This is a genomic window from Nonomuraea sp. AD125B (assembly GCF_041402765.1).
In the GTDB taxonomy this organism is placed as follows: Bacteria; Actinomycetota; Actinomycetes; order Streptosporangiales; family Streptosporangiaceae; genus Nonomuraea; species Nonomuraea bangladeshensis.
The window spans coordinates 140,492-185,682 of record NZ_JBGLOU010000019.1 but is presented as its reverse complement, the minus strand read 5'-3'; the positions used below and the strand labels follow the sequence as shown (position 1 = coordinate 185,682).

Here is a 45,191-nt window from a genome sequence, read left to right as displayed (position 1 = left end):
GGTGCCGCTGGCCGCGCCCATCCGCGTCCGCCTGCTGCCCGCCAGCCGGCCCGGCCGGGCCACCGCCCTGGTGGGCTGGGCGGTGGCCGAGGTGTCGGTGATGGGCCTGGCGTACGGGGTGGCGGTCGCGCTCACCCGCGCCTCCATCGCCTGACCGTCCAGGGGCCAGGATCGGGGCTCAGGCGGTGACGACCGCCGGGGCCTCGATCGGCGCGGGGGCGGGGACGCGCCTGCGGGCGATCCACTCGGCGGCCAGCCAGGCGGCCAGCAGCCCGAGCCCGGCCCAGACGGCCGAGGGCGTGGCGAGGGGCGGCGCGCCGGCCAGCCCCTCCTGGCCCTTCACGGCGCCGTACACCGCGCCCATGATCGTGCTCTGGACGACGAGCGCCCCGTACGCGACCGCGGTCGCCCCCACGGCCCCCACGACGGCCCGTACCGCGGGCATCCGCAGGAGGAACGCCACGTCCACCGCGAGCCCGGCCACGACCAGGAAGAACGGCACCGCCGACGGCGGGAAGCCGGTGAAGGTCAGCAGCGGCCAGATCAGCGTGCGGAAGGCGACGTACGCCCCGGCGACGAGGGTGGCGGCCCCGAAGCGACCGATCAGCAGCCGCGCCACCACCAGCACCGACAGCCCGGCGACCACGGCGTAGACCGGGTAGAGGAAGTCGGGCACGGGCAGCGCGAAGCTGAGCATCATCGTACGGTCCACCGGCCGCCCCATCTGGTCGGCGGCGAACTGCAGCAGGATCGGCTCGGCGTAGACGGCGTTGTTGTCCCAGGCGCCGACCGACAGGATGCCGTACTCCTGGTGCTGCTCGGGGAAGTGCACGTTCTCCAGGAAGAAGGCGAGGAACGCGGCCAGCACGAGCGTGCGCTCCCTGCCGGGCGGCGCGCCCATGAACCAGCCGCGGATCACGCCCGCGATCATGAAGAACGTTCCAACGTAGAGCATGATGTGCGACGGGCTCCACGAGGTGATGTCGAGCCCGTTGACGCGGTGGTTGATCAGGTCGAGCGGGACCGCGACGAGGAAGATCCCGGTGCCCCACTGGATCAGCCTGAGCGCGAGCTTGTCGACGCCGTAGCCGGTGTAGCCGTGGATGATCGTCAGCGCCACCACGATCGCGGTGCCCGCCGAGTTGAGCAGGTGGGGCGGGGCGAGGTCGTCGCGCAGCCACTTGAAGTGCCACGAGACGTCCCAGGCCGAGCCGAGCAGCTTGAGCGTGAGCGCCACCAGCCATCCGAAGTAGAGCACCCTGAACAGGTCGTTCGGCGTCTCGCGCCCCGCCTGGCCTCTGGTCCAGTACGGCAAGGCCCACTCAGCGGCCTTTTTGATCGATGCTGGAGACTTCACGGGAGTGAATCTTACGGTCCTCGGCGACCTCGGGTCTCGGTCCCGTGGACGTCAGGGACATCCACCCCTCCTACTGCGACAATCCGCCATATGTCATACGAAATTCGGGCGGCTCGGCCGGAGGACGCCGGTGTCATCGAGGAGGTCCGCCTGGCGACCTGGCGCGTCGCCTACCGGGACGTCATGCCCGCGGACTTCCTCGCCGGGCTGGAGGTGCGGCCCGAGATCGTCCGCAACCGCGCCGACGCCCTGGCGAGCGGGCGCGTGACGGGCCGGGTGGCGGTGCGTGACGACGTACGCGGGTTCGCCCTGTACGGCCCCTCGCGGGATGAGGACGTGCCCGGTATGGAGGTGTACGCCATCTATGTGCTGCCCGAGGAGTTCTCGACGGGCATGGGGCGGGCCCTGATGGCCGCCGCCGTCGAGGACCTGGCGTCGTCCGGGCATCGGGAGGCCGGGCTGTGGGTGCTGGCGGCGAACGCGCGGGCGCGCCGGTTCTACGAGCGGTTCGGGTTCAGCCCGTCCGGCCGGTCGAAGATGCTGCCCGATCCGCCGCTGGAGGAGGTCCACTACCGGATGGGCCTGGCAGGGGGCGCGGGGTCAGGCGTACCGGCAGGCTCTTGAGCCCGTTCTGGAAGTTGGAGGTGAGGCGCCGGGGCTCGCCGGCGAGCTCGACGTCCCAGCGCAGCAGCTCCCTGAGCGTCGCGCGGAACTGCGCGCGGGCCAGGTGCGCGCCCAGGCAGACGTGCGGGCCGAAGCCGAAGCTGACGTGGTCGTTGGGGGCGCGGGCGAGGTCGAGGCGGTCGGGGTCGGGGAAGACGGACGGGTCGCGGTTGGCCGAGGCGTGGTAGACGACCACCTTCTCGCCCGTGCGTACGTGCTGCCCGCCGAGGGTCAGGTCACGGGTCGCCGTACGGCGGAAGTGGATCACCGGCGGCCAGAACCGCAGCAGTTCCTCGACCGCGGGCTCCAGGAGGGACGGGTCCGCGCGCAGGCGGGCCAGCTCGGCCGGGTGCTCCAGGAGCGTGAGCAGGCCGCCGGGGATGCCGTTGCGCAGGGTCTCGTTGCCCGCGACGGCGAACAGGAAGAACATGTTCTCGAACTCGCTCTCCGTCAGCCCGCCGCGCCGCATCGCGGACATGACGGACCCGTCGTCCTCGGACGCCCCGGCGAGCGCGTGCGCGTATCCGAACATGTCCGCCAGCGCCGCCCGCGACCTCGGGTTCACGCCCGGCCGCGGCTCCGGCCTGGACGCGACCGCCCGGCGGCCCATCGGCGTGAGCGAGGCGACGTCGGCCGTGGACAGGCCCGCGTGGTCGGCGTCCTGGTAGCCGATGACCCGCGAGGCCCAGTCGTACAGCAGCCGCCGGTCCCGCGCGGGGACCCCCATCACGTGGGCCAACGTCCAGACGGGCAGGTCGGCGGCCACCTCCACGAAGTCGCACGTGCCCTGCGCGAACAGCGCCGCCGCGCGTCCGGCGATCGCCCGCTCCAGCGCGCGGACCGCACGCGGGGTGAAGGCCGCCGCCACGATCCGGCGCAGCCTGGAGTGGTCCGGCGGGTCCATGTTCAGCATCATGTCCTGGACGAACGCCAGGTCGGACGGGGTGTCGGGGTCGCGGAGCTGGGTGGCGCCGAGGTGTGAGGAGAAGTCCTCCGGGGTGCGGAGCACGTGCTTGACGTCGGCGTGCCGGAAGACGGCCCAGAAGCCGGGGCCCTCGCGCCAGGGGCCGACGGCGGGCTCGGGGATCCAGCGGACCGGGGTTTCTTCGCGTAGGCGGGCGAAGAGGTCGTACGGGACGGAGTTCTCGTACGTGGACGGCAAGAAGATCCGAACCGCCTCCGCGTCCGTCGCCGCCGCCGCCATGTCCGATCGATGCGCCGTCATCCCTACCCCTTCCTGCCGGCCCTCTCGCTCCGCATACGAGCCTTCCCCCGCCCCCGTACGCAGTTATCCACAGGCAGGCACTTCTCGCCTTCGCGATGCCGGGCGAGCGTGCATGATGACCGCGTGACCTCAGCAGACCTGACACCGCAGACTCCGGCCCCGGCCGGCGGCGCCAGTCCGGAAGCCCTGGACGCCATCCTCCGTGACAACTTCGCCCCGTGGATCCAGCGGCTCGGCCTGCGGGTCGAGGAGGCGGGCGAGCGCCGCACCGTCGTCCGCCTGCCCTGGTCCGACGAGCTGGCGCGCGAGGGCGGCGGCCTGTCCGGGCAGGCGATGATGGCCGCCGCCGACACCGCCACGGCCCTGGCCGTCTGCGCCGCGCGCGGCGGGTTCGTGCCGATGACGACCGTGCAGCAGTCCACGACGTTCCAGCGTCCGGTGTCGGGCCGTGACGTCCTGGTCGACGTACGCATCACCAAGCTGGGCCGCACCCTCGCCTTCGCCGAGATCACCCTCACCGCCGAGGGGGCCGCCGAGCCGGCCGCCCACGCCACCACCGTCTACGCCCTTCTGGGCTGACCTTTCAGTGATCTACCTGTTCCCGCAGGTCAACGGCACCGAGCACGACCGTGACGGGCCGCCGGGACGTCCGTCTCAGAAATCTCTCAGGTGCGGAAAGTAGGCTCTCGGCATGAAACGTGTGGCCGCGCTGGTGGCAGCACTCGCCCTGATCGGGGTGACGACCTGGCTGGTGTGGCCGTCGGCTCCGCAGGCGCGGGGCCAGGACCAGGCGATAAGTGTCGTCGACGGACCCGACGATGACCAACGGGTGCAGCTGGACGCCACCTTCTTCCCTCCCTCCGGCGGCGGCAAGGCGCCGGTCGTGCTGCTCGCGCACGGGTTCGGCGGCAGCAAGCAGAGCATGAGGCAGCAGGCGGCGCAGCTCGCCCAGGACGGCTACGCGGTTCTGACCTGGTCGGCGCGGGGCTTCGGACGTTCGACGGGCGAGATCGCGCTCAACTCCCCCGACTACGAGGTCAAGGACGTCAAGCAGCTCATCGACTGGGTGGCCAAGCGGCCCGAGGTCCAGCTCGACGCGGCGGGCGACCCGCGGGTGGGCATCGTGGGCGGCTCGTACGGCGGCGCCATCGCGCTGATGACGGCGGCCTTCGACCAGCGCGTCGACGCGATCGTCCCGCAGATCACCTGGGCCGACCTGGCCGACGCCCTGTTCCCGAACAACGCCGCCCGGGCGACATCGGGCGGGCTCGGCGACCCTGAGACCGGCGTCTTCAAGCGCATGTGGTCGGGCATCTTCTTCGGCCGCGGGCTGTCCCTCGAAAGCTTCGCCCAGCAGAGCCAGAGCCAGACGCAGGGCCAGGGCCAGGGGCAGGGCTCCGCGCAGAACGGGCAGGGTCAGAACGCTCAAGGTCAGAACGGGCAGGGCCAGAGCAGCCAAGGACAAAACGGCCAGACGCGCGGTCAGGGCCTCGGCCAGACGGCCGCGCCGATGACGCCCGAGGAGGCGCGGTGCGGCCGGTTCCTGCCGGCCATCTGCGACATCTACCAGACCGTCGCCAAGGACGGCCGGGCCACCGACGAGGCGATCACGCTGCTGCGCGCCTCCAGCCCGATCACCGTGGCCCACCGCATCAAGGCCCCCACGCTGCTGCTGCAGGGCCAGCGCGACTCGCTGTTCCCGCTGAGCCACGCCGACGCCAACGCCAACGCGATCGCCTCCGCGGGCACCCCGGTCAGCATCGCCTGGTTCGACGGCGGGCACGACGGCGGCAACGGCGAGGCCGACTGGCTCTACGAGCAGACCTCGGCCTGGCTCGCCCGCTATCTCAAGGGCGAGGGATCGGCGCAGGCGACGCCGCCGGTCAGCGGCTTCACGGTCACCCGTGACGGCGGCCGCGACCCCGGCACCCGCCAGCGCATCCGCCTGCACCCGGAGACGGCGTCGTACCCGGGTCTCGGCGGCACCGACACCACCACCGTCCGGCTCACCGGCCCCGAGCAGAACGTCGTCAACCCGCCCGGCGGCGCCCCCGCGGCGATCTCGACCGTGCCCGGCGTCGGCTCGCTCCTGGGCGGCCAGAGCGGCGGCGTGTCGATCGACATGCCCGGTCAGAGCGCGGTGTTCGAGTCCGCGCCGCTGACCGCGCCGTTGCAGCTCACCGGCAGCTCCACCGCCGTGGTCAAGGTGACCGGCGAGGGCGAGGCGACGCTGTTCGCCAAGGTCTACGACGTGTCCGACGGCTCGCAGCTTCCGGTCCTGCCCGCCGGGCAGGTGGCGCCGTTCCGGGTGACGTTCCCGGACGGCGGCGGCAGTGTGGAGGTCACGGTCGCGTTGCCCGCCGCCGACCACAACTTCGCCGCCGGGCACCGGCTGCGTCTGGTGGTGGCCACGACCGACATGGGGTTCGCCACGCCGGCCGAGCCCGCCACGTACCAGGTGGCGCTCTCCTCCCCTGGGCTCGCCGTCCCGACGGTGCGCACCCTGTCGGCCCCGCCGGCCGGGATCGCCTGGTGGGTGTGGGCGATGCCGCTGACCGCGATCGTGATCGCCGCCATCATCCTCGCGACGGGCCGCACCTCCTCGGGCCGCGCCACCGCCACAACCGACCCGAGCGCCCCCGACCCGGCCACCGCCACGCTCGACCCCACGACCACCACCACGTCCGACCCCGCCGTCGCCACGCCCGAGCCGGGCGCGGACGGCGACCCGGCGGTTCCGCTGGACATCAGGGGGCTCACGAAGGCGTACCGCAACGGGGAGCTGGCCGTCGACGGGCTGTCGTTCCGCGTCGAGCGGGGCCAGGTCCTCGGTCTGCTCGGCCCCAACGGCGCCGGCAAGACGACCACGATGCGGATGATGATGGGCCTCATCCGCCCCGACGACGGCGAGGTCCGGATCTTCGGCGAGCGGGTGACGCCGGGCGCGCCCGTGCTGTCCAGGCTCGGGTCGTTCGTCGAGGGTCCGGGTTTCCTGCCGCACCTGTCCGGCCGCGACAACATCCAGCTCTACTGGGCGGCGACCGGGCGTCCCCCCGCCGACGCGCACTTCGAGGAGGCGCTGGAGATCGCGGGCCTGGGCAAGGCGCTGGATCGGGCCGTACGCACCTACTCCCAGGGCATGCGGCAGCGGCTCGCCATCGCGCAGGCCATGCTCGGCCTGCCGGATCTGCTGGTCCTCGACGAGCCCACGAACGGTCTCGACCCGCCCCAGATCCGCGAGATGCGCGAGGTGCTCAAGCGCTACGCGCGCGACGGCCGTACCGTGATCGTCTCCAGTCACCTGCTCGCCGAGGTGGAGCAGACCTGCAGCCACGTCGTGGTCATGCAGCGGGGGCGGCTCGTGTCGGCGGGGCCGGTGTCGCGGCTGCTCACCTCGGCCACGCCCACCAATGGGCACGGGCCGCGCCTGGAAGACGTGTTCCTCGACCTCATCGGAGACAAGCCATGACCGCCGCGCCGGGCTACGCGCCCCGCCGCACGCTGCCGCTGCGCGTGGAGATCGTCCGGCAGTTCAAGCGGCGGCGGACGCTCGTCATGTTCGGGCTGCTGCTGGCCCTGCCGTGGATCCTGGTGATCGCCTTCCAGTTCGGGCCCCAGTCCAGCAACGGGGGGCAGTCGCTGCGCATCTCCGACCTGGCGACGCAGAGCGGGCTCAACTTCGCCGCCTTCGCCCTGTCGGTGTCGGCCAACTTCCTGCTGGTGGTGGCGGTCGCGATGTTCTGCGGCGACACCGTGTCCAGCGAGGCCAACTGGTCGTCGCTGCGCTATCTGCTGGCCGCGCCGATCCCCCGGGACCGGCTGCTGCGGCAGAAGCTGATCGTGGCGCTCGGCTACTCGGCGGCGGCGGTGATCTGCCTGCCGGTGATGGCGCTGGTGGCGGGCACGCTGGCGTTCGGCTGGAACGACATCCAGGTGCCGGTCACCGGCGAGATCATCCCGGCGGTGGACGTGCTGCCGCGCTTCGGCATCGTGATCGGCTACGCGCTGGTCAGCCAGCTCGTGGTGGCGGCGCTGGCGTTCCTCGTCTCGACCATGACCGACTCCCCGCTCGGGGCGGTCGGCGGGGCGGTGGGGCTGTGGATCGTCTCGACGATCCTGCAGGCGGTCGAGGCGCTGGGGTCGCTGCGCGAGTTCCTGCCCACCTACTGGAACAGCGCCTGGACGGACGCGCTCACGCCCGAGGTGGACTGGGGCGGCATGGTCAAGGGCGCGTCGGTGTCGATCACGTACGCGGCCATCCTGATCGCGATCGCCTTCCGCCGCTTCCGCCGCAAGGACGTGGTGAGCTGAACCACCGGGACTCGGCCGGCCGGGCGAGGACGCGTGCCTCCTGGGCCGCGTACGTGAGGGCGGGCCCCAGGAGGATCGTCTCCCCTGAGGGCCGCCCGTCCCGCGATGGACGCGCAGGTGTGCCCCGGCGGTGCCGGCCGAGCCCCCACTGATGAAGGTCAGGGGAGGATGCGTTCGAAGGTGATCAGGGTGGTGCCGGGGCCGTTGTAGGCGGGGTGCGGGCCGCGGACCGTGAAACCCATGCGTCGGTGGAACGCGATGGACGCCTCGTTCACCGGCGAGGTGATCGCCCTCACCACCTGCCGTCCGTGGTCCCGCGCGATGCCGAAGAACGCCTCGTACAGCCTCCGGCCCAGACCGGTGCCCCGGGCTGCCGGGGAGACGCCGACGAAGTGGATGTACGCCTCGTCCTCAGCCGACGGCGAGGGGAAACCGACGAGGAAACCGGCGAGCTCGCCCGCGTCGTCCGAGGCGATCAGGCTCGTACGGTGAAAGTGGTCGAGGAAGAGCCGCGGCAGGGAGGGGAGGACGGGCCGGCCCCACCACGTGTCGGCGACGGCGGCGATGGCGTCGTAGTCGCCCGGTGTGGCGGGGCGCAGCCCAGGTGCGGTCACAGCAGTCCCCTGGCGGTCATGGCAGCGCGGGCCTCAGTTCCAGCGCGGGCCTCAGTCCCAGTGCGGGGCCTCAGTCCCAGTGCGGGGGCCTGTTATCCAGGTAGAAGCTGTCCGCGTCCTCGTCGGGGAGGTCGTCGCCCCAGCCGAGGTCCAGGTCGTCCGAGGTCTGCTCGGGGTAGAAATCTTCCACGACCGACATGCTACCCAGACATACAAAGCAACACCGCGCGTGTCCCCAGGTCCAGGGACACGCGGCATTCGCGGGGGTACGATGCCAGGGTTGGTGTCGCCTATCCCCCGTGAGGCTGCGCATGGCCACCCCGACAGGCTGGCGACGAGAGGGCAATCTTCCGGCGGAGCTCACCAGTTTCGTCGGCCGCACGCGCCTGCTCGCCAACCTCAAACGACACCTCGGTGAGTCCCGGCTGGTGACGGTCACGGGCATCGGAGGCGTCGGGAAGTCGCGGACGGTGCTGCGCCTGGCGCACCAGGTCCGCGCGCAGTACGCGGACGGCGTCTGGTTCGCCGATCTGGCCCGCCTGCAGGACGCGGGCATGGTCAAGCACACGATCTCCTCGGCGCTGCGCATCGCCGACCAGTCCTCGCGGGCGGAGTCGGAGTCGCTGTCGGAGTGGGTGGGCGAGCGCGACATGCTGCTCATCATCGACACCTGCGAGCACGTCGTGCAGGGCTGCGCGGAGCTGGTGCACGAGCTGCTGGAGGCCGCGCCCAACCTGAAGGTGCTGGCCACGAGCCGCCAGTCGCTGCACCTGCCGTACGAGCACGTGGTCCCGGTCCCGCCGCTGCAGGTGCCCGGCGACGACCCGGCGGAGAACCTGTTCACCAACGAGTCGGTGCAGTTGTTCGCCGCCCGCGCGGGGGCCAGCGTGCCCGACTTCCAGCTCGACGAGAGCAACATCGGCACGGTGGCCGAGCTGTGCCGGCGGCTCGACGGCATCCCGCTGGCGATCGAGCTGGCCGCGGTGCGGCTGCGGGCGCTGTCGGTCGATCAGATCCTGGGGCTGCTGGCCGACCGGTTCAGCCTGCTGGCCGGGGCGAGCCGTACGGCCCTGCCGCGTCACCAGACACTGCGCGCGGCGATCGGCTGGAGCCACGAGCTGTGCGAGCCGGCCGAGCGGCTGCTGTGGGCGCGGCTGTCGGTGTTCGCGGGCGACTTCGAGCTGGACGCGGCCCGTTTCGTCTGCTCCGACGGCCGCCTGCCGTCCGAGGACATCACGGACCTCGTGACCGGCCTGGTGGAGAAGTCCGTCCTGCTGATCAGGAGCAACCACGCCGGCGTCCGCTACAAGCTGATCGACACCCTGGCCGAGTACGGCGACGAGTGGCTGGACAAGCTCGGCCAGCGCGAGCAGATGCGCCAGCGGCACCTGGAGTACTACCTGAGCCTGGCCCAGCGCAGCGAGGACGCCTGGTCGGGCCCGCGGCAGATCTACTGGTTCGTACGGATGCGCCAGGAGCACGACAACGTGCGGGTGGCGCTGGAGCACGCGCTGAAGACGCCGGGCAGGGAGATCCAGGCGCTCACGCTGCTGTCGTCGCTGTGGTTCATGTGGGTGTGCTGCGGTTTCGCCCGCGAGGGGCGGCTCTATCTGGAGCGGGCGCTGGAGGCCAACCCCGAGTTCAGCAAGGAGCGCTGCAAGGCGCTGTGGGTGCTGTCGTACGTCAAGAGCGCCCAGGGCGACAGCGTCGGAGCCCAGTCATCGGCCGAGCAGTGCAGCACCGAGGCGGTGCGGGTGGGCGACTCGCGCGCGGTGATCCTCGCCTCGAAGATGCAGGGCACGGCCGCGCTGCTCCAGGGCGACCTGTAGAAGGCCAGCGCGCTGCTGGGCGTGGCGATCGAGTTCAACACCGACAACAAGGAGCTCAACCCGGGCCTGCTGCCCGCCATCGTCGAGCTGTCGCTGGTGCTGTCCTCGCAGAGCGAGCTGTACGAGGCCGAATCGCTGCTGCTGGACTGCCTGCAGGTGTGCCGCGAGCGCGGTGAGCTGTGGGTCAGCTCGCACGCGCAGTGGGCGCTGGCCGGCACCAGGCTGACGACGGGCCGGCCGGACGAGGCGCTGCAGAACGTCCGGGAGGCGCTGCGCATCAAGCGGCACTTCCACGACACGCTCGGCACGCTGCTGGCGCTGGAGACCGCGGCGCGCATCTTCGCCGCGCTGAACGACGCCGCGACGGCCACGCAGTTGCTGGGGGCGCTGCAGCAGAACTGGAAGACGGCCGGCCTGCCGCAGCTGGGCGCGCCCTGGATGACCGGCGACCACGACGCGTGCATACGGGCGTGCAAACAGGAGCTGGGCGAGCTGACGTACAAGAACACCTTCGAGGAGGGCGCGCGGCGCGACCTGGACGAGGCGTCCGCGCTCGCCCTGGGCGAGCTGGACGCCACTGACGACAACCGGCCCTGACACGGCCGGCCGGCTAGACGGCTCGGGGCCAGCGGGTGTCGTCGGGCCACGCGCCGATGTAGCGGGCGCTGCCGAGCGAGAACTCGATGTGCCCGCGGACCCAGTGTTCGAGGCCGCGGACGTACTTGCGGACCGGCAGGGTGGCCCAGCGGTCGAGGGCCGCGCGCCGGTCGAGGAAGGCGGCGACGGCGTCGTTGTGCATCTGCGCGACTTCGACGAGGGCGTTCTGGAGCGTGAGCGACTTGTGCGTGGCCAGCACCGTGACGAGGTTGTGCCGGGCCTTGTCCTTGCCGCGCTCCTTGGCGTAGGACAGCAGGTCGTTGTCCCAGCCGATGAGGTCGCAGGCGAGGTCGGAGAGCGTGCGCACGTCGGGGTGGTGCCACTCCTCGGCTTCGAGCCGGTAGCCGCCGCCGACGTCGATGAGGGCGAAGCAGGTGTACGTGGCCCCGGTGATGCGGCGCATCATGACGTAGTCCTCGGGGGTGGGGATCAGGTCGACCTCGCGGTTGGCCGCCTCCCATATCTGGGCGAACAGATACTCCTTCACCGTCGTGCGCCAGCGGTCCACCTGGGCGGGGGTGGCAAGCTCGGAGATGCGGTGGAGGAGCTCCTTGAGCGCCAGGCCGAACGCGTCGCCCTCGTCGGGCTCGCGCCGGTCGTCCAGGATCTCGAGGAGCGGGGGCAGGGCGCGGGCCAGCGCCGAGGCGCGGTGTCCCATCAGCTCGCCCTCGCAGAAGGCGTCGTCGAACGCGAACAGCCAGTTGTACCAGTCGTTGATCAGCCTGAGGCTGTCACGCGGCACCGTGGGATTGGTGCGTGCCGCGAGCATACCGATCTTGGAGCGCCGGAAGTGCTCGATGGTCTCGGCGCCTTTGAGCATGTGCGAGGCGGCCAGCCAGGTGTGGCTCTCCGCATCGACCGCGACGCCGTGCTCGTTGGTCTCCGAGGGGAACGGGCACGGCAGCGGAGGGATGTGGAGCGGCCGCCCAGAGAAGGAATGCGCAGAAGTAGCCACGCCCTAAGCATGACTACGGACTGCTCGAATGGCCACAGTCAGCATGTTCACCGGCTTTAATTCTTATTTCACACTGTGAATCCCATCGCGCACGCCTCGATAGGGTGCCGTGCGCGGAATCGTTCCGACCCGCCATAGGTTCTGGAAAGAGTACCTAGGGAAAGGCTGTCCAACCGTGTTCGACCCGAAGGATCTCTACGAGCTCGCAGATGAGCTGCCCGAGCTGCGTGAGCCGGTGTTGCTGTACCACTTCGACGGCTTCGTCGACGCGGGGGGCTCCGGGCGTCTGGCGCTGGGCCACCTGCTGGCAGAGCTGGAGCACCGGGTCGTGGCGACGTTCGACGTGGACCGGCTGCTCGACTACCGGTCCCGCCGGCCCATCATGACCTTCGACACCGACCGCTGGGTGGAGTGCGAGAGCCCGGAGCTGGCCGTTCACCTGTTGGAGGACGCGACGGGCACGCCCTTCCTGCTGATGCAGGGTCCCGAGCCCGACCGGGAATGGGAGCTGTTCACCGCCGCGGTGAAAACGCTGGCGGAACGGCTGCGGGTGGGCAAGCTGGTGACCGTGCACGGCATCCCGATGGCCGTGCCGCACACCCGCCCGCTCGGCGTCACCATGCACGCCAGCCGGCCGGAGCTGGTCAACACGCAGAACAGCGCGTTCGGGCGGGTCCAGGTGCCGGGCAGCGCGGCCGCGCTGATCGAGCTGCGGCTCGGCGCGCAGGGCTTCGACGCGATGGGGTACGCCGTCCACGTGCCGCACTACCTGTCGCAGGCGGAATACCCGACGGCCGCCGTGACCGCGCTGGAGGCGGTGACGCGGGGCACCGGCCTGGTGTTCCCGATGGACGCGCTGCGCGACGCCGCCGAACGCACCACGGCGGAGATCGAGGAGCAGATCCGGGCCTCCACCGAGCTCTCCACCGCGATCACCGGCCTGGAGCAGCAGTACGACGCCTTCGCCGCGGGCGCCGAACGCGAGAACCTCATCGCCGAGTCGACCCCGATGCCGACCGGCGACGAGCTCGCCGCCCAGTTCGAGCGTTTCCTCGCCGAACGGGAGGACCCGCCCGCCTCCTGAGCTTGGGTAGCCTGGCCGGATGAGCGAGATCAGGGTCGGGCTGGTCGGGTACGGAGTCGCCGGGGCGTTCTTCCACGCGCCGCTGATCGCCGCCACCCCGGGGCTGCGGCTGGCCACGGTCGTCACCCGCGATCCGGGGCGGCAGTCCGAGGTGGCCGGCCGCTACGGCGCGCAGGGCGTCGCCGACGTACGTGAGCTGTGGGAGCGGAGCGACCTCGTCGTGGTCGCCTCGCCCAACAGGACCCACGTGGCCACCGCCGCCGCGGCCATCGAGCAGGGGCTGCCGGTCGTGGTGGACAAACCGCTGGCCGGCACCGCCGAGGAGGGCCGCGAGCTGGTCCGCCTGGCCAAGGAACGCGGCGTGCTCCTGACCGTCTTCCAGAACCGGCGGTGGGACGGCGACTTCCTGACCGTGCGCCGGCTCGCGGAGGAGGGGGCGCTCGGCGAGATCCGGCGCTTCGAGTCGCGCTTCGAACGCTGGCGGCCCGTGCCCAAGGGCGGCTGGCGGGAGAGCGGCGGGCCCGAGGAGATCGGCGGGCTGCTCTACGACCTCGGCAGCCACCTGGTGGACCAGGCGATACGGCTGCTCGGGCCGGTCCGCGAGGTCTACTGCGAGAGCGACGTACGCCGGCAGGGGGTCTCCGCCGACGACGACACGTTCGTGGCGCTGACCCACGACGGCGGGGCGCGTTCGCACCTGTGGGCCAGCTCGGTGGCGGCGCGGCTCGGCCCGCGTTTCCGGGTGCTGGGATCGGCCGCCGCGTACGTCAAGCACGGCATGGACGTGCAGGAGGAGCGCCTGCGCGCCGGGATCGCGCCCGACGCGCCGGGCTTCGGCGAGGACGAGGAGGACCGCTGGGGCGAGCTCGGCACCGCCGAGGAGCACCGGCGGGTGCGCACCGAGCCGGGGTCCTACCTCGACTTCTACCGGGGCGTGGCGGCGGCGCTGCGCGACGGCGGGCCGCCGCCGGTCGACCCGGAGAGCGCGGTGGACGTGCTCACCGTGCTGGAGGCGGCCCGCCTGTCGGCCACCCAGCGCATCCTCGTCCACCTGCCCTGAGCGCCGCCGACCTCAGGCGTCAGTCCCGCAGCCGGGCGCGCATGGCGGCCGTGTCGTCCGCGGTCCAGCCGTTGGCCTCCAGCCAGCCCATCGGCCCGCCGAACCGCTCGTCCAGCACCCGGAAGAACTGCTCCAGGTAACGGGCGCGGGGCGCGTGGTCGTCGGCGGGACGGGAGTCGAGGTCGCCGCGGTAGGTCTCGCTGGCGCGCAGGCGCTCCAGGATCAGCTCCAGCCGCTCGCCGGTCGCCACGTAGTCGGCCACGACGGCCTCCCGCGTCGCGCCCGCGACCTCCAGCGCCAGCGCGCACAGCACACCGGTGCGGTCCTTCCCGGCCGCGCAGTGCACCAGCGCCGCCCCGTCGTCCAGCGCCATCGTGCGCAGCGCCTCGATCACCGCGGACGGCCGGTCGCGCAGGTAACCGAAGTAGAAGCCGGTGACCCGAAGCTCCTCGTCCAGCGCCCGCTCGGCCCACGGCAGCACCCGCTCACCGTCGATCCCGGTGGGCGCGGTATCTGCCTCGACGTCGGTGTAGCGCCCGCCCTCGGCGAACAACGTCAGATGGTGATGCCGCACCTCCGGCACCCGCGTGAGCGGGCCGGGGCCCTCCAGCGCGACCTCCGCCGTGGAGCGGAGGTCCACCACGTGCCGCAGCTTCAGCTCGCCGACCAGCAGATCGACGTCGCGGGGCGTGAGCCCCTGCAGGTTGTCGGACCGGAAGATCCGGCCACTCTTCGTGACTCCACCGTCGCCAAGGGCGACGCCACCCAGGTCGCGCGCGTTGACCGCGCCCTCAAGCTCGATCCACCTCGTCATTTCGCTCATCATCTTCGACCCTATATGTCCACCAAATATGAGCGGATTCGAGCTTCATAACGCAGCATTAACATGTGACTCCTCCGCGCCCTGACGGGAGCGGCTTCTCGCTAAGCCGCTTGCGCAGCCTGACGAAGGGCAAGCCCTGCCCCGCGGATGTTGAGCGCCCCGTTCACGTCGGCGTGCGCGGTGTGCCCGCATGCCCGACATCGGAACACGGCCTGGGACACACGGTTCTCCGCGGCGACGTGGCCGCATTCGGCGCACCTGCGGGAGGTGTTGGCAGGGTTCACCGCGATCCGCTCTCGACCGGCGCTTTCAGCCTTGTACGCGAGGACCCGCAGGAACACCCCCCAGCCCGCGTCCAGGATCGATTTGTTGAGACCGGACTTGGCCGCGACGTTGCGGCCGGGCGCCTCGATCGTGCCGGAGGCGCTGCGGGTCATGTTCGCGATCCGCAGGTCCTCGTGCACGATCACGTCGTAGGCGTGCACCAGCGCCAGCGCGGCCTTATGCGCGGTGTCGAGGCGCTGACGCCGTACCCTGGCGTGCAACGCCGCGACCCTGGCCACAGCCTTACGTCGGCGGTTGGAGCCGCGCTTCTTGCGGGCCAGGTCCCGCTGGGCCGCCGCGAGCCGGTCGGCGCAGGCGGCCAGGTGCCGCGAGTTGGCGAGATGCTCACCGTCGCTGGTGGTCACCAGCGACGCCACACCCATGTCGATCCCGCCCGCCGCGCCCGTCGTGGGCAGGGGCTCGGCGGGTACCTCGTCACACGACAGCACCACGTACCAGCGCGAGCCCTCCCGCTTGACGCTGATCGTCTTCACCCGGCCCTTGACCGGCCGGTGCTGGTGCACGCGGACATGCCCAACGCCCCGCAACCGGACGAACGTGGCAGTGGGATGTTCGGGCTGGGAATCCCACCGGCAGCCGTCGCCGTCCTTCGGCCACTCGACCGTGTTGAAGCGGCCCCGGCCCTTATAACGCGGGAACCCGGGCGTGCGCCCGGCCTTGGCCCGGTCGAAGAACGCGCGAAACGCCCTGTCCAGCCTGCGCAGCGTGGCCTGCTGCGAAGAGAACGACCACCGGGCCTGGCCCTCCGGGTCGTCGGCCCGGATGTGCTTCAACTCACCGGACTGATCGCCATAGCGAATCGTGACCCTCGCCTTGGCGTAAGCGGTACGGCGGTGCTCAAGAGCGGCGTTGTACAACTGCCGGTGGTCTTCCAGGCAGGCCACGAGCGCGATCTCCTGCTGACGAGTCGGACGCAACAGGAACTTGAACGCCCTACGCACGGCCATCCCCCTGGCGGGCGTGCTTGTCCCGCGTCTCGAGGTGGCGCTGCACCGTCTCGGCGGAGACCCCTCCGACCAGCTCGTCCACCTCTGCTGCCGTCCTGCGGATCAACGCCCGCCGGCGGTCCTCGCCTCGGCCGCCCGGGACCAGGCGTAGCCACGTCGGGCACCACACCACATGGCACCCGAGGTCATGCGCCGCACCGGGGAAGGTGCGCACTCGACGAGTCACAGGAACATCATTCAGTGCCGCATCCTGATCGTGGCGACGAACGGAGAACTTTGATGAGCAGGCCACACAGGTCACCGCACGCTCGGGCCCTGACGGCCCTCGCGCTTTCCCTTCCACCTTCGCCTGAAGGCGACGGTCCCCTCGGGAGGACGTGATGGATCCACGAGCTCTGCCTCCACGGCTGGTGATCGATCCCTCGCTGCCCCGGGAGATCTCGGTAGAGCTGCGGTCGAGCCCGCACATCCTCCGCATGGCTCGGACCGGCAAGCGCATGGACACCACGTTCAACCCCGCGCTGCTGTTCATACTGCCCGCCTTCCTGCTGCTGATCGGCCTCCTGGTCAACCTGCCGCTCGCCATCGTGGCCACCGCCGGCGTCGGGTTGATCACGCTGTTGCGGTGGGCGGCGGTGGAGGGGGCGTACCGCACGACGAGACGGCGGCTGCGGCTCGCCTACGCGCACGCCGACCACTACGTCCTCGCCGAGGACCTGGACTACCCCTGCCAGCAGCTGCTGCGGCGGGCCCAGAACGCGGTCGAGGTCATCCTCGGCTCCAAGGTGCACCGCGCGGGCCTGATCGACACGATCGACAACCAGGTGACGCTGCCGGAGGAGGTCTGGCAGATCGCGCAGCGGCTGCGCAAGCTGTCGGCCATGCACGCCGAGCACGGCAGGCTGGTGCCGCGCGAGCTGCCGCCCGAGATGGAGGAGGCGTTCAAGCCGTACTCCAACGCCCTCGACGCCGCCTGGACGTCACTGTCGCAGCGGGTGCGTCACCTGGAGAAGTACGCCAAACAGGTGGTCAAGACCGACAAGGTCTACCAGACGCACCGGCGGCTGGAGGCGCTGGCGGCCAGGACGCCGGACTACCAGCGGCTGATCGCCGAGACCGTCCACGACGAGCTGGCGCACCGGCACATCAGGGAGCTGGCCGACCAGGCGGCGCACGCGCGCAAGATGTTCGAGGAGAGCATCACACAGGCGAGGCAGGCGGCGGGTGCGCTGCTGCGTACCCCGCTGACGTGAGGGCTCAGGGGGCGGCCCGCCGGAGCAGTTCGAGGGTCCTGCGCATGCCCGCCTCGTTGCCGAGGCTGCGGTAGATGTCCCTGGCCTGCTCCAGCGGCCCCACGGCGGCCTGCGGCGCGCCCGCGTCCAGGTGGACCTCCCCGAGGTAGCGGAGGCTGAGCGCCATCCACCACCGGTCCTGCAGCTCCTCGAAGGCGGCGACGGCGCGGCGCAGCTCCCGTTCGGACTCCTCGGTGCGGCCGAGGCGGGCCAGCGCGCGGCCCGCCGAGACGGCGGTGCGGGCCACGCCCCAGGAGTCGCCGAGCGCGGCCAGGATGTCCTCGGCCCTGCGCACCTGGTCCAGCTCGCGCAGGCCGCTCGCGGGGTCGCCGACCTCGCCCGCGGCGCGCAGGCAGCGGGCCTCCTCCCACAGCTCGCCCCGCTGCCGGAACATCTCGCCCGCCCGGTCGAGGCTGACGCCCGCCCGGGTGAACAGGCCGGCGGCGATCCTGCGGTCGCCCTCGCGGTGCTCGCCGCGGGCCTGCGCCGCCAGCACCTCGCCGTACACGCGCAGCGTCTGGGCCTCGGAGTAGCGGTTGCCCTGGCTCTTGAACACCTGCAGGGCGTCCTCCAGCAGCTCTCTCGCCTCCTCGGGCCGCCGCTCGGCCATCCGCATCTCGGCCAGGTTGCGCTGGGTGCGGGCCATCCACCACGGGTCGTCCTCGCCCTTGAAGGCGGTGATGGCGCCGATCAGGTAGTCCTGCGCCCGGTCGAGGTGCCCGTCGTTGAAGAGCGTCATGCCGATCGTGCGCATGGCCCTGGCCGCCCACCAGCTCTCGCCCAGCTCGGTGAAGACGTCCATGGCCCGCCGGGCCTCCTCCAGGGCGCGCTCGCGCAGGCCGAGGCCGCCGTGCACGGCGGCGCTGTCGAGCAGCGCGATGGCGAGGGCCCGCGCGTCGCCGGCGCGTTCGGCCGCGACCCGGCCGATCTCCGCGACGGCGTTCCAGTCGGCCCAGTACGCGCGCAGCGAGTGGCACAGCGAGCAGAACGCGCGGGCGAGGCCCCAGGTGAGCTCCCACAGTTCGAGCCGGCGGGCCAGGTCGACCATGGCCAGCAGCGCCAGGCGCTCGGCGTTGAGCCAGTCGGCGGCGCGTACCTCGCCGTCGGTCGTGGAGCGGCGGCCGCCCTTGCTCCAGTCCTGCGGCCAGCGGTTCTGGGCGGCCTCCTCGGCGCGGCGGCGGTAGCCGTACAGCACCCGCTCCAGCGCGGCGCGGCGGCGGGCCGGCTCGTCCTGGTCGGTCAGTTCGGCGGCGAAGACCTGGACGAGGTCGTGCAGCCGGTAGCGCATCGCGCCGGTCTGGTCGGTGCCGGAGCATTCGGCGAGCTGGGCGTCGATGAGCGCTTCGAGCTGGTCGCCGCCCTCCAGGCCGCTGATGTCGAGCAGCTCGCCGGCCACCCAGCCGGGCACGTCGGGGGCGGGCAGCGCGCTGAGCAGGCGCAGCAGGCGGCGTTGCATGCCGGTGCAGTCGTCGTAGCTGAGCTGCACCGACGCGCGCACGCTGGTCTCGACGGTCTGGGCGACTTCGAGCTGGTCGAGGCGGCGGCGGGTGTCGGCGAGCCGGCTCGCCATCTCGCGCAGCGTCCACTGCTCGCGGGTGGCAAGGCGGCCGCCGCAGATGTTGATCGCGAGCGGCAGGTGGTCGCACAGCCGGACGATCTCCTTGGCGGCGGCGAGGTCGTCCACGACGCGGGCGCCGCCGGCGAGCCTGGCCAGCAGTTCGACGCCGTGCGCCTCGGTGAGCACGCCGAGCCGGCTGTCGTGGGTGCCGGCCAGGAACAGCGGGGAGCGTGAGGTGACCAGCACGGCGCAGCCGGGCTCGGCCGGGATGAGCGGCTTGACCTGGTCGGCGTCGTGGGCGTTGTCCAGGCCGATGAGGATCTTGCGGCCCTTGGTCCAGGTGAGCCAGAGCTTGCGCAGCTCGTCCAGCCCGCCGGGGTCGGTGGTGAGGCGCACGCCGAGCGCGCGCAGGAAGCCGATGAGGACCTCGTCGGGGCGGACCGGGGCGCCGACGCCGCCGCGCAGGTCGGCGTAGAGGCGGCCGTCGGGGAACCAGCCGGCGATCTCCTGGCTGAAGCGGGTCATGAGGGCGGACTTGCCGACGCCGCCGCGGCCGTAGACGGAGATGACGAGCGGCGGCGCGAGGTCGCCGGCCCGGCGGCGGGCGGTGGCGACGCCGCGCAGCTCGGCCAGGGCTTCGGCGCGGCCGGTGAAGTGCTCGGGGACGGGCGGCCACTGGTCGGGCGCCTGTCCGCCGCCGGCGCGTCCGGCCGCGCGGCGTCGTGGCTGGGACTCGGTGGTGGCCCAGGTGGTGAGGCCGACGAGAACGGCGGCGGCCACGGTCACGCCGACCTTGGCGGCGGGCGGGATGTCCCATTCGACGCTGGCCGCCAGGATGCTCGCCGCGGCGGCGGCGAGGCCCGCCGACACGGACGCGGCCCACGGCACCTTCCCGCGTCTGCGCCGGGGCCTGTCGGGTAAGTCCTCGATCTTCTCCGGCAGCTCGTCGCTCAACCGGCACCCCCTTCCGGGGGTCGATTCAAGCCGATGGGGCACGGCCGCGCCAGCCGTGCCCCATCGTTTTCCACGGGATCTCGCTACAGGCCGATCACCTGGCAGGTGGCGGTCATCGTCTTGGTCGGGTCGCTCTCGGACGTGGCCGTGAGCTTGACCTGGGCCAGGCGGGCGCCGCCGGCCTCGCGCAGCGCGTTCACGGTCACGGTGTCGTGCTTGCCGAAGGCGACGGCGGCCAGCTCGTTCGGGACCTGGACGGTCCAGCCCTTGCCCTTGACCTCGGCCGACAGCCGGTAGACGTCGGAGCCGAGGTAGGCGCTGACGTCCTCGGGGTGCTGCCCCTGCGCCGGGGCCGCCTTGCCGGTGTTGAACAGCGGGAACTTGCAGGAGGAGAGGTTCTTGCCGGTGGGGACGCCGGCGCCGGGCAGCAGCTTGACGCCGCGCCGCTGCGGGCCCGCGCCGTCCAGTGAGCGGACGGCCACCTTGTACGTCAGCTCGCCGTCCTTGTTGCGCTTCAGGTCGAGGACGTAGAAGTGCAGGCGGTTGGCCTCGTCGACGTGCTCGTACTGGCTGCCGGAGCCGGTGCCGGCGTGGAAGAGCGCGTCGGAGAGCTGGCGGTAGTCGCCGATGGTGATCGGGACCTTGGTGCCGTCCGGCAGGACGTAGTCGGTCATGCCGATGTCCTGCGGATTGGCGTCGATCACCCACTCGAACGGGGAGCGGTCCTGGTTCTTGGTCTTGGCCAGCAGGACGCCCGAGTCGGGGGTGAAGGAGTCGGCGCCCATGCGGTCCACGACCTCGACGGTGTAGTTCTCGTAGCCGCCGCCGTCGCACAGCGGGTCGGCGGCGTTGCAGGAGCTGTTGTCGGCGCCGTCGAAGGCGATGTTGACGCCGGACAGCTCGTTCTTGCCGGGCTGCACGGCCCGCGCCAGCACGTCGGCCACGACCAGGCCGGACTGGGCGAGGGCGGGGCGGGACAGGCGCAGCACGTTCTGCTCGTCCACCATGTTGAGCTTGATCTTGTTGCGCAGCATGTGCTGCGCGCCCATGGACCCGCCCGAGGTCGGCGGGATGAGCCAGCGCGAGTGCGGGCCGCCGGGGCCGTTGAAGCTGCCGCGGCTCAGCATCTCCCAGATGCCGGTGTAGGCGCGCTTCGGGGGCACCGCGTACGGGTTGTTGTAGTTGTCGGCGATGCCGAAGATGTGGCTCAGCTCATGGGCGTAGACCCCCATGCCCGAGCTCTCGGCCTGCACCGAGTCGACGCCGAAGCGGGCGTTCGGCCAGAAGGTGGAGCCGGCCTGCCAGGAGGTCCAGTCGACGTAGCGGGTCTTGGACCAGTTGGGCAGGGCGGGGTCGTCGGGGCCCCATTCGTCCGGCACGTCCTCCTTGGTGGGGAACTTCATCATGCCGAACTCCTGCCAGGTGGACGACTCGTCCTGGCCGGCGCTCAGGTAGAAGACGAAGTCGAACTGGGCGGCGCCCTCCTGGCCGACGTCGGCGAGCCAGGCGGCGTTGCCGTCGCCCCGCAGGTTCCTGGTGCAGGTGTCGCCGGCGGGGCAGGCGTCCCGCTGGTACTCCATGGCGTACTCGTGGTCCTTGCCCGGCATCGTGTACGGGCCGAACCCGGTCAGCTCGACCCCGATGCGCCCGCCGGAGTCCTCCATCCAGTACTCGTGGATGGTGTGCCCCTTGTTGAGGGCGTTGGGGGTGTTGAGGAAGTCCTGGTAGAACTTCGCGACCTGGTCACGCGGGACGTCGTGGGCCTCGGCGCTCGGGTTCGCGAAGATCGTCGAGCCCTTCGGCTGGGTGACGACGAACGGCTGGTTCGGGTAGTCCAGCAGGACGAGCGCGCCCTTGAAGGTGCGCTGCGAGCCCTTGACGCCGGGGTCGTTCCACTGGGTGCCGGGCGGCTTCTTGTAGTCCGCCCAGGTCATGTTGTCGGGGTTCTCCCAGTTCTGCGGGTCGATCGGCTGGACGCCCGGCGTCGTGGGGCGGCCGCGCAGGGTCTGGGGGGTGTCCATGGGCGTGTCGCTCTGCCACGGCTGCGTCTGGGGCCAGTGGGCGCGGCGCCACGGGTGCTCGGGGTCGCTGGGGGGTGCTGCGGAAGCTGGGGTCGCCACCAACGCGATCGGAACCATCACGATGGTCGCGAGCAGCCCCTTGAATAGCTTCTTCGGGACAATCACGACACGACGCTATAGACGTTGTTGACCCAGATCATCGCGCAGTTGTAGGGAAGACCCATAGCGCGTTGTCCTACAAATGCAGAAATCTCCAGGTGAAGGGGTCTTCGTGGCGGATCTCCAGCGGACCGTGGACGAGCTCGCCGCCCGTCTCGGCCGCCCCCTGCTGCTGGAGGACCGCGTGCAGCGCGTCGTGGCCTACAGCGAGCAGAACGGCGCCATGGACGACATCCGCCGCGACTCGATCCTGCGCCGGCGTACGACGCCGGAGGTGCGCGCCTGGTTACGGTCGGCCGGCATCCACGAGGTCACCGCGCCCATCCGCACCGCGGGCGCGCCGCACCTGGGCCTGCTGCCGCGGGTGTGCGTGCCGGTCCGGCACGCCGACGGGCTGCTCGGCTTCCTGTGGTTCATCGACTCGGACCCGCCCATGGCGGACGCCCAGGTCGCCGAGGCCCTGGCCGCCGTACCCGGCCTGGCGCTCGCGCTCTACCACGAGAGCCTGGCCTCGGAGCTGGCCTCGCACCGGGAGCTGGAGGCGGTCACCGGGCTGCTGCTCGGCGAGCAGGACGCGGCCAGGCAGCTCATCGAGGCGGGCGCGTTCCCGCAGGCGCGGGCGGTGACCGTGCACGTGGCCAGGCCGCTCGCCGCCGAGCCGTCGGACTCGCTGCGGCTGGCGCTGGAGCAGGGGCTGCTGGCGCTGCGGCGGCGGCTGAGCGGGCACCATCCACTGCACCTGGTCCGCTACGACCACGGCGTGCTGCTCACGGCCGGGACCGGGCTCGCGGCGGACGAGCTGCACACGGCCATGCCGGTGCCGGTGGTCGTCGGGGTCGGGCGGGAGCGGGCGGCGCTGGCGGAGGCGGCGGAGTCGTACCGGGAGGCGCGGCACGCGGCCGAGGTCGGCGCCCGTGTGCCCGCGCTCGGCCGGACGACGGAGTGGGCCCGGCTCGGCGTGTACCGCATGCTCACCCACCTCCCCGCCCAGGAGCTGCATCCGGGGCTGGAGGAGCTGCTCGCCGACGCCCAGCACCTGCCGCTGCTGGAGACCCTGGAGATCTACCTCGACCTGGCGGGCAGCGCGGTGGCGACGTCGCGGGCGCTGCGGCTGCACCGCACCTCGCTGTACTACCGGCTGCAGCGGGTGGAGGAGCTCGCGCGCACCGATCTGAAGGACGGCGAGGAGCGGCTGGCCCTGCATCTCAGCCTCAAGCTCGCCCGGCTGTCGGGACGTTACTCACCTCGGGATTTGCCCTAGCGATTTGCGTACTTGGACCTGATTGATTCCCTGGCCCGGCTCACGTTTAATGCCCTGAAGGGTTATCGGACGGAGAGTGCTGATGCCGCTGGCGACGCGTGCGGGACCGATGCTCGGGCGGCCCGCCCGGCCGCGCCCGGGGCGGCGGCGCCCGTCCGCGCCGGTCGTGCTCCACTCCGCGCCGATCGTGCTGCCCGTCAGCGCCGCGCCGCTCCGCGACGGGGCCGTGGTGGTCCGCGGCGACCGGGTCCTTCAGGTGGGGGCGCGGGCGGAGCTGCTCGCGTACTTTCCTGTCGAGACCGAGCACCGCTGGCCCGGGATGATCGTGGCCGGCGCGGTGGACGCCTGCGCGGCCGGAGCGCCCGAGCCCGGCGTGACCGCGCGCGCCACGGTGGTCCGCGACCCGCACGAGCCCGCCGGGTTGCCCGGCATCGCCTACGTCGAGGTGCGCAGCGCCGCCGAGGAGGAATGGGAGTCACGCGAGCGGGACGCCGTCATCACCATGATCCATGAGGCCGAACGGCCGGGCGGGTGCGGGCTCGCCGCGCGCACCCGGGATCCGCAGGTGCTGGAGGACGTGGCGGTGCTGGCCCGTACGTTCGGGCTGCGGCTGCTGGCCGACCTCGACGCCCACGCGCCCGTCGCCCTCGACGAGGCCGGGGTGCTCGGGCCGCTGTGCCACGTGATCTGCTCCCGGCCGCTGGACCCCGGCGAGCGCAAGCTGCTGCGGCTGCGCCGCACGGCCGTCGCCGTCGGGCCCGCGCATCCCGCGGCGGACGTGCTGGCCCTGCTGGAGGAGGGCAACGTCGTCGCCTTCGGCTGTCTCGGGCTGCCGGGCGGGCCGCTCGCGCAGGCGGCGGACGTCCGGCGGCGGGCCCGCGAGCTCGGGCTGCGCCCCCGTGCGCTGGACCGGCGGCTGGTGGCGGCGGCCACGCTGGGCGGGGCGCGGGCGCTGGGCATGGACCAGGGGGCGGGCCGGATCGGGACGCTGGGTCCCGGGGCGCGAGCCGACTTCGCGGTGCACGACGCGCGCGGGCGTTATCCGTACGCGGCGCTGCTGGCCGGGGCGCCGTGCGCCGGCACGGTGCTCGGCGGCGCGATCGTCGCGGGCGCCCCCCAGTAGCGCGGTCGCCCTTGCGCGGGCCTGCTCGACGTCGCTCCGCCACTCAGGGCCGCCCCTCGTGGGCCTGCTCGACGTCGCTCCCCCACCCCGCTCAAGGCCGCGCCTCGCGGGCCTGCTCCAGGTCGCGGTCCCTGGCCTGCGCCGCCGCGTCCACGGTGGCGAGCAGCTCGCCGAGCTGCTCGCGCTGCCCGGGCGTGAGCACGGCGAACAGCTCCTCGCCCACCTGGCGGCGCGCGTCGCGGGCCCGCTCGTCGGCCGCCCTCCCCTCCGGCGTCAGCTCGACCAGCGTGGAGCGGCGGTTCGCCGGATCCGTACGCCGCCGCACCAGCCCCGCCTCCTCCAGCGCGTCCACGACGGGCGTGAGCGAGCGCGGCACGATGCGCAGCCTCTCGGCGAGCTGGACCATGCGCAGCGGCCGCTCCGGATCGGCGGCGAGCACCCGCAGCGCCCGCGCGTGGCTCGGGCTGAGCCCCATCGGGACCAGCCCCTGCACATAGCCGTGCCGCAGCCGCCGGTTGACCAGGTGCATCAGCTCCGCCAGCTCTCTCTCACCCATGCCGACAGTTTAGCCGAGAAAAATATGAGTTAACCTCTGTTTGAGTGCGCATCTGAAAGGAGCACCCCCTTGGCGGAGGAACCACGCGCGCCGCTGCGGCGCATCTTCACCCTGTTCCGCGCCTACCGGGGCCCGCTGGCCCTGGTGGGCCTCCTCATCCTGCTGTCGTCGCTGGTGTCGCTCGCCTCGCCGTTCCTCCTCCGCGAGGTGCTGGACGTCGCCATCCCGGCCAGGGACGCGGGGCTGCTCGCGCTGCTGTCCCTCGGCATGATCGCGGTGGCCGTCGCCACCAGCGTGTTCGACGTGATGCAGACGCTCATCTCCACGACGGTCGGTCAGCGGGTGATGCACGACCTGCGCATCGCCGTGTACGCGCACCTCCAGCGCATGTCCCTGGCCTTCTTCACCCGCACCAGGACCGGCGAGGTGCAGTCCCGCATCGCCAACGACATCGGCGGCATGCAGCAGGTCGTCACCTCGACCGCCTCCTCCCTCGTCTCGAACCTCACCACCGTGATCGCAACGGTCGCCGCCATGGTCGTGCTCGACTGGCGGCTGACCGTGATCTCGCTCCTGCTGCTTCCGCTGTTCGTGTGGATCAGCCGCAGGGTGGGGGCCGAGCGCAAGCGCATCACCTCCGAACGGCAGCGCAAGCTCGCCACCATCGCCTCGATGGTCCAGGAGTCGCTGTCGGTCAGCGGCATCCTGCTCGGCCGCACGATGGGCCGCTCCGACGCACTGACCGAGCGCTTCGGCCGCGCCTCCGACGAGCTGGCCGACCTCGGCGTACGGACGAGCATGGCAGGACGATGGCGGCAGGCGTCCATCCAGATCGTCATGGCCGCGATGCCGGCGGTGGTCTACTGGGCGGTCGGCCACACGGGGGTCATCTCGGTCGGGACGCTGGTGGCGTTCACCACGTTGCAGAAGACCCTGTTCCGGCCGGCGGTGTCGCTGCTGCGGCTGGGCGTGGAGGTGCAGACCTCGCTGGCGTTGTTCGGGCGCATCTTCGAGTACCTGGACCTGCCGGTCGACATCCGGCCCGGCACGCGGACGCTGGAGCGGGTGCGCGGCGAGGTCCGGTTCGAGGGGGTCGAGTTCTCCTACGGCGACACGCCCACGCTGAGGGGCGTGGACCTCACCGTTCCCGCAGGGTCGAGCGTGGCGGTCGTGGGCGGGACCGGCGCGGGCAAGACCACGCTGAGCTACCTGCCGACCCGCCTGTACGACGTCACCGGAGGCCGGGTGACCATCGACGGGGTGGACGTGCGGGAGCTGACGTTCGAGACGCTGAGCGCGGCCGTCGGCGTGGTCTCGCAGGAGACCTACCTCTTCCACGCCTCGATCGCCGACAACCTGCGCTTCGCCCGGCCGGAGGCGAGCGACGAGGAGCTGGAGGCGGCGGCCAGGGCCGCGCGCATCCACGACCACATCGCGGCACTCCCCGACGGGTACGACACGCTGGTGGGCGAGCGCGGCTACCGCTTCTCGGGGGGTGAGAAGCAGCGTCTGGCCATCGCGCGCACGCTGCTGCGCGACCCGCCGGTGCTGATCCTCGACGAGGCCACCAGCGCGCTCGACACGCAGACCGAGCGGGCGGTGCAGGAGGCGCTGGACGCGCTGGCGCGGGGACGCACGACGATCACGATCGCGCACCGGCTGTCCACGGTGCGGGACGCCGACCAGATCGTGGTGCTCGACCGCGGCCGGATCGCCGAGCGCGGCACCCACGAGGAGCTGATGGCGGCCGGCGGTCATTACGCGGCCCTCGTCAGCCGGGACCGGCCGGAGCCGCTGTCCGCGTAATCGGGTTTTAAACCGTGTTCTGCCTCACATTTCGGTCAGACCGGAATGGACGTCCCGGATCCGCACGTTCGGACCTCCGGTTTGCAAGTTCAAGGCTAGGACCCCCGTTGCTGTCTGCGTCATCCTCCACGTTCCGCGCCCTCCGCCATCACAACTACCGGCTGTGGGCAGGAGCGGACATCGTCTCCGTCACCGGCACCTGGATGCAGGTCCTCGGCCTCAACTGGCTCGTCCTGACGATCACCGATTCCGCGACCAGCGTCGGCGTCAGCCTCGTCGTGCAGGCGCTGCCGACGCTGCTGCTGGGGATGTGGGGCGGGGCGCTCGCGGACCGGCTGCCGACCCGTCCCGTCGTGATCGCCGCGCAGCTCGCGCACGCGGCGCTGGCGGCCGCGCTGGCCGTGATCGCGTTCACGGGGGTCTCGTCGGTGGCGCCGATCTACGCGGTGGCACTGCTCAGCGGCGTGGTGGGGGCGCTCGGCGGGCCGGCACTCGGCCGCTTCGGCGCCGAGGTCGTGCCGCCCGACGACCTGCCGAACGCGATGGCGCTCGGCTCCGTCCTCAGCTCCGGAGCCCGCATCCTGGGCATGAGCCTGGCCGGGGCGCTGCTGCCGCTCACCGGCGACGGCGGGCTGTTCGTGATCAACGCGGCCACGTTCTTCGTGGTCATCGCGGCGGTGCTGGTGATGCGGCGCGCGGAGTTCCACCCGCTGGAGGCGGCCGAACGGCAGCCCGGCGCGGTGCTGGAAGGACTGCGGCTCGTGCTGCGCACCCCCTGGCTGCTCGTGGTGCTGGCGCTGTGGTTCGTCTCGGGCAGCGTGGGCCGCAACTTCCAGGTCACGATGGCCGCCATGAGCGCCGGCCCCCTGGGGGCGGGCGTGGGCGGCTACGGCCTGCTGTCCACGGTCTTCGCCGTGGGCACGGTGCTCGGCGGCTTCCTCGCCGCCTCCCGGCCGACCCTCACCGTACGGCTGCTGCTGATCACCACGTTCGTGACCGGGGCGGCGCAGACGCTGAGCGGGCTCATGCCGGGGCTGTGGGCGTTCGCGGCGCTGATGGTGCCGATCGCGGCGGGCGCGGTGACCGTGGACACGACCGTCAGCGCGCGGGCGCAGCTCGACAGCCCCGAGGCGATGCGCGGCCGGATCATCGCGGCGCTGTCCATCGTCAGCGCCGCCGCGGGCGCGGTCGGCGGGCCGCTGCTGGGCTGGCTCAGCGACACCTTCGGGCCCCGGCTCGCGCTGGAGATCGGCGGCGTGTGCTGCGTGGCGGCCTCGCTCCTCGCGGCCGTGGCACTGGCCCGCCTCTCGGGCCGGACGCTCCTGCAGGCGGTACGGCCGCGCCCGGCGCCCGCGTCGGCCTAACCGTTCGGACAGGTTTTGCTTACCTCGCTTGCCTACCGCTTCTGCTGGAGCTAACCTGTAACTGCAGTTGGAGGTTAGATGCAACCGAGAGCGCAGCGAGGAGGTCCCGACATGCTTCTCACCTCGATCGACCCGTTCATCCAGGAGTTCGAGCGGCAGTTCAACCGCCTGGCCCGGCAGACCTTCGACAACGGCTCGGCCATGCCGATGGACGGCCTGCGCCGTGACGACGACGTCGTCCTGCGCTTCGACCTTCCCGGCATCGACCCCGACTCCATCGAGGTCACCGTGGACCGCGGCGTCCTCAGCGTCAGCGCGCGCCGTGAGGAGGAGCTCGGCGAGAACGAGCGGGTGTTCGTGCGCGAGCGCCCCATGGGCGTCTTCACCCGCCGGGTCTACCTGTCCGAGCACCTCGACAGCGACAGGATCGACGCGGGCTACGCCAACGGCGTGCTCACCGTCCGCATCCCGGTGCTGGAGCGGGCCAAGCCGCGCAAGGTCGAGATCCGGCGAGGCGACACCAAGGCCATCAGGGCGTGACCCCGGGCGGCGCGGGGGCGGACGCCCACGTCCGCCCCCGTACCATGAGGAGGTCATGATGGCCGATCTGCCCTTCGACGACGACCACGCCCCGCTCTACTCCCTCGGGCAGGTGGCGGCGATGCTCAACGTCCAGCAGGCCTACCTGCGCCGCCTCGACCAGCACGACGTGGTAACGCCGCACCGCTCCGAGGGCGGCCAGCGGCGCTACTCCCGCCGCGACATCCTGATCGTCCAGCACGTCACCCGCATGGCCGACGAGGGCATGACCCTCATCGCCATCCGCCGCATCCTGGAGCTCGAACGCGAGCTCGCCACGCTCCGCGAGGAGCTGAAGCGGACCCGCGAGCGTCTGCGCGAGCTGGAGTGACCCGGCGATTGGACGGCGTTCCCTTGGGTAGCGCTTGACCTCATGGCAACCGACGTCATCACCCTGATCACCAAAGACCACCGGACCGTCGAATCCCTCTTCGACCGGCTCAAGAAGGGCGAGGGCGACACCAAGGCCACCGTGGCCGAGCTGCACGCCCTCCTGGTCGCGCACGCCCGTGCCGAGGAGGACCGCGTCTACCCCGGCATCGACGCCCACCACGGCGTCGAGGAGCACAAGGAGGCCGAGGTCCTGCTCGACGCGCTCGTACGGGCCACCCCCGGCACCCCCGAGTTCCGCACCACCCTGGACAAGCTCGTCGAGTCGGTGCAGCACCACGTCGAGGAGGAGGAGAGCGACCTCCTGCCCCAGCTGCGGAAGTCCGCCGACGACAAGCGGCTCCAGGAGCTCGGACGGGCCTTCGAGGAGCGCAGGAACGCCGAGCTCAAGGCCCTCCGCGCGACCGCCCCGGCCACGGGCGAGGCCACCAAGGCCGAGCTGTACGAGCAGGCGCAGCGGGCCGACATCCCCGGCCGTTCCCAGATGGACAAGGAAGAGCTGGCCGAAGCCCTCAAGCGGGCCGATTCATAGGATTTCGTACCTGTCCGGGGGTAGGGGATTCTTATGAGTCAACTACCTCCGGACCGGTTCGGAATGAGCGACGAACAGGACATCGAGGTCTCGGAGTGGACCGACGACCTCGGGCTCAACCACGAGGTCGTCCCCGACGACCCGCGGCACCGGGACACGCTCGACGAGCGGCTGCGGCGCGAGGCGCCTGACCGCCTGCACGAGCGGCGCTCGCTGCACCGGCTCACGCAGCCCGACGAGGGCCTGGAGCCGGATCGGGAAGACGAGGAAGTGGCCGAGGACCAGGGCGCCGACAGCGGCGACCTGTCGGCCGAGGAGCGGGCGATCCACATCGACCTCGGCGAGGACCTCGACGAGGACTTCAGGTGAGGCCCTGAAGCGAGGCCCTGAGGCGAGGACTCGGCACCGCGCCGGCTACGCGTTAAGGCCCCGCGTGAAGGCGTCGCGTGAAACTCCCCCGGTGATGGCCCCGGAGTGAAGCCCCCGCGTAAAGACGCCGCGCGATCATCCTGTGCGGACTCCAAGTGCGTGGCGCCACCGCTAGGTCAGCCGCTGCGCCGCCGCCAGGACCTCGTGCAGGTCGTCGACGATCGCGTCGGCGGCCCGTGCCTCCGGCCGCGCGGCGTGCAGATAGCCCCAGGGGCCGCGGCGGATGAGCGCGGTGCGCATGCCGGCCCGCCCCGCCGGGAGCACGTCGTTGTCGAGCCGGTCGCCGACGTAGAGGATCTCCCCGGGCTCCCGCCCCGCCACCGCGGCGACCTTGGCGAAGAACTCCGGCTGCGGCTTGGCCACCCCCCATCCCTCCGAGGTGTGGACGGAGTCGGCCGGCAGCTCCATCGCGGCCAGCGCGTCATAGGCCCGGCGCGGCTGGTTGCCCGCGATGATCACCTGGTAGCCGGCCTCGCGCAGCGCGCCGAGCGCCGGGCGGACGTCCGGGTAGAGGTCGTCGCCGTCGAAGTGGTTGCGCAGCCCGTCCGGGTCGTCCCGCTCCCACGCCGCCTCCTCGGCTTCCAGGTCGATGCCCGGCCGGATGATCTCGAACGCCTCGCTGTGCGACCGGTCCAGCGCCGCCATGCCGCCGAGCGCACCCATGAGCACGAAGTGGCTGACGCCGATCCGCTCGGCCCACCGCGTCCAGATGCGCGTCTCGTCGATCAGCGTCTCGCCGACGTCGAACACCACAGCCTTGACCATCGATCCCCCTGCACTTCGCAATCAACCGCAAACCGGGATTCTCGCACGCTCGGGTTCGTCTCCCTCGACCGGCCGTGCGATACTTAGCGTGCCCGTTCGAATACGAAGGGATAACTCCGATGGTAGCGATGGCGACCGAGCCTCCGGCAGCCCAGCCAGAGGAGATCAACATGCCGCACACAGCACGTGAGTTGCTCGATGCTCTGCCCCCCCTCCCCGGTTTCCGGGCCGAGGTCATCGAAGGGAACCTGATCGTGAGCCCGATGGGCAGCCCGGAACACACCTTCATGGCGGTGAACCTGCACAACGTCCTGCTGCCGCTGAGTCTCGAACGGGGGTGGCTCGCGGCGCCGGGCGGCCTCAGCGTCTGCGTCGAAGGCCCCCGCGACGCGCTCGTGCCCGACTACACCCTGCTGCCACCCGGCTGTCCCCGCTGGGGCCGAGGCGAGCTGCTCTCCTCCGGTCTGATCATGGTCGCCGAGGTGGTCTCCCCCAGCAGCACGCACATCGACCGCGAGGAGAAGCGCCGCCTCTACGCCGTGGGCCGGGTGCCCGTCTACCTGCTGATCGACCCGCTGCCGGAGGTGCCGGCCGTCACCGTCCACAGCGACATCAAGGACGGTGGCTACCGGTCGATCGCCACCGTCCCGGTGGGCAAGCCCCTGCACCTGCCCGCCCCCGTCGACTTCGAGCTCGACACCTCGATCTTCATGGCGTGAGCTTGTCCATCGCCTTGGTGATGCGCTTCTCGCTGATCGGCGTGGGCGTGCCCAGGGTCTGGGCGAAGAAGCTGACCCGCAGCTCCTCGATCATCCAGCGGATCTCCACCACGTCGGGATCGCCGCGCCGCACCGGCGGCAGCTTGTCCAGCAGGTCGTGGTAGTCGTCCTCGACCTTGTGCACCCGGTCCATCCACTCCTGGTCGCGCCACGGGTCCTCGGGCAGCTTGCCCAGGCGGCGCTCGACGGCGCGGACGTAGCGGAGCAGGTCGGACAGGCGGCGGTGGCCGGTCGCCGTGACGAACCCCTTGTAGATCAAGTGGCCGAGCTGGTCGCGTACGTCGTCGGTGGCGGCGCTCGGGCGCAGGGCGTCGAGGCGGGCCGTCGCCTCGTGCCAGACGGCCAGGATCTGCTCCACCTTCGCCAGCACCCCGGCCGCCGTGTCGTGCAGCTCGGCGCGGACGTGCTGGTAGAGGCGGTCGAAGGCGACCGGGTCCCAGGCGGGACCGCCGGCCTCCCCCATGAGCTGGTCGACGGCCGCGTTGACCACGTCGTCGAAGAGCGCGACCGCGCCGCCGTGCGGGCTGCGCGACAGCGCCAGCTTGGCCTGGTTGGACAGGCCGGCCAGCAGGGACTTGGCCGGGTTGGTGACGTTGAGCAGGAGCAGGCGGCGCACGCCCGGCCAGTGGGAGCGGCGCTGCTCGGCCTCGGTCTCGAAGATCTTGATGGAGACGGAGTCGCCGGCGTCCACGAGCGCCGGGTAGCCCTTCATCCGGCCCTGCTCGAACACCTTCGGCAGGCTGCCGAAACTCCAGGTGCGCAGGCCCGTCCGCTCCAGGTCGTCGCCGGCCTCGGCGAGCGTCTGACGCAGCCGGGGCGCGAGACGGCGCTTGAGCGCGTCGAGGTCCTTGTCCTCGGCCAGCGTGCGCTTGCGCTCGTCGATCACCCGGTAGGTGATCCGCAGGTGATCGGGGATCTGGTCGAGCTGCCAGGCCTCGCGCGGCACGCGTACGCCGGTCAGGCGCAGAAGCTCGCGCTCCACGGCGGCCAGCAGCGGCTCACCACCGGGCTTGACCGCGGCCAGCACCTGCTTGGCGTAGTTGGGGGCGGGCACGAAGTTGCGGCGCAGGTTCTTCGGCAGGGAGCGGATCAGCGCGGTGATCAGCTCCTCGCGCAGGCCGGGGATCTGCCAGTCGAAGCCGTCGGAGCCGACCTGGTTGAGCACCTGGAGCGGCACGTGCACGGTGACGCCGTCGGCGTCGGCGCCCGGCTCGAACTGGTAGGTCAGCCGCATCCGCTGGCCGAGCTGCTTCCAGGTGTCGGGGTAGTCGCGCGCGCTGACGTCGGCGCCCTCGTTGACCAGCATCTCCGGCGAGAAGGTGAGCAGGTCGGGCGTCTCCTGCCTGGCCGTCTTCCACCAGGAGTCGAAGTGCCGGGCCGAGACCACGTCGGCGGGGACGCGCTGGTCGTAGAAGTCGAACAGCGCCTCGTCGCCCACCATGATGTCGCGCCGGCGGGCGCGGTTCTCCAGCTCCTCGACCTCGCCGAGCAGCTTGCGGTTGTCCTTGAGGAACCGGTGGTGGGTGTCCCAGTCGCCCTCGACGAGCGCGTGCCGGATGAACAGCTCGCGGCACAGGTCGGGGTCGATGCGGCCGTAGTTGACCTTGCGGCCGACGACGAGCGGCACGCCGTAGAGCGTGACCTTCTCCAGGGCGATCACCGCGCCCTGGTTCTTCTCCCAGTGGGGCTCGGAGTAGCTCCGTTTGACCAGGTGCTGGGCGAGGGGTTCGACCCAGGCCGGCTCGATCTTGGCGTTGACCCGCGCCCAGAGCCGGGAGGTCTCGACGAGCTCCGCCGACATGATCCACTGCGGTTGCTTCTTGGCGAGGGCCGAGCCGGGGAAGATCGCGAAGCGGGCGTTGCGGGCGCCGAGGTATTCCTGGATCGGGCGGCGGCCGCCGTCGGCCGGGCGCTGCTTGTCGAGCACGTCCTTGACGCCGATGTGCGACAGCAGGCCGACCAGCAGCGACACGTGCACGTGGTAGGGGTCGGCGGGGGTGCTGTCAGGTTGCACGCCGAGCGACTGGCGGAGCTGGCTGTAGATGTCCTGCCACTCGCGTACGCGCAGGTAGTTGAGGAACTCGGCCTTGCACAGCCGGCGGAACGCGCTGGAGGACAGCTCCCGCTGTTTCTCGCGCAGGTAGTTCCACAGGTTGAGGTGGGCCATGAAGTCGGAGTCGGGGTCGGCGAAGCGGCGGTGCTTCTCGTCGGCCTGCTGCTGCTTGTCGGCCGGCCGCTCGCGCGGGTCCTGGATGGACAGGGCGGCGGCGATGACCATGACCTCGCGCAGGCAGCCGTTCTTCTCCGCCTCCAGCACCATGCGGCCGAGACGCGGGTCGACCGGCAGGGTGGCGAGCTTGCGGCCGATCGGCGTGAGCCGGCCCTGCGCGTCGAAGGCGCCGAGCTCGTGCAGCAGGTTGACGCCGTCCTTGACCTGGCGGCGGTCCGGCGGCTCGACGAACGGGAACGCCTCGATGTCGCCGAGCCCGATCGCGGTCATCTGCAGGATGACCGAGGCCAGGTTGGTCCGCAGGATCTCGGGATCGGTGAACTCGGGCCGGCCGAGGAAGTCCTCCTCCTCGTACAGCCGGATGCAGATGCCGTCGGAGGTGCGGCCCGAGCGGCCCTTGCGCTGGTTGGCGCTCGCCTGCGAGATGGGCTCGATCGGCAGGCGCTGGACCTTGGTGCGGTGGCTGTAGCGGGAGATGCGGGCGAAGCCGGGGTCCACGACGTATTTGATGCCGGGGACGGTGAGCGAGGTCTCGGCCACGTTGGTGGCGAGGACGATGCGCCGGCCGGTGTGCGACTGGAAGACGCGGTGCTGCTCGGCGGCGCTGAGCCGGGCGTAGAGCGGCAGGATCTCGGTGTTGCGGAACTCGGCCTTGCCCAGGGCGTCGGCGGCGTCGCGGATCTCCCGCTCGCCGGACAGGAACACGAGGATGTCGCCGGGCCCCTCGGTGATCAGCTCGCGGCAGGCGTTGACGATGCCCTGGGTCTGGTCGTCGTCCTCCTCCAGCGGCCGGTAGCGCACCTCGACGGGGTAGGTGCGGCCGGAGACCTCGATGATCGGCGCGTCGTCGAAGTGCCGGGAGAAGCGCTCGGGGTCGATGGTGGCGCTGGTGATGATGACCTTGAGGTCGGGGCGCTGGGGCAGGAGCTGCTTGAGATAGCCGAGGATGAAGTCGATGTTGAGGCTGCGCTCGTGGGCCTCGTCGATGATCAGGGTGTCGTACTGGTCGAGCAGGCGGTCGTTCTGCAGCTCGGCCAGCAGGATGCCGTCGGTCATCAGCTTGACGAGCGTGCGCTCGCTCGCCTGGTCGGTGAAGCGCACCTTGTAGCCGACGACCTCGCCGAGCCCGGTGCCGAGCTCCTCGGCGACGCGCTCGGCGACCGTGCGGGCGGCGATGCGGCGGGGCTGGGTGTGGCCGATCAGGCCACGGACGCCGCGCCCCAGCTCCAGGCAGATCTTGGGGATCTGCGTGGTCTTGCCGGACCCGGTCTCACCGGCGATGATCACGACCTGGTGGTCGCGGATCGCGGCGAGGATGTCGTCCTTGCGCTGCGAGACCGGCAGGTTCTCCGGGTAGCGGATGGCGGGCACGGCGGCGCGGCGGCGTTCGAGACGCCGCTCGGCGCGTTCGACGTCGGCCAGGATCTCCGCGACGATCTTGTCCCGGGTGTCGCGGGAGCGGACCCGGCGCATGCCGTCGAGCCTGCGCCGCAGCCGCCGCTGGTCGCGCGGCATGAGCTCGGGCAGGCGGGACTGGAGGTCGGCGAGCGGAGAGGACACGGAAGGCGTTCCCATACTGCTTTCAAGGATATTTGAGCCGCGCAGAAGCGGAGCCAACGGCCCATCGTGCCCCACCGTCCGCGACCGGCGCACCCCAATATCGGCGGACCCGGCCAGGGCTGGTCAGGGGCGGGCGGCCAGGGCCGCGCCGATGATGCCGGCCTCGTTCTGCAGCCCGGCCGGCACCACCCGGGTGCGCAGCGTGATGTGCGGCAGGAACTTCTCGGCCTTCTTGCTGACGCCGCCGCCGATCACGACGAGCGACGGAGAGAACAACATCTCCACGTGCTCCAGGTATTCCTGGACCCGTTCGGCCCACTTCTCCCAGCTCAGGTCGTGCTCCTCGCGCGCCCGCGAGGAGGCCCGGTGCTCGGCGTCCTTGCCGTGGAGCTCCAGGTGCCCCAGCTCGGTGTTGGGCACCAGCACGCCGTCGCGGAACAGCGCGCTGCCGATGCCCGTGCCGAAGGTCAGCATGAGCACAGTGCCCTTCTCCCCGCGCCCGCAGCCGAACCTCATCTCGGCCACGCCGGCCGCGTCGGCGTCGTTGAGCACGGCCGCGCCGCCGAACAGCGCCGCCGCGTCCACCCCGATCCACGACCGGTCGACGTTGGCGGCCGTGCGCACCACGCCGTCCACGATCACGCCGGGGAAGGTCACCCCGACCGGCCCCGTCCAGGCGAAGTGTTCGCGGATCTGGCGCACGGCGGCCTCGACCGCCTCGGGGCGGGACGGCGCAGGGGTGGGGATCCGCAGGCGCTCCTCGGTCAGCTCTCCGGCGTCGGTGTCCACGGGGGCGCCTTTGATCCCCGAACCACCGATGTCGATGCCCAGTACGTTCATGCGTGTCCCTTCCCCGATCCTGCGCGATGAAGTCGCCTGACGATTTTTCCCCATGACGGAACCTGAACCTGCCTTCGCCCGTCCACGTACCTCCCGTCACAAGCGCTAACTAGGAGGCAACGGATGCGGCCACGCATCATCACACTCTGCGCTGTTGCGGTCGTCTTGGGAGCGACTCTCACCACTCCCGCACACGCCACCACCAGGACTCGTTTCGACGTCACCAACCTTGTGTCGGACGTCCAGGGCAAAGCCCCGGTCACCGACGCCAAGGTCGTCAACCCGTGGGGCCTGGCCATGGGCAAGACGCTGTGGGTCTCCAACACGGGCACCGGCACCGCCACGGTCTACTCCGGCACCGGCAAGAAGGAGCAGACCGAGGTGTGGATCCCCGGCGGAGCACCCACCGGCCAGGTCTTCAACCCCGGCAGCGGCTTCACCGTCAAGGGCAAGCCCGCCACGTTCATCTTCTCCAGCCCGAGCGGCGCCATCACCGGCTGGAACGCCGAGGTGGACCCGAAGAACGCGATCATCGCGGCGTTCACCCGGGGCGCCGACTACAAGGGGCTGGAGCTCGTCCAGACCGAGGACGACGCCTTCCTGCTGGCCGCCGACTTCGCCGGTGGCCGCATTCACGCCTTCGACCAGGACTTCCAGCGCATCCGCCTGTCGCGCTGGCAGTTCAGGGACCCGGGGGTGCCGAGCAACTACCACGCCTACAACGTGGCGGTGGCCAACGGCAACATCTGGGTGTCGTACGCGCTGCGTGACCAGTCCACCGGCAAGCCGGTCTTCGGCAACGGCAAGGGCTTCGTGAGCCGTTTCAACGCCTCCGGCCGCGTCACCGGCCGCATCTCCCGCGTCGGGCTCAACGCCCCCTGGGGCATCACCGCAGCGCCCAGAGGCTGGGGCCAGTTCTCCGGAGCCCTGCTCGTCGGCAACTTCGGCGACGGCACCGTGCACGCCTACAAGAACAGCCGTCACCTCGGCGCGCTGACCACGGCGAACGGCCGGCCGATCGTGCTGCCGGGCCTGTGGGACCTGGAGCCGGGCACCGCGGCCACCGGCGGCGAGCGCTCCCTGTGGTTCTCCGCGGGCATCGACGGCACCAAGCACGGCCTGATCGGCGTCATCAGCCCGCAGGGCGTGAAGCCGACCTCCACCGGCGCGGCGGCCAACCCGTCCGCCTCCCCGAAGCACCCCTCGGGGCACAAGACGAGCGCCCCAGCCACCACCTCGCCGTCCTCCCAGAACCCGTACGGCGGGTATTAGGCCAGCGCTCCCGCGCCGCCGTCCCCGGCGGGCTGCTTGGCCCGGCGAGGAGCGCAGCTCGCCGAGACGGCGAGCCGGGGACGGCGGTCCCGCAGACGTTTCCGGCGCGGCCGGCGCGAGCCGCGCCGGAAACCTGCCGGTGAGGCAGAGCTCAGAACGCGCCGGCGAGCACGGCCGCCAGGTCGGCCGCCGTGCGGAAGTGCACCCCGGTCATGCCGAGAGCCTCGGCGGCGTGCACGTTCTCCAGCCGGTCGTCGACGAACAGGCACCGCTCCGGCGGCACGCCGGCCCGCTCGGCGGCGATCTCGTAGATGCGCGGGTCGGGCTTGGCCACCCGCACGCGGTAGCTGCTGACCAGGTCGTCGGCGAAGTAGCGCAGGCCCAGCCGGTCCAGGTGCTCCTCCACGGTGTCCATGGCGTTGGTCACGAGGATCACCGGGACGTGCCGCTGCGCGCTCGCCAGCAGCGCCCTGACCTCCTCGTCGACGAAGAACGGCACCTCCATGAACTCGGCGACCGCCCGCCTGGCGGCCTCTCCCCCGCCGAGCGCCGCGACGATGGACTCGGCCCACTCCGTCTCGGTGGCGAGGCCCAGCGTGGGCGGCCCGATCAGGGCGGGGTCGAAGGCGGTCTTCCGCAGCGGCAGGCCGTAACGGGCCTCGATCTCGGCCTGGACGCCGTGGTCGAACTGGCGCAGCACTCCGTCAAGGTCCGACAGGACCGCATCAAACCGGATCACAGCGCTCATTGTCGCAGCTCGCGCCTTTTCCCGTACCACCGGAAGGTCTCTGAGCGATCGTCGGCACTACCATCTCCGAGACAGGATTCGGTATCGGAACGGTAGGGCATGAGCGATCACCGGCTGCCACGTGAGCTGAGCCGGCTGTTCCCCGACGGCGGCAGGGGGCGCAGCCTCGGCGTGTCGCTGCCTCCGGGCGAGCTGGTCTGGCCCGATCCCGGTTACACGGGGCAGGGCCGGGCGGTGACTCCCGCGTTCTGGATGAGCTCCGAGCCGGTCGCCGGCGAGGACTGGGCGCTCATGCGCGCGTGGCATCCGCACAGCGGGCTGTGGCCGCTGCTGCTGGACGAGTCCGCGCAGCCGTGGGCCGTGGGCCAGGTCGTCCCCGACGATCCCCGCCAGATCGACCACTTCACCGCCGAGGGCTTCATGACCGAGGTGTGGCAGGAGTGGGTGGCGCAGATGCCGGCGGACGCGATGGAGGAGCTGGAGCCGTACGGCGCGATCTGCCCTGGTCCGGCGCCGCCGGGCGAGCTGAGGGCCGATCCTGAAGCGGTCGCCGACTGGTACGCGGCCCGGCTCGCCGCGCGGAGCCTGCCGCTCGGCCTGGTCGCCGCGGCGCGCGGGGCGGACGCGCTGGCCGTCATGGGCTGGCAGGGAGCGCTGCACCACAACGAGTGGATGGTGCCGATGGCGGCGGTCGTGCGCAGCTGGGAGGAGCGGTTCGGGGCGCGGGTGGTGAGCGTGGGCTTCAACACGCTCGAACTGAGCGTGGCCGCCCCGCCGGTGGACCCGGAGCACGCTCTGCACGTGGCGGCCGAGCACTGGACGTTCTGCCCGGACAACGTCGTGCAGGGCCCCGGCGACCTGCGAGGGTACGCCGAGCAGATCATCGGCGGGCACGCGTGGTCGTTCTGGTGGGACTGAGGCCGCCTCACGGGATGCGGGCCACCGCCCCGTAGGTGCCCGACGCGCTCGGGTCGTCCAGTCCGGCGGCGTCGTGACCGTCGGGCCGCCACTCCGGGACCCACACCAGCCCCGGATCGACCAGCACCAGACCGTCCAGCAGCGCCGCCACCTCCTCCTTGGCGCGGATCGCGTGACCGGGCAGCGTCATCGCCAGCAGGTCGTGGACGGCGGGCAGCAGCTCGGGCGGCACGCCGTCGAACGTGGTCTGCAGCAGCGACAGATAGCTGCCCTCCGGCACCGCTTGCCGGATGCGCTTGATCACGTAGTGGAAGTACTCCTCGTCGTTCAGGCTGTGGGTGGACAGCAGCAGCACCGCCACGGGCCGGTCCCAGTCGAGGAAGGTCCGCATGACGTGGTCGTCGAGGACCTCGTCGATGTCGCGTACGTCGCCCTCGACCACGCGGACGAGATCGGTGACGGGCTCGATGGTCGCCCGCGCCCCGGCCAGCACCATGGGGTCGTTCTCCACGTAGACGACGCGGGGCCGCCCGCCGGGGAGCGCCTCGCGGGCCACGTCGTGCAACTGCCGGCCGGCGGGCAGCCCGGAGGGCACGCCGCTGCCGACGACGACGAATTGTTCGACGCCACCGGCGGCCAGCCAGCGCACCACACGGCGCACATGGTGAAGCACCGCCCGCGCGGCTTTCGTGGTGATCGGAGCCGCGAGGTCATAACGCCGCATCGCATCCCGGTCGGCCACGAAGTTGTTCTTTCCACCCGCGGCCGCGTCGAGGATGCGGGTGGCACTGGCCTGGGTCATCTCCAGCTTCGCCAGGTTTCGGATGGCACGCTGACGCATTGAGTGTTGCCCCTTTCCCCTCGCCCACAATCTCGGGAAAAGTTGTCCTTTCGGACCCCACTCGATGACCCAGAACCTATGATCCCCGCCGGATGAGAGAACACAACACGAAATGCCATTAGTTTTGGGTATATCTGGCTAACCGCCGGAAATGATCACTTTCCGAGCGAACGCGAAAGCCTTTCGCAATGGGCGCTCAGCAGCTCGACGGTCTCCTCGCGGGTGGTCGTCGTCACCGACAGCTTCGTGAACGCCTGGTGGTAGGACTCCACCGCGCCGGTGTCGGTGAGCAGCTCGTCGCGGTCGATGCCGTGGGCGCAGGCGACGTCGGCCTCGTACGCCTCGGCGAAGCGCCAGAGCGTGAAGGGACCGGTGCGCGGCACGTAGGCGGGATCGTCCATCGGCACCACGTGCAGCGAGACGTTGGGCCGCTTGGCCTGGTCCATCAGCGTTTCGAGCTGGCGCAGCTGGATGTGCCTGCCGACGATCGAGCGCAGCAGCACGCTCTCGTCGACGATCGCCCACAGCACGACGCCGCTCTCGCGGGTGAGCGCCTCCTGGCGGGCCGTCACCAGGGCGAGCGCCTCCTCGACGGTCGGCTGGCCGTACGTGGCCGGGCCCATCACGGTGAGCGCGGCGCGGGCGTATTCCTCGGTCTGCAGCAGCGGCGGCACGAACTGGGTGTGGAAGGTGCGGATCAGCGTGGCCCGCTGCTCCAGCGCGTAGGTGGTGGCCAGCCAGACCGGGATGGAGTGCGCGTCGTACCAGGCGGCCTCGCGCTCGCCGCGGGCCAGCGACAGGACGTATTCGCGGATCGGCGGCGAGCCCACGCCGAAGAGCGTGAGCAGCCGCTCGACGGTGATCGGCGGCGGCGCGAGCCGGCCCTCCTCGATGGCGGGGATCGGCGCCGCGCCCCTGCCGAGCGCGGTCTCGACCTGCTCGACCGTCAGGTCGGCGGCCAGCCGCAGCCCGTGCAGCCGGCGGCCGAGCGCGCGGCGCTGCGGACCGGTCAGCGGGGCGGCGGCCTCGGGGATCTCGTCGGCGGGCTCGGGCTCGTCGGGCAGTCCCTCGGCCCTGCGGGCGAGGTCGACCACGCCGCGCAGCACGCTGAGCGACGCCTCGGACAGGCCGGAGGCGGACAGGCCGAGCGTGGCGGCGCGCACCTGGAGGTCCTCGACCGCGCCGGACTCCAGGTGGTCGTCGCCGACCAGCCAGCCCACGCTCACCTGGAGGCAGGAGGCCAGCGCCCGCAGCACCTGGAGCGTCGGGTTGGTCTGTTTGCCCGTGCGGAGCTGGCTGACGTAGGCGCGGGTGATGGGGATGCCCGCCTCCGTCAGCGTGGAGGCGACCTGGGCGCCCGTGAATCCGCGCTTGGTCAGCGCGAGATCGAGCCGCTCGGCGAAGTTCGCCACGGCACACCTCCTACTGCCCGTGAACTTTTCCAGCGTAAGGGACGCGGGGCCCGGTGTCCCCCGCCATGCGGGCTAGCTCTGCCCCGCGGGTGGGAACCAACTTATGCGGAAACTGTCAGTTGACATAGCCCCCTCTTGAAGCAGACTATCGGAGCACGTTGATAAGTGAGGCTTAACGGCCGGAAGATTCTGGAGAGAGTCCCCGACGAGGAGGTGGCCGGAGGTGACCATGGAAGTCTCGGGCGGTTCCTGGTTCCAAGAGGATTCGGCCCCTTCCCCGCAGGAGCGCGTGGTACATCGCATCTGCGGTCGTGTCGCCGGGGCGGGCGTGCACGTCGCCGATCTGCCTCTGGGCGGCGTACAGGTCTGGCTGGACGACGCCGGCGACCGCTGGCGTCACTACCACCGGATGGCCCGCGAGCTGCGGCTGGCCGGCTGGCACACGGAGACCGGGCCCGACCGGCTGCTGCTGCTCGGCTGGAGCTCGGTGTGCCTGAGCCACCGCGCGAGGATGCTGGGCGCGGCACTGTCGGGACGGCTCGCCGACTTCGACCGTACGGCGTTCACCGCCGTCATGGCGGCCACCCGGCTGCTGCACGACGGCTTCCCCGCCCAGGACCTCGCGGCCGAGGTGGAGGCGCGCTGCCGCCACCTGCTGCGCTGGCCCGAGCGGCTGGCCGACCTCGACGGCCTGCAACGTACGTCGTCGCTGGAGCCCATGCGGCTCCGCCTGGCCCAGGTGGCCGGGCTGGAGGCCAAGGTGGGCAGGCGCTGCGGCGAGCACCTGGCGCTCGCGGCGAAGGTCGCGCGGATGGTCGCCGGCGGCGCGATGCCGGCCGCCGCCCCCGCGGGCGGCCCGCGTGCCCGGCACGCCGGCCGGACGGCCGAGCGGGCGGGGCTGGGCCAGCGGGCCGGGCTGACCGAGCGCATGGTCTGCGCCAGCGTGCCGAACCTGGCCTTGAGCGCGGTGACCGCGCGATGACGACCGCTTCACTCCACACGTACGCGCCGCCGTCCGCGAGCGGGCCCGGCCCGCTCGTCCCCTCAAGGGGACCGGCGGCGCGCCTGGCGCTGGCCCCGGCGCTGTCCTGCCTTCCCGGCACCGTGCGGCACGTGCCCGAGAAAATCGGCGCGGTGCTGTTGGCCAGCGCGGTCGCGGCTGGCGTGCTGGCCAAACCGGAGGACAGCGCCTGGGGTCGGCATGGTGCGCGTCCGCCGGGGTGCGGGGTCGCGCCCCGCCCCCGGCGGCGCGCGGCCCCGACGACACATCTCTTCACCGAAATGCTGATGACCACAAGGGACGGGATCATCTCTGGCGGGGGTCCCGTCCCGTGCGGAGGCCGCGCGAGGCGCGTCTCCGTGTCCGAGGCCATCGGCATGGGGGCGATGCCGGGCAGTGCGATCGGCGTGACGGGCGCCGCTGTGCTGATCGGCCGGCCGTCAGGGAACGGTCCGGTGCCCAAGCGTTCCTCCGTGCTGGTGGCCGTCCTGATGGCCGCCGTTCCGCTCGACTCCGCGGCGCTGGTGCGGGTCGCCGCCGCGTCGAGCCATGAGACCGCACGTCGATCTCACCATCGATCTCAACGTCGATCTCAGCGCGCGGCAGGTGGGGGGCCGGCGATGCCGAGCCGGCCCTCCGCCCACTCCGGGCGCGACCGGTTTCATCGGGTCCCCAGCCCAGCCATGCACCGATAGACAGGAGCGGACATGCTCGCGGACGAGATGCGCAGGTCACGACCACACGAGGTTCGCCCGGCCCGGCCAGGGCCGCCGCACGACGAACCCGGCGCCGAGACGGAAGCGCGCGGCGCGCACCGGTTGCGCAGGATACGGCGGACACCCGTGCCGCCCGGCCGGACGCCGCGGCACCGTGCGCACTGATCCCGCCGCTCCCGAGGAGACCTCGATGCGCACTCGTTCGGTGGTGAGCCGCGGCAGGGTGGGCGTGATCGTGGCGCCCGCGAACCCGTCGGCGGAGCCGGAGCTGACCCGCCTGCTCGGGTCGCGGGCCGACATGCACGTGGCCCGCTTCCCCGTACGGCGCGGGCTGCCCCTGGCCGAGCGCCTGGAGAGCTACAACGACGAGCTCCCCCTCATGGTGTACGCCTTCGACGGCCTGCCGCTCAACGCCATGGTCATGGCCTGCAGCGAGCCCCGCTACCTGCTCGGACCCGACGAGGACCGCGAGCAGTGCGCGCGGCTGAGCGCGGCGGCCGGCGCGCCGTTCGCCTCGTCCACCCTCGCCACGCGTGAGGCGCTGGCGCACGTCGGGGTGAGCGACATCGTGCTGGTGTCGCCGTACCAGCCGTGGCTGACGGAGCTCGCCGAGCGCTTCTGGAAGACCGCCGGGCTGACGGTCACCCAGACGGTGCAGGTGCGCGCCAAGACCGGCTACTCCTCGTACGCGGTCACCCCCTCCGAGCTGATCAGCCAGGTCGAGCTGGCCGACGTGCCCGAGGACGCGGTGCTGCTGTTCACCGGCACCGGCCTGCCCACGCTGCCCGTGCTCGGCCCGCTGAGCACCGGCAACGACCGGCTGCTGCTCACCTCGAACCTCTGCACGGCCTGGTGGGCGCTGTCACGGGCCACCGGACAGCACGTGACGCTGAGCCGCGTCCCCCACCGCAGCCGCGTCCCCGCGCAGGGAGGTCACGTCCCGGCGCAGGGAGGCCCCGTGCCGCCGCAGGGGAGCCCGATCCCCGCGCAGGGGAGGCGCCCGGCATGAACGGCGTCATCGTGGTGGGCGCGGGGCCCGCGGGACTGACCGCGGCGCTCTCGCTGGCCAGGGCGGCGATCCCGGTCACCGTGCTGGAGAGCGGGAACGAGCCGCCGCGCCAGCCACGCGCCTGCACCTTCCACCCGGCCACGCTCGACCTGCTCGACGGGCTGGGCGTGGCGGCGCCGCTGGTCGCGGGAGGGCGGGTCGTGGACCGGGTCCAGTGGCGCGACCGGCTCGGCACCGTGCTCGCCGAGATGGGCATGAACCGGCTGGACGGGCTCACCCGGCACCCGTTCCGCGTCCACGCCGACCAGAACGCGCTCACGCCGCTGCTGCTGCGGGCGCTCACCGTCTACGGCGACGCCGACGTGCGCTTCGGCGCCCGCGTGGACGGCGTGGCCGAGGGCGGCACGGGCATCCGGGTCCGCGTGGGCCACACCTGGACGCGGGCCAGGTACCTCATCGCGGCCGACGGCGCGCAGAGCACCGTGCGGGCCGCGCTGGGGCTGCCGTTCCCCCGGTCGGGGCACATCGCGCAGGCGCTGCGGGTGTTCACCGACTCGCCGCTGGACCGGATGCTGCCGAGCCTCGCGCCGCTCACGTACGTGCGCGACGTCCAGCAGTCGTGCACCCTGTTCGGGCTGTCCGACCACTGGCGGATCATCTTCAAGATCCCCGTGGACGGGCACGAGCCGCTGTCGCAGGGCAACCTGTCGATGCTGGTGCGCCGGGCGCTGCCGGGCGCGGGCGGGCCGATCAGGGTGGCCGGCGCGGACCGGTTCGGCCTGTCGCGGGGGGTGCTGCCCTCGTACCGGTGCGGGCGGGTGCTGTTCGTCGGCGACGCGGCGCACCTGACCTCGACCGTCGGCGGGCTCAACATGAACGCCGGCATCCACGACGCCGCCGAGGCCGCCCAGGTGATCGCCGCCGTGCTGCGCGGCCGCGCCCGGCCGGCCGCGCTGGAGGCGTGGGCGTGGCGGCGGCGCTCGGTGCTGATGCAGCGGGTGCTGCCGCGTGGCGAGACCCGGCTGGTGGGCGTGCGCGAGCACGACAGCGCCCGGCTGGCCGCGGCCATGGACGGGTTGCGGGCGATCGCCGGCGACCCCGACGCGACCCGGGCGTACCTGGCCCAGGCGTCCCTGCTCGACAACGTGCCGGGACGAACGTGACGAGGAGGTGACAGCCGGATGTGGCGGACGCTGTCCGACGACGC

39 protein-coding genes (1 of these 39 cut by a window edge) are annotated in these 45,191 nt (G+C 71.8%); 24 read left to right on the top strand and 15 right to left on the bottom strand.

Annotated features, from left to right (window positions below):
• Positions 1–178: 178 nt before the first annotated feature.
• Entirely contained in the window at positions 179–1,357 is a 1,179-nt protein-coding gene (locus ACBR40_RS39515) for a hypothetical protein (RefSeq protein WP_371252011.1), read from the bottom strand.
• Positions 1,358–1,447: 90 nt separating this feature from the next.
• Between ACBR40_RS39515 and ACBR40_RS39510 the strand changes: the two genes are divergently transcribed.
• A complete protein-coding gene (locus ACBR40_RS39510) occupies positions 1,448–1,981 on the top strand; it encodes a GNAT family N-acetyltransferase (protein ID WP_344212489.1) in 534 nt (177 codons plus the stop codon).
• On the opposite strand, the gene ACBR40_RS39505 is transcribed toward ACBR40_RS39510, so the two are convergent.
• Complete coding sequence (locus ACBR40_RS39505; RefSeq protein WP_371252010.1) at positions 1,872–3,245, bottom strand: cytochrome P450; 1,374 nt, start codon at positions 3,243–3,245, stop codon at positions 1,872–1,874. The two genes, ACBR40_RS39510 and ACBR40_RS39505, sit on opposite strands and share 110 nt — an antisense overlap.
• 123 nt (positions 3,246–3,368) lie before the next feature.
• Between ACBR40_RS39505 and ACBR40_RS39500 the strand changes: the two genes are divergently transcribed.
• From ACBR40_RS39500 to ACBR40_RS39490, 3 genes are all read left to right on the top strand, one after another.
• Complete coding sequence (locus ACBR40_RS39500; RefSeq protein ID WP_371252009.1) at positions 3,369–3,824, top strand: PaaI family thioesterase; 456 nt, start codon at positions 3,369–3,371, stop codon at positions 3,822–3,824.
• A 112-nt stretch (positions 3,825–3,936) separates the two neighbouring features.
• The gene (locus ACBR40_RS39495; protein WP_371252008.1) at positions 3,937–6,714 is read left to right on the top strand and encodes an alpha/beta fold hydrolase; all 2,778 of its coding nucleotides are present in this window, start codon (positions 3,937–3,939) and stop codon (positions 6,712–6,714) included.
• Complete coding sequence (locus ACBR40_RS39490; protein WP_344212497.1) at positions 6,711–7,556, top strand: ABC transporter permease subunit; 846 nt, start codon at positions 6,711–6,713, stop codon at positions 7,554–7,556. Before ACBR40_RS39495 ends, ACBR40_RS39490 begins: the two co-directional genes overlap by 4 nt.
• A gap of 158 nt (positions 7,557–7,714) precedes the next feature.
• Here the strand turns inward: ACBR40_RS39490 and ACBR40_RS39485 are convergent, their stop codons facing one another.
• Positions 7,715–8,170: an N-acetyltransferase family protein gene (locus ACBR40_RS39485; protein ID WP_371252007.1), complete on the bottom strand. Its 456-nt coding sequence runs from the start codon at positions 8,168–8,170 to the stop codon at positions 7,715–7,717.
• A 299-nt stretch (positions 8,171–8,469) separates the two neighbouring features.
• On the opposite strand from ACBR40_RS39485, the gene ACBR40_RS39480 reads away from it, so the two are divergent.
• Positions 8,470–9,999, top strand: coding sequence for an ATPase (locus tag ACBR40_RS39480; protein ID WP_371252006.1), 1,530 nt, complete (start codon positions 8,470–8,472; stop codon positions 9,997–9,999).
• 21 nt (positions 10,000–10,020) lie between these two features.
• Positions 10,021–10,596 carry a hypothetical protein gene (locus tag ACBR40_RS39475; RefSeq protein WP_371252005.1) on the top strand — a complete coding sequence of 192 codons (576 nt, stop codon included), beginning with the start codon at positions 10,021–10,023 and terminating at the stop codon, positions 10,594–10,596.
• Between the two features lie 13 nt (positions 10,597–10,609).
• Here the strand turns inward: ACBR40_RS39475 and ACBR40_RS39470 are convergent, their stop codons facing one another.
• A complete protein-coding gene (locus ACBR40_RS39470) occupies positions 10,610–11,611 on the bottom strand; it encodes a hypothetical protein (RefSeq protein WP_364444099.1) in 1,002 nt (333 codons plus the stop codon).
• 175 nt (positions 11,612–11,786) lie between these two features.
• On the opposite strand from ACBR40_RS39470, the gene ACBR40_RS39465 reads away from it, so the two are divergent.
• A complete protein-coding gene (locus ACBR40_RS39465) occupies positions 11,787–12,695 on the top strand; it encodes a PAC2 family protein (RefSeq protein ID WP_344212505.1) in 909 nt (302 codons plus the stop codon).
• A gap of 19 nt (positions 12,696–12,714) precedes the next feature.
• Positions 12,715–13,755 (top strand): Gfo/Idh/MocA family oxidoreductase, encoded by a 1,041-nt coding sequence (locus ACBR40_RS39460; protein ID WP_371252004.1) that lies wholly within the window; start codon positions 12,715–12,717, stop codon positions 13,753–13,755.
• A gap of 19 nt (positions 13,756–13,774) precedes the next feature.
• Here the strand turns inward: ACBR40_RS39460 and ACBR40_RS39455 are convergent, their stop codons facing one another.
• Both ACBR40_RS39455 and ACBR40_RS39450 read right to left on the bottom strand, forming a co-directional pair.
• Positions 13,775–14,569: a tyrosine-protein phosphatase gene (locus tag ACBR40_RS39455; RefSeq protein WP_344212509.1), complete on the bottom strand. Its 795-nt coding sequence runs from the start codon at positions 14,567–14,569 to the stop codon at positions 13,775–13,777.
• Between the two features lie 110 nt (positions 14,570–14,679).
• The gene (locus ACBR40_RS39450; RefSeq protein ID WP_371252003.1) at positions 14,680–15,870 is read right to left on the bottom strand and encodes an RNA-guided endonuclease InsQ/TnpB family protein; all 1,191 of its coding nucleotides are present in this window, start codon (positions 15,868–15,870) and stop codon (positions 14,680–14,682) included.
• A gap of 380 nt (positions 15,871–16,250) precedes the next feature.
• Here ACBR40_RS39450 and ACBR40_RS39445 point away from each other — a divergent pair, with 380 nt between their 5' ends.
• Positions 16,251–17,123, top strand: coding sequence for a hypothetical protein (locus tag ACBR40_RS39445; RefSeq protein ID WP_371252002.1), 873 nt, complete (start codon positions 16,251–16,253; stop codon positions 17,121–17,123).
• A 4-nt stretch (positions 17,124–17,127) separates the two neighbouring features.
• Here ACBR40_RS39445 and ACBR40_RS39440 read toward each other — a convergent pair whose 3' ends face one another.
• Complete coding sequence (locus ACBR40_RS39440; RefSeq protein WP_371252001.1) at positions 17,128–19,674, bottom strand: tetratricopeptide repeat protein; 2,547 nt, start codon at positions 19,672–19,674, stop codon at positions 17,128–17,130.
• An 83-nt stretch (positions 19,675–19,757) separates the two neighbouring features.
• Positions 19,758–21,860 carry a M6 family metalloprotease domain-containing protein gene (locus tag ACBR40_RS39435; protein ID WP_371252000.1) on the bottom strand — a complete coding sequence of 701 codons (2,103 nt, stop codon included), beginning with the start codon at positions 21,858–21,860 and terminating at the stop codon, positions 19,758–19,760.
• Positions 21,861–21,966: 106 nt separating this feature from the next.
• On the opposite strand from ACBR40_RS39435, the gene ACBR40_RS39430 reads away from it, so the two are divergent.
• Positions 21,967–23,115 (top strand): helix-turn-helix domain-containing protein, encoded by a 1,149-nt coding sequence (locus tag ACBR40_RS39430; RefSeq protein WP_344212517.1) that lies wholly within the window; start codon positions 21,967–21,969, stop codon positions 23,113–23,115.
• An 82-nt stretch (positions 23,116–23,197) separates the two neighbouring features.
• Complete coding sequence (locus tag ACBR40_RS39425) at positions 23,198–24,238, top strand: hypothetical protein (protein WP_371251999.1); 1,041 nt, start codon at positions 23,198–23,200, stop codon at positions 24,236–24,238.
• A 91-nt stretch (positions 24,239–24,329) separates the two neighbouring features.
• Here ACBR40_RS39425 and ACBR40_RS39420 read toward each other — a convergent pair whose 3' ends face one another.
• Positions 24,330–24,794, bottom strand: a complete 465-nt coding sequence (locus ACBR40_RS39420; protein WP_344212521.1) for a MarR family transcriptional regulator — start codon at positions 24,792–24,794, stop codon at positions 24,330–24,332.
• Between the two features lie 69 nt (positions 24,795–24,863).
• Here ACBR40_RS39420 and ACBR40_RS39415 point away from each other — a divergent pair, with 69 nt between their 5' ends.
• The 6 genes from ACBR40_RS39415 to ACBR40_RS39390 all read left to right on the top strand — a co-directional run bounded on the left by ACBR40_RS39415 (position 24,864) and on the right by ACBR40_RS39390 (position 29,834).
• Positions 24,864–26,600 (top strand): ABC transporter ATP-binding protein, encoded by a 1,737-nt coding sequence (locus ACBR40_RS39415; protein WP_371251998.1) that lies wholly within the window; start codon positions 24,864–24,866, stop codon positions 26,598–26,600.
• Positions 26,601–26,707: 107 nt separating this feature from the next.
• Positions 26,708–27,964 (top strand): MFS transporter, encoded by a 1,257-nt coding sequence (locus tag ACBR40_RS39410; protein WP_371251997.1) that lies wholly within the window; start codon positions 26,708–26,710, stop codon positions 27,962–27,964.
• Positions 27,965–28,075: 111 nt separating this feature from the next.
• Positions 28,076–28,504 (top strand): Hsp20/alpha crystallin family protein, encoded by a 429-nt coding sequence (locus ACBR40_RS39405; protein WP_091092062.1) that lies wholly within the window; start codon positions 28,076–28,078, stop codon positions 28,502–28,504.
• A gap of 55 nt (positions 28,505–28,559) precedes the next feature.
• Positions 28,560–28,874: a MerR family transcriptional regulator gene (locus tag ACBR40_RS39400; protein WP_344212528.1), complete on the top strand. Its 315-nt coding sequence runs from the start codon at positions 28,560–28,562 to the stop codon at positions 28,872–28,874.
• 42 nt (positions 28,875–28,916) lie between these two features.
• A complete protein-coding gene (locus ACBR40_RS39395) occupies positions 28,917–29,465 on the top strand; it encodes a hemerythrin domain-containing protein (protein WP_371251996.1) in 549 nt (182 codons plus the stop codon).
• A gap of 63 nt (positions 29,466–29,528) precedes the next feature.
• The gene (locus ACBR40_RS39390; protein WP_344212532.1) at positions 29,529–29,834 is read left to right on the top strand and encodes a DUF5709 domain-containing protein; all 306 of its coding nucleotides are present in this window, start codon (positions 29,529–29,531) and stop codon (positions 29,832–29,834) included.
• 171 nt (positions 29,835–30,005) lie between these two features.
• On the opposite strand, the gene ACBR40_RS39385 is transcribed toward ACBR40_RS39390, so the two are convergent.
• Positions 30,006–30,659 carry an HAD family hydrolase gene (locus tag ACBR40_RS39385; RefSeq protein WP_371251995.1) on the bottom strand — a complete coding sequence of 218 codons (654 nt, stop codon included), beginning with the start codon at positions 30,657–30,659 and terminating at the stop codon, positions 30,006–30,008.
• 170 nt (positions 30,660–30,829) lie between these two features.
• On the opposite strand from ACBR40_RS39385, the gene ACBR40_RS39380 reads away from it, so the two are divergent.
• Positions 30,830–31,378: a Uma2 family endonuclease gene (locus ACBR40_RS39380; protein ID WP_344212536.1), complete on the top strand. Its 549-nt coding sequence runs from the start codon at positions 30,830–30,832 to the stop codon at positions 31,376–31,378.
• Here ACBR40_RS39380 and hrpA read toward each other — a convergent pair.
• The gene (gene hrpA, locus ACBR40_RS39375; protein ID WP_371251994.1) at positions 31,368–35,243 is read right to left on the bottom strand and encodes an ATP-dependent RNA helicase HrpA; all 3,876 of its coding nucleotides are present in this window, start codon (positions 35,241–35,243) and stop codon (positions 31,368–31,370) included. The two genes, ACBR40_RS39380 and hrpA, sit on opposite strands and share 11 nt — an antisense overlap.
• Positions 35,244–35,351: 108 nt before the next feature.
• Positions 35,352–36,068, bottom strand: a complete 717-nt coding sequence (ppgK, locus tag ACBR40_RS39370) for a polyphosphate--glucose phosphotransferase (protein ID WP_371251993.1) — start codon at positions 36,066–36,068, stop codon at positions 35,352–35,354.
• Between the two features lie 165 nt (positions 36,069–36,233).
• On the opposite strand from ppgK, the gene ACBR40_RS39365 reads away from it, so the two are divergent.
• Positions 36,234–37,340 carry a TIGR03118 family protein gene (locus ACBR40_RS39365; RefSeq protein WP_371251992.1) on the top strand — a complete coding sequence of 369 codons (1,107 nt, stop codon included), beginning with the start codon at positions 36,234–36,236 and terminating at the stop codon, positions 37,338–37,340.
• 151 nt (positions 37,341–37,491) lie between these two features.
• On the opposite strand, the gene ACBR40_RS39360 is transcribed toward ACBR40_RS39365, so the two are convergent.
• Positions 37,492–38,079 carry an HAD-IA family hydrolase gene (locus ACBR40_RS39360; protein ID WP_344212544.1) on the bottom strand — a complete coding sequence of 196 codons (588 nt, stop codon included), beginning with the start codon at positions 38,077–38,079 and terminating at the stop codon, positions 37,492–37,494.
• A gap of 108 nt (positions 38,080–38,187) precedes the next feature.
• Between ACBR40_RS39360 and ACBR40_RS39355 the strand changes: the two genes are divergently transcribed.
• Positions 38,188–39,006: a DUF4253 domain-containing protein gene (locus ACBR40_RS39355; protein WP_344212546.1), complete on the top strand. Its 819-nt coding sequence runs from the start codon at positions 38,188–38,190 to the stop codon at positions 39,004–39,006.
• A 7-nt stretch (positions 39,007–39,013) separates the two neighbouring features.
• On the opposite strand, the gene ACBR40_RS39350 is transcribed toward ACBR40_RS39355, so the two are convergent.
• Complete coding sequence (locus tag ACBR40_RS39350) at positions 39,014–39,847, bottom strand: SAM-dependent methyltransferase (protein WP_371251991.1); 834 nt, start codon at positions 39,845–39,847, stop codon at positions 39,014–39,016.
• A gap of 155 nt (positions 39,848–40,002) precedes the next feature.
• Positions 40,003–41,259, bottom strand: coding sequence for a Scr1 family TA system antitoxin-like transcriptional regulator (locus ACBR40_RS39345; RefSeq protein ID WP_344212550.1), 1,257 nt, complete (start codon positions 41,257–41,259; stop codon positions 40,003–40,005).
• 289 nt (positions 41,260–41,548) lie between these two features.
• Here ACBR40_RS39345 and ACBR40_RS39340 point away from each other — a divergent pair, with 289 nt between their 5' ends.
• The 4 genes from ACBR40_RS39340 to ACBR40_RS39325 form a co-directional block, all read left to right on the top strand.
• Complete coding sequence (locus ACBR40_RS39340; protein WP_371251990.1) at positions 41,549–42,241, top strand: hypothetical protein; 693 nt, start codon at positions 41,549–41,551, stop codon at positions 42,239–42,241.
• Between the two features lie 924 nt (positions 42,242–43,165).
• Positions 43,166–43,984 carry a hypothetical protein gene (locus tag ACBR40_RS39335; protein WP_344212556.1) on the top strand — a complete coding sequence of 273 codons (819 nt, stop codon included), beginning with the start codon at positions 43,166–43,168 and terminating at the stop codon, positions 43,982–43,984.
• Positions 43,981–45,147: an FAD-dependent oxidoreductase gene (locus ACBR40_RS39330; protein ID WP_371251989.1), complete on the top strand. Its 1,167-nt coding sequence runs from the start codon at positions 43,981–43,983 to the stop codon at positions 45,145–45,147. The genes ACBR40_RS39335 and ACBR40_RS39330 overlap by 4 nt, the downstream gene beginning before the upstream one ends.
• An 18-nt stretch (positions 45,148–45,165) precedes the next feature.
• Positions 45,166–45,191, top strand: partial view of a hypothetical protein gene (locus ACBR40_RS39325; RefSeq protein ID WP_344212560.1) — the start only. 1,684 nt of this gene lie beyond the right edge of the window; only the first 26 of its 1,710 coding nucleotides appear in the window; it begins with the start codon at positions 45,166–45,168; its stop codon lies off the right edge, out of view.

Bases quoted from the DNA above. Each gene is read 5' to 3' on its own strand.
- hrpA (WP_371251994.1), bottom strand. From the start codon at position 35,243: ATGGGAACGCCTTCCGTGTCCTCTCCGCTCGCCGACCTCCAGTCCCGC.
- ACBR40_RS39330 (WP_371251989.1), top strand. From the start codon at position 43,981: ATGAACGGCGTCATCGTGGTGGGCGCGGGGCCCGCGGGACTGACCGCG.
- ACBR40_RS39400 (WP_344212528.1), top strand. From the start codon at position 28,560: ATGATGGCCGATCTGCCCTTCGACGACGACCACGCCCCGCTCTACTCC.
- ACBR40_RS39425 (WP_371251999.1), top strand. From the start codon at position 23,198: ATGCCGCTGGCGACGCGTGCGGGACCGATGCTCGGGCGGCCCGCCCGG.
- ACBR40_RS39455 (WP_344212509.1), bottom strand. From the start codon at position 14,569: ATGACGAGGTGGATCGAGCTTGAGGGCGCGGTCAACGCGCGCGACCTG.
- ACBR40_RS39495 (WP_371252008.1), top strand. From the start codon at position 3,937: ATGAAACGTGTGGCCGCGCTGGTGGCAGCACTCGCCCTGATCGGGGTG.
- ACBR40_RS39505 (WP_371252010.1), bottom strand. From the start codon at position 3,245: ATGACGGCGCATCGATCGGACATGGCGGCGGCGGCGACGGACGCGGAG.
- ACBR40_RS39450 (WP_371252003.1), bottom strand. From the start codon at position 15,870: ATGGCCGTGCGTAGGGCGTTCAAGTTCCTGTTGCGTCCGACTCGTCAG.
- ACBR40_RS39490 (WP_344212497.1), top strand. From the start codon at position 6,711: ATGACCGCCGCGCCGGGCTACGCGCCCCGCCGCACGCTGCCGCTGCGC.
- ACBR40_RS39460 (WP_371252004.1), top strand. From the start codon at position 12,715: ATGAGCGAGATCAGGGTCGGGCTGGTCGGGTACGGAGTCGCCGGGGCG.
- ACBR40_RS39355 (WP_344212546.1), top strand. From the start codon at position 38,188: ATGAGCGATCACCGGCTGCCACGTGAGCTGAGCCGGCTGTTCCCCGAC.
- ACBR40_RS39445 (WP_371252002.1), top strand. From the start codon at position 16,251: ATGGATCCACGAGCTCTGCCTCCACGGCTGGTGATCGATCCCTCGCTG.
- ACBR40_RS39395 (WP_371251996.1), top strand. From the start codon at position 28,917: ATGGCAACCGACGTCATCACCCTGATCACCAAAGACCACCGGACCGTC.
- ACBR40_RS39405 (WP_091092062.1), top strand. From the start codon at position 28,076: ATGCTTCTCACCTCGATCGACCCGTTCATCCAGGAGTTCGAGCGGCAG.
- ppgK (WP_371251993.1), bottom strand. From the start codon at position 36,068: ATGAACGTACTGGGCATCGACATCGGTGGTTCGGGGATCAAAGGCGCC.
- ACBR40_RS39380 (WP_344212536.1), top strand. From the start codon at position 30,830: ATGCCGCACACAGCACGTGAGTTGCTCGATGCTCTGCCCCCCCTCCCC.
- ACBR40_RS39510 (WP_344212489.1), top strand. From the start codon at position 1,448: ATGTCATACGAAATTCGGGCGGCTCGGCCGGAGGACGCCGGTGTCATC.
- ACBR40_RS39390 (WP_344212532.1), top strand. From the start codon at position 29,529: ATGAGCGACGAACAGGACATCGAGGTCTCGGAGTGGACCGACGACCTC.
- ACBR40_RS39350 (WP_371251991.1), bottom strand. From the start codon at position 39,847: ATGCGTCAGCGTGCCATCCGAAACCTGGCGAAGCTGGAGATGACCCAG.
- ACBR40_RS39420 (WP_344212521.1), bottom strand. From the start codon at position 24,794: ATGGGTGAGAGAGAGCTGGCGGAGCTGATGCACCTGGTCAACCGGCGG.
- ACBR40_RS39335 (WP_344212556.1), top strand. From the start codon at position 43,166: ATGCGCACTCGTTCGGTGGTGAGCCGCGGCAGGGTGGGCGTGATCGTG.
- ACBR40_RS39385 (WP_371251995.1), bottom strand. From the start codon at position 30,659: ATGGTCAAGGCTGTGGTGTTCGACGTCGGCGAGACGCTGATCGACGAG.